45 protein-coding genes and 1 riboswitch are annotated in these 47407 nt (G+C 37.7%); of the genes, 35 read left to right on the forward strand and 10 right to left on the reverse strand.

The annotated features are described in order from the left end of the window. Positions 1-406: 406 nt before the first annotated feature. The 24 genes from potA to E7480_04145 all read left to right on the forward strand — a co-directional run bounded on the left by potA (position 407) and on the right by E7480_04145 (position 28220). On the forward strand, positions 407-1828 hold the full coding sequence (potA, locus tag E7480_04030) for a polyamine ABC transporter ATP-binding protein (GenBank protein ID MBE6903758.1): 1422 nt from the start codon (positions 407-409) through the stop codon (positions 1826-1828). 28 nt (positions 1829-1856) lie between these two features. Beyond that, positions 1857-2609 carry an ABC transporter permease gene (locus E7480_04035; protein MBE6903759.1) on the forward strand — a complete coding sequence of 251 codons (753 nt, stop codon included), beginning with the start codon at positions 1857-1859 and terminating at the stop codon, positions 2607-2609. Positions 2610-2677: 68 nt separating this feature from the next. Further along, entirely contained in the window at positions 2678-3442 is a 765-nt protein-coding gene (locus E7480_04040; protein MBE6903760.1) for an ABC transporter permease, read from the forward strand. 20 nt (positions 3443-3462) lie between these two features. Further along, positions 3463-4521 carry a spermidine/putrescine ABC transporter substrate-binding protein gene (locus E7480_04045; GenBank protein MBE6903761.1) on the forward strand — a complete coding sequence of 353 codons (1059 nt, stop codon included), beginning with the start codon at positions 3463-3465 and terminating at the stop codon, positions 4519-4521. Between the two features lie 74 nt (positions 4522-4595). After that, positions 4596-5708: a hypothetical protein gene (locus tag E7480_04050; protein MBE6903762.1), complete on the forward strand. Its 1113-nt coding sequence runs from the start codon at positions 4596-4598 to the stop codon at positions 5706-5708. 71 nt (positions 5709-5779) lie between these two features. Further along, positions 5780-7066, forward strand: coding sequence for an insulinase family protein (locus E7480_04055; GenBank protein ID MBE6903763.1), 1287 nt, complete (start codon positions 5780-5782; stop codon positions 7064-7066). 21 nt (positions 7067-7087) lie between these two features. Further along, positions 7088-7840, forward strand: coding sequence for an SDR family NAD(P)-dependent oxidoreductase (locus E7480_04060; GenBank protein ID MBE6903764.1), 753 nt, complete (start codon positions 7088-7090; stop codon positions 7838-7840). 203 nt (positions 7841-8043) lie between these two features. Continuing rightward, positions 8044-10362 carry an anaerobic ribonucleoside triphosphate reductase gene (locus E7480_04065; GenBank protein ID MBE6903765.1) on the forward strand — a complete coding sequence of 773 codons (2319 nt, stop codon included), beginning with the start codon at positions 8044-8046 and terminating at the stop codon, positions 10360-10362. Beyond that, on the forward strand, positions 10355-10864 hold the full coding sequence (gene nrdG / locus E7480_04070; protein ID MBE6903766.1) for an anaerobic ribonucleoside-triphosphate reductase activating protein: 510 nt from the start codon (positions 10355-10357) through the stop codon (positions 10862-10864). The genes E7480_04065 and nrdG overlap by 8 nt, the downstream gene beginning before the upstream one ends. Positions 10865-10881: 17 nt before the next feature. Beyond that, complete coding sequence (locus E7480_04075; GenBank protein MBE6903767.1) at positions 10882-12774, forward strand: NAD(+) synthase; 1893 nt, start codon at positions 10882-10884, stop codon at positions 12772-12774. A gap of 47 nt (positions 12775-12821) precedes the next feature. After that, positions 12822-15059: a formate C-acetyltransferase gene (gene pflB / locus E7480_04080; protein MBE6903768.1), complete on the forward strand. Its 2238-nt coding sequence runs from the start codon at positions 12822-12824 to the stop codon at positions 15057-15059. 63 nt (positions 15060-15122) lie between these two features. After that, entirely contained in the window at positions 15123-15626 is a 504-nt protein-coding gene (locus E7480_04085; GenBank protein MBE6903769.1) for a flavin reductase family protein, read from the forward strand. A 21-nt stretch (positions 15627-15647) separates the two neighbouring features. Further along, the gene (pflA, locus tag E7480_04090) at positions 15648-16301 is read left to right on the forward strand and encodes a pyruvate formate lyase-activating protein (GenBank protein MBE6903770.1); all 654 of its coding nucleotides are present in this window, start codon (positions 15648-15650) and stop codon (positions 16299-16301) included. Beyond that, a complete protein-coding gene (locus E7480_04095; GenBank protein ID MBE6903771.1) occupies positions 16301-17353 on the forward strand; it encodes a M23 family metallopeptidase in 1053 nt (350 codons plus the stop codon). Before pflA ends, E7480_04095 begins: the two co-directional genes overlap by 1 nt. Before the next feature lie 146 nt (positions 17354-17499). Further along, entirely contained in the window at positions 17500-17964 is a 465-nt protein-coding gene (locus E7480_04100; GenBank protein MBE6903772.1) for a hypothetical protein, read from the forward strand. A 67-nt stretch (positions 17965-18031) separates the two neighbouring features. Then, complete coding sequence (locus tag E7480_04105; GenBank protein MBE6903773.1) at positions 18032-19369, forward strand: glucose-6-phosphate isomerase; 1338 nt, start codon at positions 18032-18034, stop codon at positions 19367-19369. Between the two features lie 80 nt (positions 19370-19449). Then, positions 19450-19851: a hypothetical protein gene (locus E7480_04110; GenBank protein MBE6903774.1), complete on the forward strand. Its 402-nt coding sequence runs from the start codon at positions 19450-19452 to the stop codon at positions 19849-19851. Positions 19852-20052: 201 nt separating this feature from the next. After that, a complete protein-coding gene (locus E7480_04115; protein MBE6903775.1) occupies positions 20053-21423 on the forward strand; it encodes an MATE family efflux transporter in 1371 nt (456 codons plus the stop codon). Positions 21424-21839: 416 nt separating this feature from the next. Continuing rightward, complete coding sequence (gene nusB / locus E7480_04120) at positions 21840-22232, forward strand: transcription antitermination factor NusB (GenBank protein ID MBE6903776.1); 393 nt, start codon at positions 21840-21842, stop codon at positions 22230-22232. Then, complete coding sequence (locus E7480_04125; protein ID MBE6903777.1) at positions 22229-23155, forward strand: peptidase M22; 927 nt, start codon at positions 22229-22231, stop codon at positions 23153-23155. The genes nusB and E7480_04125 overlap by 4 nt, the downstream gene beginning before the upstream one ends. A 7-nt stretch (positions 23156-23162) precedes the next feature. Further along, a complete protein-coding gene (locus tag E7480_04130) occupies positions 23163-24377 on the forward strand; it encodes an exodeoxyribonuclease VII large subunit (protein MBE6903778.1) in 1215 nt (404 codons plus the stop codon). Continuing rightward, complete coding sequence (gene xseB / locus E7480_04135; protein MBE6903779.1) at positions 24370-24609, forward strand: exodeoxyribonuclease VII small subunit; 240 nt, start codon at positions 24370-24372, stop codon at positions 24607-24609. The genes E7480_04130 and xseB overlap by 8 nt, the downstream gene beginning before the upstream one ends. Positions 24610-24617: 8 nt before the next feature. Beyond that, positions 24618-25502: a polyprenyl synthetase family protein gene (locus E7480_04140; protein ID MBE6903780.1), complete on the forward strand. Its 885-nt coding sequence runs from the start codon at positions 24618-24620 to the stop codon at positions 25500-25502. A 96-nt stretch (positions 25503-25598) separates the two neighbouring features. Next, complete coding sequence (locus E7480_04145) at positions 25599-28220, forward strand: valine--tRNA ligase (protein MBE6903781.1); 2622 nt, start codon at positions 25599-25601, stop codon at positions 28218-28220. 277 nt (positions 28221-28497) lie between these two features. Here the strand turns inward: E7480_04145 and spoVAE are convergent, their stop codons facing one another. Then, entirely contained in the window at positions 28498-28854 is a 357-nt protein-coding gene (spoVAE, locus tag E7480_04150; protein MBE6903782.1) for a stage V sporulation protein AE, read from the reverse strand. Between the two features lie 399 nt (positions 28855-29253). Here spoVAE and E7480_04155 point away from each other — a divergent pair, with 399 nt between their 5' ends. Then, positions 29254-30249 carry a phosphodiester glycosidase family protein gene (locus E7480_04155; GenBank protein ID MBE6903783.1) on the forward strand — a complete coding sequence of 332 codons (996 nt, stop codon included), beginning with the start codon at positions 29254-29256 and terminating at the stop codon, positions 30247-30249. A gap of 24 nt (positions 30250-30273) precedes the next feature. After that, positions 30274-30738: an SsrA-binding protein SmpB gene (gene smpB, locus E7480_04160; protein ID MBE6903784.1), complete on the forward strand. Its 465-nt coding sequence runs from the start codon at positions 30274-30276 to the stop codon at positions 30736-30738. A gap of 37 nt (positions 30739-30775) precedes the next feature. Here smpB and E7480_04165 read toward each other — a convergent pair whose 3' ends face one another. Then, a complete protein-coding gene (locus tag E7480_04165; protein ID MBE6903785.1) occupies positions 30776-31453 on the reverse strand; it encodes a ComF family protein in 678 nt (225 codons plus the stop codon). Positions 31454-31620: 167 nt separating this feature from the next. On the opposite strand from E7480_04165, the gene E7480_04170 reads away from it, so the two are divergent. Genes E7480_04170 through E7480_04180 form a run of 3 tightly spaced genes read left to right on the forward strand, consistent with a single transcriptional unit; the run spans position 31621 to position 32613 of the window. Then, positions 31621-31752 carry a spore coat associated protein CotJA gene (locus tag E7480_04170; GenBank protein MBE6903786.1) on the forward strand — a complete coding sequence of 44 codons (132 nt, stop codon included), beginning with the start codon at positions 31621-31623 and terminating at the stop codon, positions 31750-31752. Then, positions 31752-32012 carry a spore coat protein CotJB gene (locus E7480_04175; protein ID MBE6903787.1) on the forward strand — a complete coding sequence of 87 codons (261 nt, stop codon included), beginning with the start codon at positions 31752-31754 and terminating at the stop codon, positions 32010-32012. The genes E7480_04170 and E7480_04175 overlap by 1 nt, the downstream gene beginning before the upstream one ends. A gap of 4 nt (positions 32013-32016) precedes the next feature. Then, complete coding sequence (locus E7480_04180; GenBank protein MBE6903788.1) at positions 32017-32613, forward strand: manganese catalase family protein; 597 nt, start codon at positions 32017-32019, stop codon at positions 32611-32613. A 77-nt stretch (positions 32614-32690) separates the two neighbouring features. Here E7480_04180 and E7480_04185 read toward each other — a convergent pair whose 3' ends face one another. The 4 genes from E7480_04185 to E7480_04200 all read right to left on the reverse strand — a co-directional run bounded on the left by E7480_04185 (position 32691) and on the right by E7480_04200 (position 37066). Then, complete coding sequence (locus tag E7480_04185; GenBank protein MBE6903789.1) at positions 32691-33101, reverse strand: hypothetical protein; 411 nt, start codon at positions 33099-33101, stop codon at positions 32691-32693. 36 nt (positions 33102-33137) lie between these two features. Beyond that, entirely contained in the window at positions 33138-33827 is a 690-nt protein-coding gene (locus tag E7480_04190) for a hypothetical protein (protein MBE6903790.1), read from the reverse strand. A gap of 208 nt (positions 33828-34035) precedes the next feature. After that, a complete protein-coding gene (locus E7480_04195) occupies positions 34036-35394 on the reverse strand; it encodes a sodium:alanine symporter family protein (protein MBE6903791.1) in 1359 nt (452 codons plus the stop codon). 60 nt (positions 35395-35454) lie between these two features. Next, a riboswitch (glycine riboswitch) is annotated at positions 35455-35546 on the reverse strand. A gap of 38 nt (positions 35547-35584) precedes the next feature. After that, positions 35585-37066, reverse strand: coding sequence for a DUF1846 domain-containing protein (locus E7480_04200; protein MBE6903792.1), 1482 nt, complete (start codon positions 37064-37066; stop codon positions 35585-35587). Positions 37067-37264: 198 nt separating this feature from the next. Here E7480_04200 and E7480_04205 point away from each other — a divergent pair, with 198 nt between their 5' ends. The 3 genes from E7480_04205 (at position 37265) to E7480_04215 (ending at position 42057) form a co-directional block, all read left to right on the forward strand. Continuing rightward, a complete protein-coding gene (locus E7480_04205) occupies positions 37265-38734 on the forward strand; it encodes a sialate O-acetylesterase (GenBank protein MBE6903793.1) in 1470 nt (489 codons plus the stop codon). Positions 38735-38737: 3 nt separating this feature from the next. Next, a complete protein-coding gene (locus E7480_04210; protein ID MBE6903794.1) occupies positions 38738-40303 on the forward strand; it encodes a sialate O-acetylesterase in 1566 nt (521 codons plus the stop codon). A gap of 173 nt (positions 40304-40476) precedes the next feature. Beyond that, positions 40477-42057, forward strand: coding sequence for a sialate O-acetylesterase (locus E7480_04215; protein MBE6903795.1), 1581 nt, complete (start codon positions 40477-40479; stop codon positions 42055-42057). Positions 42058-42088: 31 nt separating this feature from the next. Here E7480_04215 and E7480_04220 read toward each other — a convergent pair whose 3' ends face one another. From E7480_04220 to E7480_04230, 3 genes are read right to left on the reverse strand one after another with little or no spacing between them, the layout of a single operon-like run. Further along, complete coding sequence (locus E7480_04220; protein MBE6903796.1) at positions 42089-42721, reverse strand: hypothetical protein; 633 nt, start codon at positions 42719-42721, stop codon at positions 42089-42091. A 12-nt stretch (positions 42722-42733) separates the two neighbouring features. Continuing rightward, positions 42734-43153, reverse strand: coding sequence for a Holliday junction resolvase RuvX (gene ruvX / locus E7480_04225; protein ID MBE6903797.1), 420 nt, complete (start codon positions 43151-43153; stop codon positions 42734-42736). Between the two features lie 13 nt (positions 43154-43166). After that, a complete protein-coding gene (locus E7480_04230) occupies positions 43167-43532 on the reverse strand; it encodes a hypothetical protein (protein ID MBE6903798.1) in 366 nt (121 codons plus the stop codon). Positions 43533-43647: 115 nt separating this feature from the next. Between E7480_04230 and E7480_04235 the strand changes: the two genes are divergently transcribed. Next, on the forward strand, positions 43648-44592 hold the full coding sequence (locus E7480_04235) for a polysaccharide deacetylase (GenBank protein ID MBE6903799.1): 945 nt from the start codon (positions 43648-43650) through the stop codon (positions 44590-44592). Positions 44593-44630: 38 nt separating this feature from the next. Here the strand turns inward: E7480_04235 and E7480_04240 are convergent, their stop codons facing one another. Next, entirely contained in the window at positions 44631-45377 is a 747-nt protein-coding gene (locus E7480_04240; protein ID MBE6903800.1) for a dihydroorotate dehydrogenase electron transfer subunit, read from the reverse strand. A 144-nt stretch (positions 45378-45521) separates the two neighbouring features. On the opposite strand from E7480_04240, the gene E7480_04245 reads away from it, so the two are divergent. After that, positions 45522-46262, forward strand: a complete 741-nt coding sequence (locus E7480_04245; GenBank protein ID MBE6903801.1) for a methyltransferase domain-containing protein — start codon at positions 45522-45524, stop codon at positions 46260-46262. Between the two features lie 46 nt (positions 46263-46308). Then, positions 46309-47289, forward strand: coding sequence for a glutamine-hydrolyzing GMP synthase (gene guaA, locus E7480_04250; GenBank protein ID MBE6903802.1), 981 nt, complete (start codon positions 46309-46311; stop codon positions 47287-47289). Positions 47290-47407 lie beyond the last annotated feature (118 nt).

A 47407-nucleotide genomic window follows, 5' to 3' on the forward strand; every position in this document is an offset into this window, starting at 1 on the left:
CTTTCTTTACTTGAAATTGAGCTTATTACAGGCAGAACCCATCAGATAAGAGCTCAGCTTGCCAATATAGGACATCCCCTTGCGGGAGACGGTAAATACGGACTTAATCAAACAAACAAAAGTCTTGGTCTTAAATCGCAGGCGCTTTGCTCTTACAGTCTTGAGTTCAGTTTTTCTTCTGATGCAGGGCAGCTTAATTATCTTAAGGGTAAAAAATTTACCGTTAAAGATATTGATTTTGTCAATAAATTCGATTTAAAATGCTAAAAATTATCATAAATTATAAATTTTTTTTAAAATAATATTTTTTTAGCTAAAATATTGACAAAATAACACAAAAAATTATATACTCTTATTTAGTTAATAGGTGTATCTTTTAAGATACATTTCAGAAAGGGGTAGAGAGATGGAGCACGGCTTCATAATATCCTTAAAGGATATCTATGTTGAATTTGACAACGAAATTATACTTAACAAAATTAATCTCAATATCAAGGATAAAGAATTTGTCACCTTTTTAGGTCCCAGCGGTTGCGGAAAGACTACTACGCTGAGAATAATAGGTGGTTTTTTGACGCCTGATAGTGGGGATATTTTTTTTGAAGGGGAAAAAATCAACGGTATGCCTCCTCACAAAAGAAACGTTAATACCGTTTTCCAGAAATATGCTTTATTCCCCCATCTTAACGTTTATGAAAACGTTGCTTTCGGTTTGCGTCTTAAGAAAATGCCCGAAGCTCAGATAAAGCAAAAGGTAACTCAGATGCTTAATATTGTTGACCTTAAGGGTTATGAAAAGCGTTCAGTTTCCAAGCTTTCCGGCGGTCAGCAGCAGAGAGTTGCTATTGCAAGAGCTCTCGTTTGCGACCCTAAGGTGCTTCTACTTGATGAGCCTTTAGGCGCTCTTGACCTTAAGTTGCGTAAGGATATGCAAATTGAGCTTAAGAGAATACAAAAGCAGACCCAAACAACTTTTATATATGTAACTCACGACCAGGAAGAAGCTCTTACTATGTCTGACACTGTTGTTGTTATGAATAACGGCGTTATAGAGCAAATAGGCACTCCTACCGATATTTATAACGAGCCTGCCAACGCTTTCGTTGCAGACTTTATAGGTGAAGCCAATATACTTAACGGCACTATGCTGAACGATTTTTCCGTATCTGTATGCGGAGCGCAGTTTACCTGTATAGACAAGGGCTTTGAAATCAATCAGCCTGTAGACGTAGTTATACGTCCCGAGGATATCGACATAATTGATGCTGAAAAAGCAAAGCTAAAGGGTCCTGTTGTAAACGCTGTTTTCAAGGGCGTTCACTATGAAATGACAGTTGATATTGACGGCTGTATGTGGCTTATTCATTCCACCTCCTGTCAGCCTGTGGGAAAAACTGTAGGTATTGACTTTATTCCCGACAATATTCACATTATGAACAAGATGTTCTCCACCTCAGACAATATTTTCAAAGCTGATGTAACCTATTGCAACGCTCAGGAAAACTACTTTGAAATTGAAGTAGAGGGCAAAGCTCTTACAGTACACGGAAAAACCTTTGAAGAAGGAACCAAGCTTTCCATTAAGCTTGCTCCCGAGGATATCTATATTGCAGGCGACGGAAACGGAGATTTTACTGCATATATAGTTTCCGTTATCTACAAGGGCTCTCACAATGAGATAATTCTTGAAACCGACGAGCGCAAATGGATTATGAACTGCGAGCAGGACGAACAGGTTGCCACCTATGTACCCATTTGCTTTAATTTAGACAATGCTGAATTTACCGTTATTGACACTTCCTCGGAGGTGACAGGCGGTGAAATCTAAGCGTATTGCTATTCCATATATTATATGGATGATAATTTTTACTGTTGTTCCTCTTGCTATGGTTGCTTACTACGCTGTTACAAACAAGCAGGGTGAGCTATCCTTTGAGCCTATGATGAAAATTCTTATTTATAAGGACGCCTTCATTCGCTCCTTGATAATTGCTTTTATTTCCACAGCAATTTGCCTTATTATCGCCTATCCCTTAGCCTATATAATGTCCCGTTGCCGTGCAAATGCAAGGCGCACAATGGTTATGCTTATAATGCTTCCTATGTGGATGAATTTTCTTTTGAGAATTTATTCGTGGATGATGCTTTTGCAGGACGGCGGTATTATCAGCAATATTATTTCCTTTTTCGGAATTAAGGCTACACTGTTGGGAAACAGCGGTGCTGTAGTTTTGGGAATGGTATATAACTTTTTGCCCTTTATGGTGCTTCCTTTATATACCGTTATGCTTAAAATAGACAACAGCATAATAGAGGCGGCAAACGATTTAGGTGCAAACACTTTAAGAACCTTTTCTAAAGTAATTATACCTTTGAGTGTTCCCGGTATAATTTCTGGAATAACTATGGTTTTTGTTCCCGCTGCCAGCACCTTTCTTGTATCCACCTATTTAGGCGGTCCTAACGATATGCTTATAGGTGATATAATTCAAAAGGAATTTCCTATTTCAAGAAACGTAGGCTCGGCTATGTCCCTTGTGCTGATGGTTATAATGCTTATTTTTATAGGTGTTATGAATAAATTCGGCGACGAGGAAGCCATCTTCTGATTATAAATACCTTTTTTGGAGGTGATGCTTTGAAAAAGCTTTCTTCTAAAATATACGTAGGGCTTGTTATGCTCTTTTTATACGCTCCTATTCTTGTTCTTATTCTTTATTCCTTTAATGACGGAAAAACTACTGTATGGAAAGGCTTTACTTTTAAATGGTACAAAGAGCTTTTCCGTGATTCTTCCCTTATGGAAAGCGTATATAATACCTTGCTTATTGCTTTTCTTGCGGCAATCTTTGCTACTATTTTAGGTACCTTGGCCGCTTTAGGCATATATAATTTTAAAGGCTTTTCAAAAAAGCTTCTCCTTAACGTTTCAAACATACCCATTATCAATCCCGAAATAGTAACGGGCGTTTCCTTTATGCTTTTGTTTGTTTTCTTGGGTGAGCTTCTTAATTTTGAAATGGGCTTTACAACTGTTCTTCTTGCTCATATAGGCTTTTGTGTTCCATATGTAATTTTAAATGTTATGCCAAAGCTGAGGCAAATGGACATAAGTCTTTTCGAAGCGGCGCAGGATTTAGGCTGTAATCCCAGAAAAGCCTTTGTAAAGGTTGTTATTCCCGAAATTATGCCGGGTGTAATATCTGGCTTTCTTATGGCATTTACCTATTCTTTAGATGACTATATAATAACTTATTTTACAAGAGGCTCTAAATTCCAGACGCTTCCAATTGAAATTGCAACAATGCTTAAAAAGCGTATTTCTCCCACTATCAATGCTCTTTCGGCTCTTTTATTTATTATAACCTTAAGTGTATTGATTATAATAAACATACGGGGAAGTAAAAAAGAAAAAGAAGCCGTATCCGGCAAAAAAATTTAATTTGAAAAGGGTTGATTTTCTTGAAAAAAACTATATCTTTTATTATTCTTATTGCTGTTTTACTCGGCGTTTTATCTATGTCCGGCTGTAAAAGCTACGAAGGCGAAATCAACGTTTACAACTGGGGCGAATTTATTTCTGACGGTTCTGAAGGTACTCTCGATGTAATTGCAGAATTTGAAGACAGATACAACATCAAAGTAAATTATACAACCTATGAAACAAACGAAGAGATGTATGACATTCTAAAAAGCACAAACTCTTCATATGACATAGTTATTCCCTCCGACTATATGATAGGCAAGCTTATAGAAAAAGGACTTGTTCAGAAAATCAATTTTGACAATGTACCAAACTATAAGAACATAATGGACAGCTACAAAAATCTGCCCTTTGACCCCAATAATGAATACTGTGTACCCTACTCTGCGGGTATTGTTGCTATTGTTTACAACAAAAATATGATACAGGACAATATTGACAGCTACAGCGCTATGTGGAATGAAGCATACAAGGGTAAAATTCTTATGATTGACAACTCCCGTGATGCTATGGCTATTGCTATGCTTCTAAAAGGAATTACCCCCGATGTAGTTACAAAAGAAGATATTGATATTGCTACAAGCTATCTTAAAGAACAAAAGCCTTTTCTTAAGAAATATGCTATGGACCAGACCTTTCCCGAAATGGAAAACAATCAGGCTGCTATTGCTGCTTACTATGCAGGCGATATTGTAAGTATGATGGGCAATAACGAAAATCTGACATATGCTCTTCCTAAGGAAGGTACAAACAAATTTGTTGACTGTATGTGTATTCCCACCTCTTCCAAAAACAAAGAGCTTGCAGAAAAATTTATAAACTATATGCTTGAAGCTGAAATTGCAAAAGCAAATGCAGAGTATATAGGATATTCCACTCCAAACAAGGCGGCATTTGAGCTTCTTGATGATGAAATCAAAAGCAACGAGCTTTCATACCCTTCTGAAGAATATATGAACAAATGCTTCTATTTCTCAAATCTTCCTGATGATGTTTACGAATATATGCAGGAAATGTACTTGCAAGCAAAAAATTAATAATTTTAATATAGACATTATTTTATTTTTATGATATTATATATGTTAATTGACATATAAAGTGGAGGATACTTATGAAAAAATTTATTAAACCTTTAGGCTTTCTAATGGCAGTAGCCGTACTTCTTTGCTTCTTCTCCGGCTGCTCATCTATCCCTGCAAGCTTTGGTACTGCAGAAAAAAGCGGTACAACACATGACCTTGATACAAAGCTTTATATCTATACTGCATATATGATGCATATGAACCTTGAATATTATGCAAGTTATTACGGTGCTTCAATTTCAGATTTACTGAAAACACCGGAAGGCTCAAGCATAGACTATGTTGCTCAGTACAATGACGACATAAGAGACCAGGCTCTTGCAATGTTTGTTGCATCTCAGAAGTTTACCGATATGGGACTTTCTATTTCAAACGACGATATTTCAGCTGTTAACCAGAACTATGATTCTATGGTTACAAATATGGGTGAAGCTACAATCAGAAAGCTACGTGCTAAATTAAAGCTTTCCGAAACCGCTTTCAAAGATTTCCTTACTGAAATTTACAAGCAGGAGCTCGTTTTTGACAAGCTTTTCTCAAAGGGCGGAGAAAAAGAGATTACTGATGAAGCTCTTAAGAAATATCTTGCTGATGAGTATTTCCACGTAAGACATATTCTTATTAAATATCCTACAGATGATAAGAAGAACACAATTTCTTCTACTAAAGACCAGAGCGATGCAAACATCAAGCTTTTCAACGATGCAAAGGCTAAGGCTGAAGGAATTTTAGCAAAAGCTAAGGCAGGCGAAGACTTCCTTACTCTTGCAAAAGACAATACTGAGGACAGCGTTTCCGAAAGTAAAGAATTTACTTACAGCAACGGTTTCCTTGTTGAGCCTTACGGATATGTTTTCACTAAGAATCAAATGGATACAAAGTTCTATGACAAGGCTAAGGAAATGGCTGTAGGCTCTATTGAGATGGTTGAAACCTCTTACGGCTGGCATATTATGCAGAAATTTGACGTTTCAGCGCAAGCAAAAGTTTTTGAACTTCTTAAAAATGATATTTTCTCAACAATCTCCAACGAGAAAAGAACTGAACTGTTAAAAGAGTGGAACGCTGAGTACAAGGTAAGCTACAACGATTCCGTTCTTAAGAAGTACAGCATTGATAAGCTTAGCAATATTCTTTCCTAATATGTTTTAACAATACCGCCGGAAAGCAGTGCTTTTCCGGCGGATATTTTTTAAAAGCCTATCCAAAATAAATGTATATAAATTTAAAGAAAGGTTTTTATTTTATGTTTACTTATGAAACCTTAGAAAACGGAATTACTCTTGCAACAGATAAAATAGATTATGTTAAATCTGCCACCTTGGGAATTTGGGTTAAAGCAGGCAGTATTTACGAAAGCAATATGCAAAACGGCATATCGCATTTTATAGAGCATATGAGCTTTAAAGGCACAGAAAAACGAAGCGCATTAAAGCTTGCCAATGACCTTGACGATATAGGAGGACAAGCCAATGCCTTTACAGCAAAGGAAATGACCTGCTATTATATAAAGGTACTTGATTCTCACTGTCTTAAAGCTTTAGAAATTCTTTCGGATATGGTTTTAAATCCTCGATTTTCCAAAGAGGATATAGAAAACGAAAAAAATGTAGTGCTTGAAGAAATTGCTATGACAAACGATTCTCCCGACGAAACTGCTGTGGAAAATCTCATTAACAGTGTATGGAGCCCAAGCCCTTTTTGTTTTCCTATTTTAGGAAACGAGCAGACTGTCAAAGGCTTTGAACGTCAAAAGCTTTTTGAATATAAAAACAGCCGCTACACCTGCGACAATATCGTTATTTCAATTTCCGGAAGCTTTGACAAAAAACAGATTAAGGCTTTTATTGAAGCTACCTTTAAAAAATCACAAAGCTCTCCCCTTTCTATCCCCGAGCCAATTTATCGAAAATCCATACAGCTTTTGAAGCGTGATTTTGAGCAAACTCATATCGCTATAGGCTTTAAGTCAATAGGAACAGACGACAGCGAGAAAAACGCCTCTTTATCTGTTCTTAACTGTATTTTAGGTGCAGGAATGTCCTCGAGGCTTTTTCAAAGCATACGTGAAAAAAGAGGACTTGTATATACTGTTTCATCTTTTCCCGAAAAACACAGAAAAAACGGACTTTTCTTTATTTATGCAGCTTTAAAGGCAAGCTCTCAATTAGAGGCAATAAAGCTGATAAAGCAGGAGGCTATCAATTTAATTGATAACGGCTTAATAGACGGAGAGCTTCAAAGAGCAAAAGAACAGCTCAAATCGGGAGTTGTTTTAGGTGTTGAAAGTACATCTTCCCGTTCAGGATATATGGGCAGAAGCCTTTGCATAAACGGGAAAATCAAACCCATTGAACAGCTTCTAAACGAAATTGATGCAGTAAATGAAAAACAGGTTCTGGAATTAGGCAAAGAAATACTCGACTTTAAAAATTCAAGCTTATGTATTGTAGGCTCCCCTACTGATGAGGATAAGCTTTCACAGACATTATATAACTAATATACAGATAGGATGAATAATATGAAAAAAGCACTTATTACAGGCGCAAGCTCAGGTATCGGCAAGGATATGGCTATTATTTTAAGTGATATGGGATATGAGCTTTTTCTTGCTGCCCGGAGAGAAGATAAGCTTATTGAGCTTAGAAACAGCTTAAAAACAAAAGCTAAGGTAATTCCTGTTGACCTTTCCAAAGACGGTGCCGCAGAGTTTCTTTTTGAGAGAGTAAGGAATGAGCAAATTGACCTTGTTATAAACAATGCAGGCTTTGGCACTTTTGGAGATTTTGTTGAAATTCCTTTAGAAAAAGAGCTTGAGATGATAGACTTAAACATAAAGGCCTTGCACATACTTACAAAGCTCTTTTCAAAAAAAGAAAATGTCAGAATACTTAATGTAGCCTCCTCTGCCGCTTTTATGCCCGGTCCTTTACTTGCCACATACTATGCCACCAAGGCATACGTTTTAAGGCTTTCTCTTGCAGTTAATCAGGAGCTTAAAAGAAACAACAGCTCTACCAGTATTTGTGTTCTTTGTCCCGGACCTGTTAAAACCGAATTTGATGCTGTTGCAGGTGTAAGCTTTAGCTTAAAAGGACTTTCAAGCCGATATGTTGCTAAATATGCTCTCAAAAAGACTCTCAAAGGAAAAAGAGGCAAGAAGGTTATTGTACCCGGTATAACAATGAAGCTTGGCCGTTTTGCAATCCGCTTTTTACCCGACTGTATATTACTTAAGGTTGCTTACTTTATTCAAAAAAGAAAGGCTAAATAGACATAATTCCCTAAAAAATCATATCTTTATAGTTAAAAACTAACAAACACAATATATTGTGTGTATTTTTTAATTTAACCACTTGACTTTGTATATATTGTATGCTATTATGATAGAGCACCGATAGGTGTACCAGCTGTTAAATTCAGCTTTTACTTAATATTTTAAAAAAATAATACATACAAATTCAAGGAGGAAACACAATGTTTACAGGTATTTTAAAAAGAGACGGCAGAATTGTTGAATATGATATTCGCAAAATTTCTACTGCCATTTCAAAGGCTATGGCATCCTGCAACAGAAAAGACGAGGGACAAAGCGAAAAGCTTGCTAAAATAGTTGAGCAGCGTCTTTTTGAAATGTACGGAGATGCAAATCCCGAAATTGAAAAAATTCAAGATATTGTTGAAAACGTTCTTATGGAAAACGGCTATGCTATGGTAGCAAAAAAATATATCATTTACCGTAACGAGCGTAGCAAGGCAAGAGAAATGAACACCCGTCTTATGCGTATTTATGACGAGATTACTTTCTCCGATTCCAAAAACAGCGATATGAAGCGTGACAATGCAAATATCGACGGCGATACCGCTATGGGTACAATGCTTAAATACGGCTCTGAGGGTGCAAAGGATTATTATGAAAAATATCTTTTAACTCCTTCTCAGGCTGAAGCTCATAAAAACGGCGATATTCATATTCACGATTTCGATTTTTATTCTCTTACAACAACCTGCTGTCAGATTGACTTATTAAGCCTTTTCAAAGGCGGATTTTCCACAGGACACGGTTATCTCCGTGAGCCCAACGATATTCAGAGCTATGCGGCTTTAGGCTGTATTGCTATACAGTCAAACCAAAACGATCAGCACGGCGGTCAGAGTGTTCCTAACTTTGACTACTCTTTTGCACCCGGTGTTGCAAAGACTTATAAAAAGCTTTATATTTCAAACTTTTATAAGGCTCTTTCAATCATCAAGGGCGACATTCTCTCCCACGATGATGTAAAGAAAATTTTTGCAGATATTGAGAAGGATACTTCTCTTGTTCCTGCACTTACCCCCAATGCTACCTTTGATAAGGCTGAGAAAAAGGCATTCAGCTCATATTTTGAAAACGACGAAGAGTACAAAAAAGCTCACAAGTTTGCAGTTGAGAATGCCAATAAGGAAACAGACCGAGCTACCTATCAGGCTATGGAAGCATTTATTCACAATCTTAACACAATGCATTCCCGTGCAGGCGCTCAGACTCCTTTCTCCTCTATCAACTACGGTACAGATACATCTCCCGAAGGCAGAATGGTTGTTAAAAACATTCTTCTGGCTACAGAAGCAGGCTTAGGTTTTGGCGAAACTCCCATATTCCCCATTCAAATTCTCAAGGTTATGGAAGGCATCAACTACAACAAAACCGACCCCAACTACGACTTGTTCCGTCTTGCTTGCCGTGTAAGTGCTAAGCGTCTTTTCCCCAACTTCTCATTTATTGACGCTCCCTTCAACAAGCAATACTACAAGCCCGGACGTCCCGAAACAGAAATTGCATACATGGGCTGCCGTACAAGAGTTATAGGTAATACCTATGACCCTGAAAACGAAATTGTTTTCGGAAGAGGAAATCTTTCCTTTACATCTATTAACCTTCCCAGAATTGCTATTAAGAGTAATCACAACCTTGAGTGGTTCTTTGAAGAGTTAGAGAGAAAAATGGAGCTTGTTGCAAAACAACTTCTTGACCGTTTTGAAATTCAGCGCAAAAAGAGAGTTAAAAACTATCCCTTCCTTATGGGTCAGGGTGTATGGATAAACTCCAAAGACCTTAAGGTTGATGACGAGGTTGGCGAGGTATTAAAGAACGGTACTTTGTCAATAGGCTTTATCGGACTTGCTGAGGCACTTGTTGCTCTTATCGGCAAGCATCACGGCGAATCTGAGGAAGCAAGAAATCTCGGACTTGATATTGTAACCTTTATGAGAGATTTCTGTGACAGAATGGCAAATGAAAAGAAGCTTAACTTCTCACTGCTAGCTACTCCCGCTGAAGGACTTTCCGGACGTTTTGTAAGAATAGATGCTAAAAAATACGGAAAAATCCCCGGCGTTACCGATAAAGAGTATTACACAAACAGCTTCCATGTTCCTGTTTATCACAAGATTTCTGCTCTTGAAAAAATCAAGATAGAAGCTCCCTATCACGCTCTTACAAACGCAGGACATATCACCTACGTTGAGCTTGACGGTGATACCACAAACAACATCGAAGCTTTCGAAAAGATTGTTCACGCTATGAAAGAGTACGGCGTAGGCTACGGCTCTATCAACCATCCTGTTGACAGCGACCCTGTATGCGGATATACAGGAATTATCAATGACGAATGTCCCAAATGCGGCAGACGTGAAGAGGACGGCGCTCATTTTGACCGTATCAGAAGAATTACAGGCTACCTTGTAGGTACTCTTGACCGCTTCAACGATGCAAAGAGAGCTGAGGAGAGAGACAGGGTTAAGCATAATGTCTGATAAAATCCGCGTTGCAAATTTTATAAACGATTCTATTACAGACGGACCCGGTCTTCGCTTTACACTTTTTGTACAAGGCTGTACCCATTGTTGCAAGGGTTGTCACAACCCTTCAACATGGGCTTTGGACGGCGGAAGTCTTATGAGTCCCGAAGAAATATTCAATGAATTTAAGGATAATATATTATTATCGGGTGTAACCTTTTCGGGCGGTGAACCCTTTTTGCAGGCAAAAGAGCTTCTGCCTCTTGCAAAAATGATAAAGGACAGCGGATTAGAGCTTGCAATTTATTCTGGCTTTACTTACCAAGAGATTATAGATGACCCTGTAAAAAAAGAGCTTCTTTCTTTTGCAGATACTCTTATTGACGGTCGTTTTGAGCTTGAAAACAGAAGCTTATGCCTTAAATTCAAAGGCTCAACAAATCAAAGAATTATAGATGTTAAATCCTCTCTTTCAAAGGGAGAGGTCGTTTTAGAAACCGGTGAACGTTGGTCTTGAAAGGATGACATTTTTATATGAAAGACGGTTTTGTAAAGGTTGCGTGCGCTACCCCTGAAATCAGAGTTGCTGATTGTAAATACAATACCAAAAAAATAATTGATATTATGCAGGGGCAAGCTCAGAACGGAGTTAACCTTTTAGTGTTTCCAGAGCTTTGCATTACCGGCTCTACCTGCGGTGATTTATTTTTACAAAAAGCATTGCTCCAAAGTGCAGTTGACGGGCTTAAAGAAATAAAAAAAGCTTCTGATAAGCTTGAAACAGTTATTATTGTAGGTTTACCTTTGAGTGTAAACTCCAAGCTTTTTGACTGTGCCGCCGTTATTTACAAGGGAAATATTTTAGGTGTTGTTCCCAAGACTAACATTTTTAAATCCAATCATTTTTCAAAAGCAGATAACGAAATTACTGAAATTAAAATCAACGATAAAAAATATCCCTTTGGGACTAAGCTTCTATTCTCTTGTATAGAGCTTCCCGAATTTAAAATAGGCGTGGAAATCTGCGAAGATATCTGGGCACCTGTTTCCCCCTCTGTTTTCCACGCTAAAGCAGGTGCTACCGTTATTGCCAATCCTTCTGCAGATTACGAAGCTGTCGGCAGAGAAGCTTTAAGAAGAAATCTTGTAATTTCTTCAAGTGCAAAGCTTGCTTGCGGATATGTTTTTTCAAACGCAGGACAAGGTGAAAGCACTACTGACGTTGTTTTTTCGGGACATAGCGTTATTGCTGAAAACGGCAATATAATTGCAGAAGCTCTTCCCTTCTCAAGTGATATTGCGTCTACAGAATTAGATGTATTTAAGCTTGACAGTGAGAGATGCCGTAATGCAAGCTTTGAAAATAATTTAACAGGATATAAAATAATAGAATTTTCAATGCCTTTAAAAAAAACTGAACTTTCAAGAACTGTAAAGGCTAACCCCTTTATACCTCTTGATAACGATGAAATACAAAGACGTTGCGAAGCTATTTTATCAATTCAAAGCAAAGGTCTTGAAAAAAGAATTCTTCACTGCAATTGCAAGTCATTGGTTATAGGTATTTCGGGAGGACTTGACTCCTGTCTTGCTATGCTTGTTGCATCAAGAGCAGTTAAAAATCTTAATATGGACAAAAAAAGCATTGTTGCAGTTACAATGCCTTGCTTTGGCACCTCTTCAAGAACATTTGAAAATGCAAAGCTGCTTTGTTCTGAATTGGGTGTAGTTTTAAAGCATATAGATATTGCAAAATCAGTAACACAGCATTTTGAAGATATCGGACACGATATTTCAAATCACAATGTGGTTTTTGAAAACGCTCAGGCAAGAGAAAGAACCCAAATTCTTATGGATATTGCAAACAAGACAAACGGTATTGTAATAGGCACAGGAGATTTATCTGAGCTTGCATTGGGCTTTGCCACCTACAACGGCGACCATATGTCAATGTACGGTGTCAATGCCTGCGTTCCGAAAACTCTGATGCGTTACATTATCAGATATTATGCTGATAGCTGTAACAACGAGAAGCTTAAAGCTGTTCTCTACGATATTGTAGATACTCCTGTAAGCCCTGAGCTTTTACCTGCTGATAAAGAAGGCAAAATAGCTCAGAAAACAGAAGAAATTGTAGGTCCTTACGAGCTACACGATTTTTTTCTTTATTATATTGTCCGTTGGGGCTTTTCTCCTGAAAAAATATTACGTTTGTGTATGCACGCATACAAGGATATTTATTCAGAAGAAATTATCAAACATTGGCTCAAGCTGTTTTATAGGCGTTTCTTTTCTCAGCAATTCAAACGTTCCTGTCTTCCTGACGGTCCGAGAATAGCTTCTGTTTGTCTTTCTCCAAGAGGAGCTTTTTCTATGCCCAGTGATGCTTGTGCAGACATCTGGCTTAATGATATTGAAAAATTTTAAGAAAGGAAATGCGTCGATTGATTTTTAAATTTACGGCGTAATAATATATGAATTTAGAACACAAAGAATGGCACGGCTTTATAGGCGGCGATTGGAAAAATCAAATAGATGTACGTGATTTCATTCTTAAAAATTATAAACCGTACACCTCTGATGCCTCATTTTTACAGCCTGCTACACAGCGAACAAAAGAGCTTAACAAAAAATTTCAAGCTCTTTTAAAAAAAGAACACGAAAACGGCGGTGTGCTTGAAATAGCTACTGACGATGTAGCTTCAGTGCTTCATCACAACCCCGGATATATTGACAAAGAAAATGAAATCATTTTAGGTCTTCAAACCGATAAACCTCTTAAAAGAGCTATAAATCCCTTCGGCGGAATCCGTATGGCTATTTCTGCTTGTAAAGCTTATAACGTAGAATTTCCCGAAAAAATAAGAGACAGCTTTATATACCGCACCACTCACAATGACGGTGTTTACAGAATATATACCGACGAGATGCGCCGCTTGCGTAAATCGGGAGTTATAACAGGTCTTCCCGATGCTTACGGCAGAGGAAGAATAATCGGAGATTACAGGCGTGTTGCTCTTTACGGTATTGATACAATTATTTCCGAAAAAATCAAAGACAAAGAGCTTCTTGGCTCAAAGCCTATGAGTGAATCTTCCATAAGACTTTGCGAAGAGCTATATAAGCAAATAAGCTTTATGGAAATGACTAAGGAAATGGCGAAAAGCTACGGATATGACATTTCCCGTCCTGCTGCAGATACAAAGGAAGCTATTCAATGGCTTTATTTTGCATATTTAGCGGCTATAAAAGAGCAAAACGGTGCCGCTATGTCCTTGGGCAGAGTTTCTACTTTTATTGATATCTATGCTCAACGTGATTTAGAAAGCGGAAAATACACAGAATCCGAAATTCAGGAATTTTTTGACGATTTTGTTCTTAAGCTTCGTATGGCACGCCATTTACGTACTCCCGAATATAACGAGCTTTTCGGCGGAGACCCGATGTGGATTACCGAAGCTGTCGGCGGTATGGGATTGGACGGAAGAACTCTCGTTACAAAATCCTCCTTCAGAATTTTAAATACTCTTTATAATTTAGGCAGTGCTCCGGAGCCTAATCTGACTGTACTTTGGTCTAACGATTTACCTCAGGCCTTTAAAGATTTTTGTGCAAAGGTTTCCATTGATACTGACTCTATTCAATACGAGAATGACGATGTTATGCGTCCCGAATACGGCGACGATTACGCTATTGCCTGCTGTGTTTCAGCTATGCGTATAGGTAAGCAAATGCAATATTTCGGTGCCCGTTGTAACCTTGCAAAGCTTCTTTTATTGGCTCTTAACGGCGGTAAAGATGAAAATACAGGTATGCAAACCGGTCCCGAAGGCGAAATTTATCCCGACGAGATTTTAGACTATGACAAGGTTATGACAGTTTTTCGTCATTATATGAAATGGCTTTGCAAAACCTACGTAGGCATAATGAATATCATTCACTTTATGCACGATAAATATGCCTACGAAAAGGTTCAGATGGCTTTACACGATACAAACGTAGAGCGTCTTATGGCTTTCGGTGTTGCAGGTCTTTCCGTTGTTGCGGATTCACTTTCAGCTATAAAATATGCAAAAGTAACTCCTATAAAGAACGAAGACGGAATAATCGTAGACTTTAAAACCGAAGGTGAATTTCCTAAATTCGGAAACGATGATGACCGTGTTGACGATATTGCCGTTATGCTTGTAAATGAATTTATAAATGAACTCAAGCAAACTCCGGCATACAGAAACGCAAGACATACCTTATCCGTTCTTACTATTACATCAAACGTCGTTTACGGCAAGAAAACAGGCGCTACTCCCGACGGCAGAAAAAAAGGAGAGCCTTTTGCCCCCGGTGCCAATCCTATGCACAACAGAGAGCAAAACGGTGCTCTTGCTTCTCTTAACTCGGTTGCAAAAATCCCCTATTCTTGCTGCCGTGACGGAATTTCAAATACTTTTTCTATCACCCCCGATGCTTTGGGTAAAGATGAAAAAAGCAAAACCGAAAATCTGACAGCTATTCTTGACGGATATTTCGCAAAGAAAGCGCATCATCTCAACGTCAATGTTTTAAACCGTGAAACTCTCATTGACGCCTATGAAAATCCCGAAAAATATCCCAATCTTACAATACGTGTTTCGGGATATGCAGTAAACTTCTATAAGCTTTCAAGAGAACAGCAAAAGGAAGTTATTATGCGTACCTTCCATACATCTATGTAAAAGCTTTTGCCTTTACTGCATTTGCAGTAAAGGCAAAAATATTACTATCGAAAGGTGATTAAAATGTCATTTAAAGAAATTACTCCTGCAGAGCTTGAAAAAAACGCCTTTACTCTTATAGGTAACGATTGGCTCCTGATTACTGCCGCAAAGGGTGATAAAGTCAACACTATGACTGCTTCCTGGGGCGGTTTAGGTTTTTTATGGAATAAAAACGTAGCTTATATTTTTATTCGTCCACAGCGTTACACAAAGGAATTTGTTGACTCCTCTGATACTCTTTCTCTATGTGTACTTGATGGGAGCCGAAGAGACGACCTTAACTATTTAGGCAAAGTAAGCGGCAGAGATGAGGATAAAATCAAAAAGTGCGCTCTTACTCCCCTCTTTGACAATCAAACTCCGTATTTTGAAGAGTCAAAGCTTGTTTTAATCTGCAAAAAGCTGTTTGCGCAGGAATTAAAAGAGGATAGCTTTATCCAAAAGGATATAATTGAAAGATATTATCCTTCAAAGGATTATCATACTATGTATGTAGTTGAAATTGAGAAGATTTTAACGAAATAATTATTTAAAGGAATTTTTAAAATGCGTATTTTTTCGCTTCAAAGCTTAGGCACTGTAGACGGGCCCGGTGTCCGATATGTTGTTTTTATGCAGGGCTGTCCTTTAAGATGTCCCTACTGTCACAATCCTGAAAGCTGGGATGCAGACGGCGGATACGAAACAGACCTTGCTTCCCTTACAGATAAAATTTTACGCTGTAAGGAATATATAAAAAACGGCGGAGTAACCTTTTCGGGCGGAGAGCCTCTTCTGCAGGCAAAAGAATTAAAAAAAGCTATTGAGCTTCTCAAAAAAAATAATATTCATACGGCAATTGACACCTCGGGCTGTATTATAAGCAAAGACTCTTTTGAAGCTCTTAAGGCTTGTGATTTGGTTTTACTCGATATAAAAATGCCCGATGATGAGATGTACCGAAAATATATAAATATACCTCTTTCAGTACCTCTTGAAACTCTTGATTATCTTGAAAAAATAAATAAGCCTGTATGGATACGTTATGTTAATGTTCCGAGTATTAATGACTCTGAGGAATGTATTAACAAGCTTGAAAATCTATTAAAGCCTTACACCTGTATTGAAAAGCTTGAGATTTTACCCTTTAAAAAGCTTTGTATTGAAAAATACAAAAAGCTCAATATTCCCTTTCCCTTTGAAAATATTGAAGCTCTTTAATGTCATTTATTTATCCCCTTTCGAATATATTTATTCGGGAGGGGATTTTTTTGAACGGAATAAGAAATATAAATTCAGTAAAAAACAGCTTTTCATCAAAGGAAGAAGTGCCTGAGCTACGAACAGAGGAAGATTTTTCACAACAAAATAAGGACACGCCTTCTCAAAAGCAAACAAAAGCAAGCAATATTTTTAAACATATGCAGCTTCAGCTTTCTGTTTGTTTAGTTATTTTTTTAAGCATACTTCTTTTAAAAACCATAAACAATAATTTTTATGCTTCTGTAAGGGCAGGTACTTTTGAAAAAAGCTACCGCTATACAAATTTATACGATATAAATACACGTCTTGATGCTTTGGCATCTCAAAATAAATTTTTAGCCTTTATTTTAGGAAGAAGCTCCGAGAGTGTTCCTGTTTTCAATCAAAATGAGCAAGTCTCATTTGAAGAAAAAACAGATATACAGGAAGAGGAAGAAAGCTCTCAGATAACTCAAACTCTTGTATCACCAAACAGCTATTCGCCTTTTTCGGAAATTGCTTTTATTGATGAACCCGGACTTTTATCCTCTACCGAAGAAGACGATACCAAGGCTCAGGTACAAAGCTCTCAGACTACCAAAAAATTTCCCGAATACGATACGGTTGTTCATGACATTCCTTGTACATACTACAACCCTGTAAAATCATATATAACCTCGTATTTCGGCATAAGAAAAGACCCTATAACCAAAAATCCCAGCTTTCACACGGGAGTAGATATAGGTATTAAAACGGGAACAGACATTATTTCTCCTATGGACGGGACAATAGAAAAAACAGGCTATTCATCGGTTTGGGGAAACTATATTCTTGTAAATCACCAAAACGGCTTTGAAACCTTTTATGCGCATCTTTCCAAAATAAAGGTTAAAAAGGGACAAAAAGTCTTTGCAAAAACTCTTTTGGGATTATCGGGAAACACAGGACGCTCTACGGGACCTCATCTTCATTTTGAAGTGCACTACAACGGAGTATATCAAGACCCGTTACTGTATTTTGATTTCAAATGATAAATCAAAACAATTCTTCCACATCCTTTAAAATAAATGTCTTCACTCCCATTGTTTATCTGATAATAATTATTACAAACTCCTTCGAAATTTTTTTGGTTTTATTTTTCTGCGCCTTTCTTCACGAAGCTGCACATATTATAGCTATGAAAATTGTTGGTGCTGATATTCAGGCTATAACTCTTTTGCCCTTTGGAGCATCTGTAAAATTAGGACAAATGCCTATAATATCCTATAAAAATGAGATGTTTATTTCTTTATGCGCTCCTCTTTTAAACGGCACGATTGCAATTATTTTTATAATTATAGCTAAAATGCTAAATATATATTTAGGGTTTTTAATTGCTTGCAATCTTATTATGTGTTTTATGAATTTAATGCCTGTTTCTGAGCTTGACGGTGGGCGGGCATTAAGCTCTTTTTTAAAGATTTTGCTCCCACTTCAAAAAGCAGAGCTTATCTCTGATATTATTTCGGTGCTTTTTCTTGTTCCGATTATAGCTTTGGGCATATATTTTCTCATTTCAACAGGATATAATTTTTCGCTTTTGTTAATAGGAATATACCTATCTGTAAACTTTATGTTTAAAAATTTTAAAAACAGATGCTAATCTATTGATTTTTCAATTAAAATGATATAAAATATATAGAAATTAATAAAATTTTTGGAGGATAAAAATGGCAATAAAACTTTGTGAAAAATATCTTAACGGATTTGTAAACTCCCACGAAATAGAGGCTATTTCTCCTGCAGTTTCTGCAGCTCATAAAACATTGCACGAAAAAAGCGGCTTAGGAAGCGATTTTTTAGGTTGGACAGACCTGCCTTTTTCTTATGACAAAGAAGAATTTTCAAGAATTAAGGCTGCTGCCGAAAAAATCAAAAAAAGCTGTGATATCTTTATAGTTATAGGTATAGGCGGCTCATATTTAGGTGCACGCAGTGCTATCGAGTTTTTAAAATCTCCTTTTTATAACAATATGAAAAAGGACACTCCCGATATTTATTTTGCCGGCAATAACATAAGCTCTACCTATCTTTCAGAGCTTCTTTCTCTTTGCGAAGGCAAGGATATTTGTCTTAATGTAATTTCAAAATCAGGAACTACAACAGAGCCTGCTGTTGCTTTCAGAATTTTCAAAGATCTTATTGAAAAGAAATACGGTAAAGAGGAAGCTAAAAACAGAATTTTCTGCACTACCGACAAAGCAAGAGGAACTCTTAAAGCTCTTGCCGACAAAGAGGGCTACGAAAGCTTTGTCATAGCTGACGATATAGGCGGCAGATATTCTGTTCTCACTGCAGTAGGCCTTCTTCCTATTGCCGTTTGCGGCGCTGATATAGACGCTATAATGAAGGGCGCGCAGGATGCTTGCAAGGCGTTTGAAAATGACGATATAGAAAACAATGATTGCTACCGTTATGCCGCGCTTAGAAACATTTTATACAGAAAAGGCAAAACAACAGAGCTTCTTGTAAACTACGAGCCTTCTCTCGTTCAGTTTTCCGAATGGTTTAAACAGCTTTACGGAGAAAGCGAAGGCAAGGATAACAAGGGTATTTTCCCCGCTTCCGTTTCTTTCTCTACTGACCTTCACTCTTTGGGACAGTATATTCAAGAAGGTATGAGAAATCTTTTTGAAACTGTTATATGGGTTAAAAAATCCCGCTATGAAATTGATATAATTGATGATGAGGCAAATGCAGACGGTCTTAATTTCTTAACAGGCAAAAAGCTTTCCTTTGTAAATCAAAAGGCATATCAAGGCACAATTTTAGCTCATAACGACGGCGGTGTGCCCAATATAGTTTTAGAGCTTGATGCTCAGGATGAATACAACTACGGCTATATGGTTTATTTCTTTGAAAAAGCTTGCGGTATTTCCGGATATATTTTAGGAGTAAATCCTTTCAATCAGCCCGGAGTTGAAGCATATAAGAAAAATATGTTTGCTCTTTTAGGCAAGCCCGGATATGAATCCGAAAAAGAAGCTCTCGAAAAACGTTTAGACTAATTGCACAAAAATTTTATTACTTTTTTTAGTTGCAAAATTTACGGATTTATAGTACAATTAAACAAAAGGAGGAATTTCTAATGGTAAAAGTAATTATGGGATTAAAAGGCATGGGCAAAACAAAGTCACTTATTGATATGGTGAACACAGCAGTCAAAGAGGATCACGGCGATGTTATTTGTATTGAAAAAGGTACTAAGCTTACCTATGATATTAAATATACAGCAAGACTAATTGATATTTCTCAATTTGATATTAAAAGCTATAACTCTTTCTTAGCATTCTTAAGTGGACTTATGGCAGGAAATCATGATATTACTTCAATTTACATTGACAGTATTTTCAAATTCTGCCCCGATAACTTAGAAGAGTTTGCACAGTTCCTTAATGATGTTGAAGCTTTAGCTGAAGGAAAAACTGTTGTTATCACAGTTTCTTATGACAGCAATCTTGCAACTGACGCAATCAAAAAATATTTCTAAATTATATGCTGCACCTTTTTGAAAAGGTGCAGCTCTTTTATGCTATGTAATCAATCACAAATTGACTTTATTGACAATATATGTTACAATAATTACTACTATTGTCGTAAGGCAAACACAGTATAATAGTGATGCCGGATAAAACAACTGCATTTATGCGGGTTCTTATCCGGCGTTTTTATGCAAATTAGGGAGATAGTTATGAGTAAAGCACAAAATTTTACAGAAGGAAAAATTTTTTCACCGCTTATGCGTTTTTCGTTGCCTGTTTTGCTAGCACTGTTTTTACAAGCGATGTATAGCGGGATTGACCTTTTAATCGTTGGACAGTTTGGTGGCGATAATGCAGATATATTTGTATCAGCAGTATCTACAGGCAGCCAGATTATGATGACAGTAACTTTTGTAGTATCCTCTCTTGCTATGGGACTTACCGTATATGTCGCCGAGAAAATCGGAGCCGGAAAACGAGAAGAAGCAGGTCAAATTATCGGTAGCGGCATAAGCCTTTTTAGTATTATTTCTATCATTTTAACAGTTGTTATGGTTCTTGCTTCTTCGGCTCTTGCACAGATTATGCACGCTCCTAAAGAGGCTTTTGATAATACGGTATTTTATATTGCCATTTGTTCAGCAGGAATGTTATTTATAGTGGCATACAACTTGGTAGGTAGTATTTTCAGAGGCATCGGCGATTCAAAAATACCACTCCTTACGGTAGCTATTGCTTGTGTATTAAATATTTTAGGCGATTTATTACTTGTGGCAGTTTTTGATTTGGGTGCTGTTGGGGCTGCACTTGCAACTATTTTTGCTCAAGCAATGAGTGTGGTTATTTCATTGTTTATTGTAAGAAAACGCAAAATGCCATTTGATTTTTCACGAAAATATATTCGTCCTAATTCTATACATATCAAAGCAATTCTACGCTTAGGAACACCTATAGCTCTGCAAGACCTGCTTGTCAGCATTTCTTTTCTTGTAATCCTTGCCATTGTTAACGAGTTAGGGCTTAATGAATCGGCAGGCATCGGTGTTGCGGAAAAGGTATGCGCATTCATTATGCTGATTCCGTCATCCTTTATGCAATCAATGTCTGCTTTTGTTGCTCAAAATATAGGCGCATTAAAATATGACCGTGCAAAAAAAGCCTTGTGGTACGGTATAGCTTCTTCTTTGGCAGTTGGTATTGTTGTTGGGTATTTCTCTTTCTTCCACGGCGATATCCTTGCAAGAATATTTGCAAAGGATGCCGCTATTATCGTGCCTGCGGCTGATTACTTAAAAGCATATGCCATCGACTGTGTTCTTACCTCATTTCTGTTTTGCTTTATGGGATACTTTAACGGTTGCGGTAATACAACCTTCGTTATGATTCAAGGTATTATCGGCGGTATATGTGTTCGACTTCCGGTGTCATGGGCAATGAGTAAGCTTATGCCTGTATCACTGTTCCGCATCGGTCTTGCAACTCCCATATCTTCGGCTATTCAAATAATTTTATGTGTTAGCTTTTTTATTATTATGCAACGGATGCAAAATAAAAAGGTTATTCAGCAAACTTTGCAGTAAAAATCCGTTGAGGCTGTTTGCTGTTGCTTTTTTATATTAAATTCTTGCATTGAATGACTATTTATGGTATTATATAGGTTAGGGTAGAACAAACAATCCGAACACGCCTCAAAGCGTAATCTTTCGGTGCTTTTCACCCAATTTATTCTTGCAAGGCGCGAGCCTTGCTTCGCCTAAATTTGTCAAAAATCCCTCGAAATCTTTTTACTTTGAGGTCAAAGATTTTAAAAAGAGAGGATTTTTGGTAAGACAAGGCAAAAACGGAGTTAATCCTCAATGGATTAACGAGTATTTTAACGCAGGATAAGCGAAAATCCGCCTTTTTAAAACGAGTTTGGATTATTTGCTCTACCCTATATTAGAATGTCAAAAGAAAGGATATATATTTCGCATTTTGCAAATATACGGATAATAGTATGACAAGACACGAAGAAAGAGAAAGCGTTTTTTGCCTGTGCTTTGAATATTCCCTCAACATCACTCCCACTCAGGAGCTTATTGAGCTTGCTCAGCTTTGCAGGGAGCTTGTTGTTACAGAATATGTCGAAAAAACCTTTTTGGGAATAATCGAGCACCGAAAAGAAATAGACGAAAAAATAAATGAAAATATTAAAGGCTGGAAGCTTGAACGTCTTTCAAAGGTTTCTTTGGCTGTTTTGCGACTTGCGGTTTATGAAATTCTTTTTGCTGAAGGTGTCCCCGAAAGCGTAGCAATAAACGAAGCTGTTGAGCTTGCAAAGGCTTATGATACCGACGAAGCTCCCTCTTTCATAAACGGAGTTTTAGGCTCAATTTCAAGAACAAAATGAGTAACAGTTATTTTTTAGCAATAGATACAAGTAACTATACTACATCTGCCGCTCTTTACTGTCCCGAAAGCCGACAAATGCTTTCCGAAACTTTGCTTTTACCCGTAAAGCAAGGAGAAAAAGGGTTACGGCAGTCAGATGCGGTATTTTTGCATACAAAACAGCTTTCCGAAATTCTCTGTCCTCTTATAAGAGGTAAAAAAATATCAGCAGTTGGCGCTTCCATAAAGCCGAGAAATCAAGAGGGCTCATATATGCCCTGCTTTCTTGTGGGAGAAAACACTGCAAAATCCATAGCCGCTGCCTTAGATGTTCCCTTTTATGCCTTTTCTCATCAAGAGGGACATATAGCCGCTGCTCTTTTCGGAGCAGGAAGGCTTGATTTATGGGATGAAAAAATTCTTGCCTTTCACGTATCGGGAGGAACAACGGAATCTGTAATCAAAACAGAGGACGGAAGAATTGAAATTTTAGGCGGCACTGCCGACATCAGTGCAGGTCAGCTTATTGACCGTGCAGGTGTTATGATGGGGCTTGATTTTCCCTGCGGAAAGCAAATAGAAAAATTAGCTTTAAACAGCACCTACACTCAAAAAATTAAAATTTCAAATAAAAACGGATTTATCAATCTTTCCGGCTTTGAAAATAAAGCAAAGGAGCTTTATTTTCAAAGTGCAGATAAGGAAAAGGTTGCTTCTTTTGTAATAGAATGTATAGTTCAAGGCTTGGAGCATCTTACCTTGGCGGCAATTCAAAAGCACGGTCAGCTACCTATTATATACTCCGGCGGTGTTATGTCCTGTAAGCATATACAACAATATTTTAAAGAAAAATACGGCGGTATTTTTTCACCGCCTCAGTATTCCTGCGATAATGCTGCAGGTATAGCCGTACTTACTCAAAACCAATTTAAAAGGCGGTAACAAAAATATGCCCGAAAAAAAGCTTGTACTGTCGGTTAAAGAACTTAATAATTACGTAAAACTGCTTTTAGAAGGAGATGTAAATTTATCCTCCTGCTATGTCAAGGGCGAGATTTCCAATTTTACAAATCACTATAAAAGCGGTCACTTTTATATGAGCTTAAAGGACGAAGAGTCTGCCATTCGTGCTGTTATGTTCAAGGGTAATACCCAAAAGCTCAAATTTATGCCTAAGGACGGTATGAAGGTAATAGCTTTGGGACGTGTTTCTGTCTTTGCCCGTGACGGTCAGTATCAATTTTATATAGAAAATATGATACCCGATGGAATAGGCGACTTAAATTTAGCTTATGAACAGCTTAAAGAAAAGCTTGCTTCAGAAGGTCTTTTCAGCCTCGAAAGAAAGAAAAAAATCCCTAAAATTCCGTCAACTGTCGGAGTTATTACTGCTCCTACAGGTGCGGCTATAAGAGATATTATAAATGTTTTAGGACGCCGCTTCCCTATGGCAAGGGTTATTTTATACCCTGTGCTTGTTCAGGGTGACGGCGCTCCCGAGCAAATAGCTACAGCCTTAAAATATTTTAATCAAAATCCCGTAGATGTTATTATCTGCGGACGTGGCGGCGGCTCTCTTGAAGATTTATGGGCATTTAACGATGAAAACGTTGCAAGAACAATTGCTTCTTCAAATGTACCTGTAATTTCTGCAGTAGGACACGAAACCGATTTTACAATTGCCGATTTTGTCGCTGACCTCAGAGCGCCCACTCCCTCTGCCGCTGCTGAGCTTGCCGTTCCCGACACAGCAGAGCTTATAACTAAATTTGACAATGTTTCAAAAAGATTAGAGCTTATTGTAGCAAGAGATATAAGCAATTACAGAGAAAAGCTTAAGCGTCTTTCCGAAAGCCAATTTTTAAAAAATCCGCAACGGTATATAGACGAAAAAAAACTTGCGGCGGATTTTATTATAAACAAGCTTGAAAACAGCTCAAAGCTTTTATTTAACAAAAAAAGCGACTCTCTTGGAGTTCTTGCCGCAAAGCTTGACGCTTTAAGTCCCCTATCTGTTTTAAGCAGAGGCTTTTCCTTTGCCAGCAAGGAAGGAAAGGTCATAAACAGCGTTAAAGCTTTAAAAGAGGGCGACTCTCTTAATATTAATCTTAAAGACGGAAATGCTCAATGTATTGTTGAAAGGATTGAATGTACCAATGAATGAAAATAATATAAGCTTTGAAACAGCCCTGAAACGCTTAGAAGAAATCGTAAAAGCTCTTGAAAGCGGTAATGCGCCCTTAGACGATGCTATAAAGCTTTTTGAAGAAGGCGTTGCTCTTACAGGGCATTGTAACACCCTTTTGAAAAAAGCAGAGCAAAAAGTGACAATGCTTGTTTCCGACAAGGAAACCTCTCAGATGACAGAACAAAATTTTGATACAAGTAATCTTTAGGTGAAGCTATGAATTATAAAGATAAATTTTTGCAGTTTTCAGAAATGGCAAATGAATATATTTCAACCTCTGTTCCAAAGGAAAACAGTCTTCAAAAAACTATTTTTGAAGCTATGAATTACAGCCTTTGTGCAGGCGGAAAGCGTCTTCGTCCCGTTCTTGTGTTAAGCTTCTGCGAAGCTTGCGGTCAAGATGCTGTAAAGGCACTCCCCTTTGCAGCTGCAATTGAGATGATACACACGTATTCTTTGATACACGATGACTTACCCTGTATGGATAATGACGATTTGCGAAGAGGCAGACCTACAAGCCACAAGGTATTCGGAGAAGGTATTGCTGTACTTGCAGGAGATGCACTGCTTAACTTTGCCGCCGAAACTATTATAAACAAAGGAAAAGAGGCAGGCTTTAGTGATACTTGTCTTTTAAAGGCATTAAACGAGCTTTACACTGCTTCCGGAGCTTACGGAATGATAGGCGGTCAGGTTATAGATTTAGAGCACGAAAATAAAGAAATTTCTTTTGACAATTTGCGAAAGCTTCATTCTCTTAAGACAGGCGCTCTTATTAAAGCCGCTTGTGCTTTAGGCTGTATTGCCGCTGAGAGATACGATATGCTTGAAAAAGCGTACGCTTACGGTGATGCTTTAGGAAGAGCCTTTCAGGTTACCGATGATATTCTCGATGTTATAAGCACAAACGAGGATATGGGAAAAACAGTAGGCAAGGATGCAAACGAGGGAAAAGCCACCTATGTAACTCTTTGTTCCTTGGAAAAAGCGAAAGAATATGCACTTCAATATACCAAAGAAGGAATAGAAGCTGCTCAGCACTTTGAAAATTCAGAGTATTTAGAATGGATTTGCAACTATGTGCTTAGCAGAAAGTCTTAATTTATTATTGATTTTAAAGCATATTTTTGATATAATAAGGGTTAAATTGCGTTAATTTTAAAATTAAAATATAAATTGCACGAAAAAGGAATGTGAATTACGATGGCAAAAGAGCTCAATAAGATTTATGAGCCAAACGAGGTTGAGGACAGAATATATAAGTTTTGGGAGGATAACGGATATTTTCACGCTGAGGTAAATCCCGATAAAAAGCCTTTTACAATAGTTATTCCCCCACCCAATGTAACAGGTCAGCTTCATATGGGCCACGCTCTTGATGAAACCTTACAGGATATTCTTATCCGTCACAAGAGAATGCAAGGCTATGAAGCTTTATGGCTTCCCGGTACAGACCACGCTGGTATTGCAACTCAGATAAAGGTTGAAGAAAATTTGCGTAAAGAGGGCAAAACCCGTTACGATTTAGGTCGTGAAGCTTTTATTGAGCGTGTATGGGAATGGAAAAACCTTTACGGTAACCGTATTATTCAACAGCTTAAAAAATTGGGGTCCTCTTGCGACTGGGAAAGAGAACGCTTTACTATGGATGAGGGCTGTTCAAAGGCTGTTCGTGAGGTTTTTGTTAACCTTTATGAAAAGGGACTTATTTACAAGGGCAATAAAATTATAAACTGGTGCCCCAGCTGTACCACTGCTTTATCAGATGCTGAGGTTGAATATGCTGAGGAACAGGGCAATTTCTGGCACATAAAGTATCCTGTTAAGGATTCTGACGAGTTTGTAATAATAGCTACTACACGTCCCGAAACCTTGTTGGGAGATACTGCTGTTGCTGTTCACCCTGAGGATGAAAGATATGCTCATTTAGTTGGCAAAACTCTTATTCTTCCTCTTGTAAACAAAGAAATCCCCGTAATTGCAGACGAATATGTAGAAAAGGATTTCGGTACAGGCTGTGTTAAAATTACCCCCTGTCACGACCCTAACGACTATGAGGTAGGAAAGCGCCACAACCTTGAAGAAGTTCTTATTTTTGATGAAAATGCAGTTGTAAACAAAAACGGCGGCAAGTACGAAGGTCTTTCCCGTTTTGATGCAAGAAAAGCTGTTGTTGAGGATTTAGAGGCTTTAGGACTGCTTGTTAAAATTGAGCCTATAACTCACAACGTAGGCAAGTGTTACCGTTGTGGAAACAGCGTTGAGCCTATCACCTCTTCTCAATGGTTTGTTAAAATGAAGCCTTTAGCTCAAGAAGCTATTAACGTAGTTGAGGACAGACGTGTTGAATTTGTCCCCGACCGTTTTTCAAAAACATATCTTCACTGGATGGAAAATGTTCACGATTGGTGTATTTCCCGTCAGCTTTGGTGGGGACATCAAATTCCTGCGTTCTATTGTCAGGATTGCGGAGAAATGGTTGTATCTAAGGAAGATGTTTGGGTTTGTCCCAAGTGCGGCGGCAAAATGAAGCAGGAAGAGGATGTGCTTGACACCTGGTTCTCTTCTGCTCTTTGGCCCTTCTCTACTTTGGGTTGGCCCGACAAAACAAAGGAGCTTGAATATTTCTATCCCACAAGCGTTCTTGTTACAGGCTATGACATCATTTTCTTCTGGGTTGCAAGAATGATTTTCTCCGGTATGGAGCATATGAAGAAGGAGCCCTTTAAGCACGTATTTATTCACGGAATTGTCAGAGATTCACAGGGCAGAAAAATGTCCAAATCTCTTGGAAACGGCATTGACCCTCTTGAAGTTATTGAAAAATACGGCGCTGATGCTCTCAGATTTACTCTTGTTACAGGAAACGCACCCGGAAACGATATGCGTTTTTACGATGAAAAGGTGCAGGCGTCCCGAAACTTTGCAAATAAGATATGGAATGCTGCCCGTTTTGCATTGATGAATCTTGACATTGATACTCTTGAATTGCCCGAAAATCCTGCACCCGAGGATAAGTGGATTTTATCAAAATTCAATACAGTTGCAGGAGAGGTTAATGAAAATCTAAATAAGTTTGAAATAGGTATTGCTCTTTCAAAGCTTTATGATTTTATATGGGATGTTCTTTGCGACTGGTATATTGAGCTTTCAAAAACAAGACTTTTTGACAAAGAAAACCCCACAAACAAGGATGCTCAGAAAACTCTCTGCTATGTTTTATCTTCAACATTAAAGCTTCTTCACCCCATTATGCCCTTTATAACAGAGGAAATATGGCAACAGCTTCCCCACAACGGCGATACAATTATGACTGCTGAATACCCTGATTTTGATGAAAAGCTTTGCTTTAAAGATGCTGAAGAGCAAATGGAAAAGATAATTGCAGCTATCAAGGGTGTTCGCGCAATACGTACAGAAATGAATGTTGTTCCTTCCAAAAAAGCAAACCTTTATATCGAAGCTGAAAACGGTGAAATTTTTGAAAACGGAAAAGCATTTTTCGTTCGTCTTTGCTCTGCTGCTGACATTTATGTAAACAGCGATGTTGACACCAACGGAATGGTAACTGTTGTTTGCGACGGTGCAAAAATATTTATTCCTTTCGGTGAGCTTGTAGATATTGAAAAAGAGCTTGAGCGTTTGAATAAAGAAATTGTTCGTCTTGAAGGCGAAATTGCCCGTGTTGATAATAAGCTTTCAAACGAAAAATTTGTTTCAAAGGCTCCTGCAAAGGTAATTGACGAAGAAAAAGCAAAGAAGGAAAAATATACCCGTATGCTTGAACAAGTCAAGCAAACTATTAAAAATTTAAAATAATAAAAGGGAATGTAAAAAAAGCGCAGAGCGCATAAAACAAGTAAATAAAGAAACATAATACCATAATATTATGAAAAAAACAAAAATAATAGAAAAACATCTTTTAGATAATTCTTTCAATAAATATACGTTTTATGCTATCTGCCAATTTCGCCCTCGGAGTACCTCTGTACGCCGTCGGGTAACCGCCGACAAGGCTTTGTCGGCGCGAAATTGACAGATTCTGCACATTTTTTCCTATTCCCTAAAAAATGAGGCTGTAGATTTTTTTACAGCCTCATTTTTTTGACTTTGATTTAAAAATTATTGCCGCAAGAAGACTGAAAAATACAGCTGCCGAAATGCCTGCCGCTGTTCCTGTGATGCCGCCTGTTAAAATTCCTATTGGACCGTGCTCCTCTATTGCCTTTTGTACACCTTTAGCTAAAGAATATCCAAAGCCCAACAGCGGTACAGTAGCGCCTGCTCCTCCGAAATCAACCACATATTCATAAATTCCTAATCCTGTAAGAATAACGCCTGCAACAACATATCCTGTTAAAATTTTTGCGGGCGTCAGCTTAGTTTTATCTATTAAAATCTGACCTATTACACATATAATTGCACCGGTAATAAATGTCTGCAAATATTGCATTGTGCTATTCCTCTCAATTATTAGTTATTTTACTATATTATTTGAATTTAAAAAGATAATATACAATAAAATATAGGAGATACTTTATAATGGTTATAGTTAGTCGAAACAGTAATAAAAATTACTGTTTAAATACTAAATCTTTGATTTAGAAACAAATTTTCAAAGAAAATTTGACCATAACCATTGAAATAAGTGTCGTGTACAATTAAATTTCTTAAAAATTTAATTGTACAAAGCCGATAAAATCGGCTTATTGAAACGCTTTTTGGCGTTTCAATAAACTACAATCATTATTATGCGTAAACTCTTGACGAAAAGCTAAATATATAGTAAAATATAATTTGGTAATTTAACATCCTATAAATAAAGCCTTATTTTAAAGAAGGATTTAATTTTATGAATATAGATTTTATTAAAAAATATTTTTTCACAATTGTAATAACTGTTGCTGTTGGTCTTTCAAGCGGACTTTTTCTTTTATACGGTCCTTATAAAGGCTTCCGTACAACGCTTGTAACAACTGCTATGGCAACAATGCGCCATCAATGGCTTGCTACCACATTTTATGATGATGATGCAATTCAAAAGGTGCTTAATGAAAATAAAATTGATGACTCAGGTAAAATTTCTGATAATTCTCTTATTGAAATTGATACCAACAAAATTGACGATGAGAGACTTTTACCCGAAGATAAAAATCAGCCCTATAAAATTATGGACATAAGCGGCAATAATTACAGAGGTCATGTTCTTGTAATTTACAACCCCAATAAAATAGATATGGGTGTTACTGACCGTTACGGTGTCTGGGGCGAATGGGTTTCTTCAGGCTCAAAGGAGGACGGCGGTTTAGTTGCCGTAAATGCTGCAGGCTTCCCCGATGCAGGCGGTGTCGGCAAGGGAGAGCGTGCTACCGGTATGCTTATTGTTGACGGAGAAATTTTTGATATTCAAAATCCCGAGGCTACTATTCATCAGATGATCGGTTTTGACAAAGACGGTATTTTAACACTTTTCAGAGGCACTGTAGACGAAATTATGGATAAAAACTACAGAGATGCCATTGAATTTGAGCCTTATCTTATTGTTAACGGTGAGCCTACAAAGATGTACGGTGACGGCGGTAAAGGTATAGGACCTGTTACTTTAATCGGTCAACGTCAGGAAGGCACTGTTCTTTTTGTAGTTATTGACGGACGTCAGCCCGGTCACAGTATAGGTATTACTATGAAAAAAGCGCAGGAAATTATGCTTGACTATGGCTGTTTCAATGCTGCCCGTCTTGACGGCGGCTCTTCCTCTATTCTTGTAGAAAACGGAATTACCTTGAACAAGCCTTCAAGCACAGGCGGTGAACGTTGGGTTCCTACTTGGTTCCAGCTTATGCCTTAAATTTAAAACAGGAGAGATTATGCTATGGAACAAACTAAAACCGTAGCTCAAAATAAAAAAGCATATCACGATTATTTTATAGAAGAAAGCTTCGAAACAGGTATTGAGCTTTGCGGAACAGAGGTTAAATCCATAAGGCAGGGTAAAATAAATTTAAAGGATTCTTTTTGCTCAATATCAGACAAAGGTGAAATTTTTGTAAGAGGAATGCACATTTCTCCCTATGAAAAAGGAAACATCTTTAATAAAGACCCTTTAAGGCAAAGAAAGCTACTTATGCACAAAAAAGAAATTATGCGTCTTTTGGGCTATGTAAAGCAAGACGGACTTACTCTTATTCCTCTATCGGTATATTTTAAGGGCAGTCTTGTAAAAGTACAGTTAGGCGTTTGCAAAGGTAAAAAAATCTATGACAAGCGTGAAACTCAAGCTAAAAAAGATGCTTCAAGAGCTATGGACAGAGCCATAAAAGAACAAAACAGAGCTTAAAAAAGACAGATTTCAATTTGAAATCTGTCTTTTTTATTCATCTGCAGGATTGCGCCGCTGCGACAGCCACTACTTTAGCAGCCCCTGCTTCAACCAGCACTTTTGCACATTCGTTCAAGGTAGCTCCTGTTGTTACTACATCATCAACAAGAAGAATGTTTTTATCCTTTATCAATTCGCTGTTTTTCACTTTATAAACATTCTTTATATTTTTCATTCTTTTGGATTTTTTCTTTATAGTGGATTGAGCCTTGGTATTTTTAATTTTAAAAAGTATTTCCGCATTGACAGGGACACCTATAAGCTTCGAAAGCTCTGTTGCGAGCATCTCAGATTGATTATATGTACGCTTATTTTTTCTAAATCTTGAAAGAGGTACCGGAATAATCATATCTACGTCTGAATAATGATAATTACCAAGCACCGCATCAGACATCATAACAGCTAAAGGCTCTGCCGCAGCATATCTTTTATAAAACTTAAGTGCAAGTATTGCAGAACGGACAATATCACCGTAATAAAGCGGTGAAACAATACACTTAAGATATAATTTATTTCCTTTCTTTGCAACCATAGGAAGAATGGGATGACAGTATGTACGTGGCATCTTTTTAAGACATTCGTCGCATATGGTATGCTCGTCATAAACATCTCCGCAAAAAACACATCTTTTAGGATATATAATATCAGTCAAAATATCTATAATCTTATTCATATACCCCTTCCTTTCGTGTTTTATGATTTTTAAGTTTAACAAAATTTTTTATACAAGTCAATGACAAAATTTCATATTTTTTCATATACTGTAACAGCGATGAATTTTATCGCAAAAAACACAAGGGAGAAATCAACTTGGAAACTAATATAGGCAATTGCGTTGATATGTTGCCATTGGCTATGGCATATGTACCAATGCAAAAATGGCAAAAAATTTATGAGCCTGAAATGTCGCTTATGAGAGGCACCATGTTTGCAGAGCTTGACAAACCTTTTCTTGGGGAGGCTCTTGACTGATGGAACACCAAAGCAACGATAAGCTTTTAAAAAGAGTTCAGATTTGCGATTTCTTATTGCTTGAAACCGCCCTCTTTTTAGATACTCATCCTGACAACAGAGAGGCTAAAGAATATTTCAAAAAAGTATTGGAAATGAAAAAGAAAGCTACCGCACAATATACAGAAGCTTGCGGTCCGTTAACATTTGAAGATGCCGCTGACGATGATGGTTGGTCTTGGATAAACAAGCCTTGGCCTTGGCAAAGAAAGGGAGAATGACATTATGTGGACTTATGATAAAAAGCTTCAATATCCCGTAAATATTAAAAGACCTGACCCCGCAGCAGCAAAAATCATCATATCACAGCTCGGCGGTCCGGACGGTGAGACAGGTGCAGCGTTAAGATATCTTAGCCAACGCTACGCTGCTCCTTATAAAGAGGTTATAGGTATACTGACTGATGTAGGTACAGAAGAGCTTGCTCATATGGAAATAGTAAGCGCTGTTCTTTATCAGCTTACAAGAAATCTTTCTACAGAGCAAATCAAGTGTTCAGGTTTTGATACCTACTTTGTAGACCATACAACCGGAATATACCCTGTAGCCGCTTCCGGAGACCCCTTTACTGCCGCTACCTTCCAATCAACCGGCGACGTAATAGCAGACCTTAACGAAGACCTTGCCGCAGAGCAAAAAGCAAGACTGACCTATGACAATATTTTACGTCTTGTAGATGATCCTGACGTAAGAGATGTTATTAAGTATTTGCGTGAGCGTGAAATCGTGCACTACCAACGCTTCGGTGAAGGCTTGAGAATTACCTTAGACAATCTTAACAGCAAAAACTTTTTTGCCTTTAACCCCGGTTTTGATAAGTAATAAACACACAAATAAAGAGCAGGCGAGAAAACTCGTCTGCTCAATTTATAAAAATTTGGTTTTGACAAAATGGTAAACTAATAATATTTTTTATACAACTCTATTTTATATAAACAGTTGTCTTCCATGTTTGCAAGAAAAGATAAAATGTCAATATCGTCTATATGTACCGTTTCTTGCTTATTATTGGTTTCTTTCCACCAATTTTTACTTATCAATATATGTTTTATTCCGCGCACTTTCTTAATATATAGCAACAGTTCTTCTAAATTTTTTAATTGATTTTTGTTTGTATTCTTTTGACCTATGGCGGTATCACAATCACAATGATTCAATGTTATTCTGTAACCTGTGCCGCAGTTTTCAACACAATTGTTTACTGAGTTAATATCACCGCAATTAAAATGATATTCGGCATCTTTTGTCGCTTTTTTATAATCGTCGTCGTTTATGCCGTTATTAACTGCACCATAAAGAAAATAACACATATAATACCCCTTTTTTTATTAACAGATAATTACACTTTATTCGTTTGTCAATTTATCTATCCATTCTTTTGATAGAGCATACTCGATATCATCAATCTTGATTGAGTATGCTTTGTCATCAAATGACATTACCTCCAAAGGAATAACTAAGTTGACATCATCCTGCAAAACTCCACAAACATACCCGTAAACATAGCAGTTTTTCAACATTCCATCAGGTTGCTTTACTAAATCATACAATCCCGCATCTTTTGCCTTTTGTCCGTTTTTGATTTCATTAAGAAATTGTTCGCATTCAGTTATCCTCTTTTTTGAAATTGTTGTTTTCTCATTATTAAAAAGCGGACCTTTTACAAACTCAAATCTAATACAAGTATCAAGGGCAACTTCCGTTTTCAGTAATTCGGATTTTACATATATAGCGGAAAACTCATTATCAGGAAAATATCTTACCAAAACATCTTGACTGCCATTCACAGAATACATTCCTGTCTTCGTTTTACTGAGAAGATGAACAAATGACTTTTTTTCTCCCTTTATATGACCAATAAAATTTCTTTCTCCAAAGCACCAAACTCTACCCTCGTTACCGACAAAAGTATATTCGGTGCCGTCGGTTGACACAATGGTTTTATTTTCGGTTTCCGTAAACTCAACATTATTAGTACAAGCAACAAATGAAAAGATAATTGTCAAACAAATAAAAAATAATAGATATTTTTTCATCGTTTCACCTCATTGTTATAATGATGTCACAACTATTAAGAAACCCATATTACCATTTATATTTTAGCATATTTCTCATATAAAGTAAATATTTTTGAAAAATGCCTAAAGCTTATTTTACAGCAAAAACTTTTTTGCCTTTAACCCGGGCTTTGATAAGTAAACCAATATACAAAAAACGCCTCAAAAAATTTGAGGCGTTTTTAAATTACTTCTTCTTGTTTCTCGCTGCTGAAGCGACTATTCCCGAAAGGGCAAGCAAAGCAATAACGTTTGGTATTACCATTAGCTGATTAAACATATCCGAAAGCTCCCAAGCCAACTTATTGGAAACGCAAGAGCCTAAGAAAATGAATATTACTGCAAGAACTAAATATACGTAAGTAGCTTTTTTACCAAACAGATATTCAACATTTATTTTTCCAAATAAGTTCCAGCCTAATATAGTGGAAAAAGCAAAGAACAAGAGACATATTGCAACAAATGAATTTCCAAAGGTATTTCCGAAAACGCTTGAAAATGCCAATTGAGCCATATTTGTTTTTTCTACTCCCGCTGCTGCTCCGCCGGATAAAATACCGTTGCCTGCATAAAGAGTTGAAACAATTACAATTCCCGTTGCTGTCAAAACAACAAAGGTGTCAATGAATACGCCTATCATAGCCATTGTTCCTTGATTGTGAGGCGTTTCAACATTTGCCAAAGCGTGTGCGTGAGGAGTTGAGCCCATACCCGCTTCATTGGAGAAGAGACCTCTTTTTACACCCTGACTTATTGCTTCCTTAAGGGCAAGACCAATACTGCCGCCCAAAATAGCGTTAGGCACAAAGGCATATTTGAATATAATACCTATTGTTTCGGGAATATATTTTACACGTACTGCAAGAACTACGATACTTCCCAAAATATAAAGAATTGCCATAACAGGTACAAGCTTTTCCGTTACCTTTGCTATTCTGCTTACACCGCCTATGAAAATAAAGCCTGAAATAGCCGCAATTATTATTCCAACAATCCAAGAGGGTACTCCAAAAGCTGTTTCACAGGTTGAACCGATAGAGTTAGACTGTACCATACAGCCTATAAATCCTAAAGCAATAATACAAGCTACCGCAAAAAATCCTGCGAGGAATTTTCCGAATTTATTATTAAATGCACGCATTATGTAATAAACGGGTCCGCCTTTTATTGAGCCGTCTTCCCCTTTTATTCTTGTTTCCTGTGCTAAAACCGCTTCGGCATATATTGTAGCCATTCCGAAGAAAGAAATTATCCACATCCAAAAAATCGCACCGGGACCACCGATAAGAATAGCTCCGCAGGCACCTACTATATTTCCTGTACCTACCTGTGCCGCTATAGCCGTTGTCAATGCCTGAAACGAGCTCATAGAATGTTTACTTTTTTCAGACTTGTTTCTTTTGAAGATATTTCTTATTCCCTCTCCAAAGCAACGCACCTGAACAAATCTTGTTTTAATTGTAAAAAACAAGCCTGTTCCGATTAAGAGTACAACAAGAATAATATCGGAAAGATACTTGTTGATTTCCTGTACAATTGCTAACATTTTTGTCTCCTTTTCTTAAATAAAATAATATATCAACTCAGAAAAAAAGACAGTTATATATTTTACATCTCTGTCTTTTTGCCTGAGAGATTCAGCTTTTAAGCCTTGCACCTTCGGCATTCGAAAAATCGAAATTCTCCAGAGTTTTCTCAGCTTTCAGTTTTACCTGAAAGCTTCATCGAAAGTAATATTATATTTTTGCAGATGAATGTCTGAACGAGGGTTCGCAGGTTAAATTTACACCTAAACGTTTGAAAACGTTTTCATCTACCGAGGAAAGAATAACCGACGAATGAACTTCACAGCCTCGAAGCTTTGAAAGCTGCTCCATAGCAAGCTCTGCTTTAGGGTCTGTTGCCGCACAAATTGAAAGTGCAACCAACGCCTCGTCTGTATGCAATCTTGGGTTTCTGTTGCCCAAATGGTCAACCTTTAAATGCTGTATAGGCTCAATAATAACAGGAGAAATAAGATGAAGCTCATCATCAAGACCCGCAAGAGCTTTAAGTGCATTTAAAAGTAACGCTGAGGAAGCGCCTAACAAGGAAGAGGTTTTTCCTGTTACAATAGTACCGTCCTTTAACTGCATTGCCGCTGCGGGTGCTCCCGTCAAAGCTGATTTTTGCAAAGCAGGTGCGATAACCTTTCTGTCATAAACAGTAATTGAAGCTTTTTTCATAAGAAGCTCTAATTTATATACAACCTCTTGGTCAATCAAGCCTTTTTTCTGATCACAAAGAGCCACATAATAACGGCGCAAAATCTCCTGTTTAGATGCCTGCATAACAAGATTATCATCTATTATACAGTTACCCGCCATATTTACTCCCATATCGGTAGGCGATTTATAAGGACAGGTTCCTGTAATTTTTTCAAACATAGCTTTTACAACAGGGAAAATTTCTACGTCTCTATTGTAATTTACTGTTGTTTGTCCATAAGCCTCCAAGTGAAACGGGTCTATCATATTGACATCGTTAAGGTCCGCTGTTGCCGCTTCATATGCAAGATTTACAGGATGCTGTAAAGGCAAATTCCAAATAGGAAAGGTTTCGAATTTTGCATAGCCCGCTTTAATATTACGCTTATGCTCGTGATAAAGCTGAGAAAGACATGTAGCCATTTTTCCGCTTCCGGGACCTGGGGCTGTAACAACCACAAGGTCTCTCGTTGTCTCTATATACTCATTTTTTCCGTAGCCGTCATCACTTACTATTTTAGCAATATCAGAAGGGTATCCGTCTATCGGATAGTGGCGGTATACTTTTACACCTAAGCTTTCCAAACGTTTTTGAAAAGCTTCTGCAACTGTCTGGCCTTTAAATTGGGTTATAACAACACTGCCTACATAAATTCCTACATTTCTGAAGCTGTCAATAAGTCTTATAACATCCAGGTCATAGGTAATTCCCAAGTCGCCTCTGAGCTTGTTTTTTTCTATATCAGAAGAGTTAATTACAATAACAACCTCAACCTGTTCCTTAAGCTGTAAAAGCATTTTAAGCTTACTGTCAGGCTGAAAACCGGGCAAAACACGGGAAGCGTGATAATCGTCAAACAGCTTGCCGCCAAACTCAAGATAAAGCTTGCCGCCAAACTGAGAAATACGCTCTCTGATATGCTGCGATTGCATTGTAAGATATTTTTCGTTATCAAAACCAACCTTGCTCATTTTTAACTCCTCTTTATTTTTTCTCTCAACTTAGTATTATATATTAAAATCAGCTTAATTTCAAGTATGTTTGACAAATAAATATATTATTTTTTCATTATTTGATTTTAATATAAAATATTGTAGATAAATATAATTTACAGTATTTAACTTTTTTGTTTTTTTGATATAATTAAAAATAGAAAGGTGGTTTTAAATATGAAAAATAAGCTTTTTTACGCTACTATTCTTGCTACCGGTATTTTTGCGGCAGGTGCTCTTTGCGGCTGTTCAGCAGGCAAAGACTCTAAAAAAAAGCCTATAACAAAAGCTAATTTTACAGTAAACACCTCTGTTCCCGAAAGTGAAGATTTAAAAATTCCCGATCTTATTGGCGAAAAAGCCGTTTTACAACAAAATTCTGTTATTAAATTCTGGGGTAGTTATACCGAAGATTGCCCTGTTGCCGTTTGTGTAAATGATACTTTTTATTACGGAGAATGTGTAAACGGCACTTTTGAACTGTTAATTCGCACCGAAGAAGCTTCAAAGGGTAACACTATTACTGTTTATACTCAAAAAGAGAAAAAGACAATCAATGACGTTTGGTTTGGCGAGGTTTTCCTTTGCGCAGGTCAATCAAATATGCAATTTACCTTGTCCGAGTTTTCCACACCGCCTCAGCAGGCTTCAAGGGATGTTCGTGTCGCCACCGTTCCTGTTTTACAGCTTAAAGCTCCCGTAACTACTCCTATGACAGATACTGATATGGTATGGCTTAATATGCAGGATTCTCTTCCCAATGTTTCAGCCGTAGGATATTACTTTGCCGAAAAAATGGCTGAAGAGCTTAAATGTCCTATCGGAATAGTTGTTTGTGCTGCGGGTGATACCATTGTCGCATCTTGGCTTCCGGAGGAAAAAGCCTCTCAGCTTCCGCCCATATATCAGGAAACTCGTAATGACTATTACTGGGTACGTACCGCTTCTCATATGTATAATACGATGCTCTCCCCTATTTTAAAGGGTACTTTTAAATCTGTAATCTGGTATCAGGGTGAAAATCAGTCCTATCAATACGACATTTTCCTTACCGAAATGATAAATTGCTGGCGAGAAAAATTCGAACAGCCTAAGCTTCCCTTTACAATAATTGAGCTTGTTGGTTGCGGAGACTCCTGGATACAAAACTGGCCCGAAATCAGAGTTATGCAAAGAAAGGTATCAGAGGAGCTTGACAACTGCACTATATCTGTAAACATAGATTTAGGTGAAAAAAATAACATTCATCCTTTTGACAAAGAGCCTGTAGCATTACGTGCGGCATACGCTACCTTAAATGCTCTTTATAACGGAAAATATCCCGACTCCCCTGTTTTGCAAAAAACAGAGTTTAAAGATAACACTCTAAGACTGACATTTTCAAACGACGAGGGAATGATTATCAAGGGCAACGCTGAGCTTGCTTTTGAAATTAGTCCCGACGGCCGTGCCTGGTATGGTGCTTCTGCTCATTTGGACGGCAACACTGTAGTTTTAACCTACGATGAAAATATAAAGCCTGTTTCTGTGCGCTATGCTTGGGCAAACTACTGTGCCGATATGGCTGTTTTATATAACAAAGACTCTATGCCGGCAGATACTTTTCTTGTTGAATTAGATAAGTCAGGAAAAATAAAGGAGGAGTAACAAATGAAAAAAAGCTTAATTTTAATTTCATTTCTTATTTTAGCAATTCTTGCAGGCTGTACAGGAAATCAAACAGGCTCCTCTTTAGAAAGAATTCCTGTTTCTCAAGACATATCTGACACTTCAAATACCAACCAAAGCAGTTCTTCCGCAGCTTCAAATGACCGTATTCCCGTCAGCTCAGATGTTTCAAATTCATCTTCAAGCACATCTTCAATTCCATCAGCAAACGGCGCTTTTACTCTTCCCCGTTTAGTTGCTGACAATATGGTGCTTCAAAGAAATGCATCTGTACGTGTTTGGGGCGAGTTTTCCTCTGACGGCACTGTAACAGTATCCCTTAACGGCAAGAGCTTTACCGGTACTTGCAAAAACGGTTTCTTTGAAGTAACTGTAAAAACAGGAGATGCAGGCGGCCCCTACGATATGACTCTTTCCTGCAACGGAGTTACAAAACAGCTTAAAAACATTTTAATCGGCGATGTATACATTTGCTCAGGACAATCCAACGTTCTTATGCAAGTAGGAGCACTTAAGGATAAAACTCTTTTAAACACTCCTGTTCCCGATGAAATCCGTCTTTTCCACGTTTGGACAAAGCCTTCGGAAAAGCCTCTTGAGGATTGCACAAGCAGATATGATATGTGGGTACAGACAAGCACTATGGGTGTAGGACATTATGACAGCTTTTCAGCTCTCGGATATCTTTATGCAAGAGAGCTTCATGAAAAAACAGGCGTCCCCATAGGAATTATCCAGGCTGCAGAGGGCGCAACCTTAGCGGCTTCGTGGTTGCCTCAAGCTGATGTAAGCAAGGTCAACTCTATCAATCAGGCGCAAGATGCCGCTCAACGTTTAATACCCTCCCGAATGTATAACGGAATGGTGCATCCTTTAAGAAAATATACAGTCAAAGGTGTTCTTTGGTATCAAGGTGAAAGCGATTTGGGCAACACTACCTATGACAAAACTCTTGAGGTCTTTGTAAGCTCCTGGCGCCGTGTTTTCAACAACGATAAGATGACCTTTACAATAGTTCAGCTTCCCCGATACGGACAACAAAACTGGTTTGAGCTTCGTGAGCTTCAGAAAAAGGCAGCAACTGCCATTCAAAACTGCACCTATTGTGTCACTATAGATTGCGGTGAGGTTAATGATATTCATCCTCAGGATAAGGAAATTGTCGCTGTACGTGCGGCACAGGCAACCCTACGTGATTTCTACGGAAAGACTGAATACAAGAAAAATCCTGTTTATAAATCACATCAGATAAGCGGAAGCACTGTAAAAGTAACATTTTCCAATATCGACAAGGGTCTTTTCTTCCAGACAGAAAAAACACCTGGTGGAAAAGACTGGACAACAGTAACCAACGGAACAGGCTTTGAAATCAAAGACGCTTCGGGAAAATACTTTCCCGCTACTGCAACTCTTGATGGAAACACTCTTGTTCTTACAAGCTCTGTTGCTCAACCTAAGGGTATCAGATATGCTTACGGAAATTTCCCCGAGGTTTCACTCTTTGATAAAAACGGCTTACCCGCAGAACAGTTTGCAATAAACTTCTAAAAAATGGCTAAACGAGGCTGTAAAAAATTACAGCCTCGTTTTAATGTTTCGAAAATAAAAAAATGTTGCAAAAAAAATTCTTTACAAAGAAAAAATATAAAGGTATTATATAATTATAGATATATAATTATCATATCTATTTTTATAATTAGAAGCAAAAAGGTGGTTTTAAAATGAAAGAAAGTTTAATTTTAATCGCACTTCTCCTTGTTTCAACAATTCTTTTCGGCTGTGCAGGAAAGCAGGCAAATCCTTCCTTAGCCTCTTCGGATATATCAGACATTTCAAATACTGAGCAAAGCAGTTCTTCTACCACAGACTCAAATGAAAGTACTCCTGTCGGCTCAGAAGTTTCAAACTCATCTTCTTCAGTTTCTGACAATTCTTCAAGCACATCTTCAACGCCTTCAGCAAACGGCACCTTTACTTTTCCTAAATTGGTTTCTGACAATATGGTGCTTCAAAGAAATGAAAAAGTACGTGTTTGGGGTGAGTTTACCTCCGACGGTACTGTAACGGTAACTTTCAGAGGCAAGAAATTTACAGGCAATTGTAAAAAAGGTAAATTTGAAGTAATGGTAGACACAGGAAATGCAGGCGGTCCCTATGATATGACTCTTTCCTGTAACGGTGTTACAAAAGAGCTTAAAAACATTTTAGTTGGCGACGTATATATCTGTTCCGGGCAGTCGAATATTATTTTCTGGATAGGAATGCTTAAGGATAAAACTCTTTTAAATACCCCTGTTCCCGACAATATCCGTCTTTTCCACGTTTGGACAAACCCATCTAAAGAAGCCCTTGATGACTGTGCAGGTCAAAACGACAAATGGGTACAGGTAAGCACTATGGGCACAGAGCAATACTACCACTTCTCTGTTGTCGGCTATCTCTTTGCAAGAGAAATTTACAATCAGACAGGTGTACCTGTAGGAATTATACAATCCGCTGAGAGTGGAACCTTAGCGGCTTCGTGGTTACCTGCGTCCGATGCAATTTTAGTTAACCCAATCAATCAAAAAAATGACCCTGAGCAGCGTTTGATAGCCTCAAGAATGTACAACGGAATGATTTATCCTTTGAGAAAATATACCGTTAGAGGAGTGCTTTGGTATCAGGGCGGTGGAGATATGGGTAACACTACTTATGATGAGACACTCAGCACTCTTGTAAGCTCTTGGCGCCGTGTTTTCAAAAACAACGATATGACCTTTACAATAATTCAGGAGATCCGTTACGGACACGATAACCGTTTTGACCTTCGTGAACTTCAGAAAAAAGCGGCAATCACAAACGAAAACTGCACATATTCCGTAAATATAGACTGCGGTGAGTTTGATGACCGTCACCCACAGGATAAAGAACCTGTAGCTGTACGTGCCGCACACGCAACACTTCGTGATTTCTACGGAATGACACAGTTTAAGAAAAATCCTGTTTATAAATCACATCAGGTAAGCGGAAGCACTGTAAAAGTAACACTTTCCAATGTTGACAAAGGTCTTTTCTTCCAGACTGAAAAAACACCGGGCGGAAAAGACTGGACAACAGTAACTAACGGAACAGGGTTTGAAATCAAAGATGCTTCGGGAAAATACTATCCCGCTACTGCAACCCTTGAAGGAAACACTCTTGTTCTTACAAGCTCTGTTGCTCAGCCTAAGGGTATTAGATATGCTTACGGAAATTTCCCCGAGGTTTCCCTCTTTGACAAAAACGGATTACCCGCAGAACAGTTTGCAATAAACTTCTAAAAAAACTGCCCTGAAAATCAGGGCAGTTTTTCTACTTTCTTCTGAAATTTTCTTTAGGTACTTTACATATAGGGCATATAAAGTCGTCGGGAAGCTCTCCCTTATGAACATATCCACAGACACTGCAAACATATTCAACGCTGTCTTCATTTTCCACAACAGCATTTTCTTGATATGTGGGTGCGCTCTTCGGTGCGCTTCCTTTTATAACCTTATGATAATAAGAATATGTCATAGGATTTTTGCTGTCCCCTGTTACAGTATTTACAAGTCTTGCTGTAATCAGACAATGAGTTTCTACATCGATTATCTGTTCAACCTTTAAAATAAGATTTGCGCAAACGTTTTCAGTAAGTATAGGCGTTCCGTCCTGCTGTTGTCTTTTTACCTGTGCAAATTTATCTGTATCTCTTCCGCTTTTAAATCCGAAAGTTCCTATAACGGAAGGTTCTGTTTGCTCAGAAAGTATAGAAAGGCTGAAAACACCTGCTTGCTTAATAGCCTGATAAGTATAATTATCCTTATTAAGACAAATTGCAAAGAGAGGGTTTTGACTTGTAAGCTGCATACAGGTATTGATTACACAGCCTGTTTCTTTTCCCTCATAATTTACACCTACGATATAAAGACCGTAAGAAACATTACGTAATGCAGATAAATCCATATTTTTTCTCCTTTATAGATTTTTATTTTTAAAATCAATATATGACTGCAAAATCAAAACAGCTGAAAGGCTGTCAACCGTCTGCTTTCTTTTTTTACCTCTTGTATCGGTAAAATTCATAATATTATGAGCCATTACAGTTGTACACCGTTCATCCCACAAAATCACTTTACAATTATACTCTTCTTCGAGTATTTTTGCAAGCTCTTTTGTTTTTAAAGCTCTTTCCCCTTCTGTTCCGTTCATATTAAGAGGAAGTCCCATTACTATTGCTTCTGCGTTGAGCTCTTTCATTTTATCAGATAGCTTTTGGGCAAGCTTTTGCTTGTTATATTCAGTTATGCTTCCCTTTGTTACGGCAAGAGTTCCGCCTGCATCTGTTGAGGCAATGCCTGTTCTGGCATCGCCATAGTCCACTCCCATATATATCAAGACCCATGTCCCCCTATTCAACAGGATATGCTATAGTTGTCATAAGTGCCATACTGCTTGATGTATCTAATCTGCTGTACTGAACAACAATTTCCGTATTGCTTTCAACAAGTGCTGCATAAGGAACATCTCTTGGCACAGGCTCTCCGCTTTTACTGAGTATTTTATCCATTCTTATATGATGTGTTCTGTCAGCCTTGCAAAAAGCCTCATAATCTCTTATTGGAGCTTTATCTTCAAAATAAAGAGTAAGCTTTATTACTGCATCAATTTTTCCTGTATTAAGCACACATATAGCATCGTGGCTTAACTGAGATGTCGACTTTGAAGGAATAAAGCAATCGGGAATTAACCAAACTTTTTTTCCTAATCCGTTCATTTTATTTTTCCTTTCAAAAGTAAATTTTTAATTTGATTATATTTTAGCACATAATATTCTAAAAATCCACTAAAATTATTGACTTTATTTTATTTTAAAGCTATACTGAAAAAAGATGTTTTTAATGAAAGGTTTTGATTTTTTGAAAAGAATTGCAATTACAGCTATTATTTTAATTTTATTTCTATGTGGCTGTAACAGAACTGAGGATTCGTTATCTTCTTCTGATTTTTCTTCAAGCCAAATTCAGCAAGAAATCATTTCTTCGCAACAAAGTTTAATTTCTTCCGAAGTTATGTCTTCTGAAGCATCCTCAAGCTCACAAACATCTTCAACTCCTCAAAGCTCTCAATTTTCACAATATGATAACACAAAAAGAGATTGGGGACAGGGCACCAATGTAAACGCTCAAAATCAGCCCTTGAACTGTTTGAATTTTGCAAAACAATACGGACAGTATGATGCGTACTTTATAGCTCCATCAGCTCCTAAAAAAGTATATTTAACCTTTGATTTAGGCTATGAAAACGGATATACCGAAAAAATAGTTAACACCTTAAACGAGAAAAATGCAATAGGCGTTTTCTTTGTTACCTATGACTATTACAGAGCATCTCCGCACATCGTTAAAAAAATAGTCGAAGACGGTCATATTTTAGGAAACCACACTAAAAAGCACCCATCATTACCAACTGTATCCGAACAGCGTGTTATTGATGAAATAATGTTTGTCCACGATTTGATAAAGCAGGAATACGATTACGATATGGTATTTTTCAGACCTCCTATGGGACAGTTTTCTCATCGCAGCTTGAAGATAACTCAATCATTAGGCTATAAAAGTATTTTCTGGAGCTTTGCTTATAAGGATTGGGAAACCGATAATCAGCCTGACCCTGTATATGCAAAAAACAAAATAATCAATGCTGCTCACGACGGCTGTATTTATCTTTTGCACGCAGTTTCAAAAACAAATGCCGATATTTTGGGCGACGTTATTGACGGTCTGAGAAATAAAGGCTTTGAAATAGCTGATTTAAGAGAATTAAACGGACAATGAAAGAATGACGACAGACTTTTTAGTCTGCCGTCATTTTTTTAGAAAACTAAATTTTTCGAATTGAAAACAGGTCCGTCTTTACATACGTGCTTAAAGCCGTATTTTGTTTCACAGGCGCAAACAAGACAAGCGCCTATACCGCAGCCCATTCTTTCTTCCGTAGATATTTCGCAAAATACGTCTTCACTCTGAGTTAGCTGAGCAACGCCCTTAAGCATTACATGAGGGCCGCAGGCAAAAACTGTTTTACAGCCGTTTTCAAGCTCTTTTTTCAAAAGCTCTGTAACGTATCCGTGATGCCCGAAAGAACCGTCATCCGTTGCAACTATAACCTTACAGCCGTATTTTTCATAATCCTGTGTCAAGAAGATATTTTCTTTATCTCTGAAGCCTGCAAGAATCAAAGCGTTTTTACCGTATTTTTTGGCATGCATCAAAAGAGGAACACAGCCTAAGCCGCCGCCTACAAAAACAACCTTTTGGCTAAAGTCTATATCAGAAAATCCGTTGCCCACAGGTCCGATAACCTCAAGGCTTTTTCCCTTTTGAATTTTTGATAAAACCTTTGTGCCTTCACCTTTAATTTCGATTATAAGGCGCAAAGTATCTTCATTTGTATCACAAATACTTATGGGACGTCTTAAAAGAGTTTCTCCCCCGCATTTGATATGAACAAACTGACCTGCTTTTGCTTCCTTTGCAAGCTCAGGGCAAAGCAAGGTTAAATCAAAAAGTCTGTCTGATATTTTTTTATTATCAATTATTTGAACAACGTAATTTTTCAAGCCTTGACACCTCTTAAATTAATTGCTTTTTTCTTTGAACATTTTAGCATACCAATAAATATATGTCAATATTTTATCCTTCATTTGCTTTTAAGCTACAATGATTATTTCAATACTTTTTTAGTAAAAATCTATTGACAATAAATGGCTTTTGGTATATTCTTAAATAATAATATTTTTGTTGGGGAGGCGATTGGTTTGGAGATTTTTCTCAAGGACGGAGAAAGTGTTGAAGAGCTTAATATTAAAGGCTTAAAGCTTATTCAGCATAAAGACGGATTTAAATTCGGAACAGACTCTGTTTTGCTTGCTCAATTTGCAAATCCCAAACCTAATGACAAAATTGCAGATTTTTGCACAGGAAGCGCAATTATTCCCATATTGCTTACTGCCCGTTGTGATAATCTTGATATAACCGGTATTGAAATCAATCCTCAGGCTGTAGATTTAGCGCAACGGAATGTCCTTATCAATTCTCTTAAAGAAAATATTAGAATTTTTCACGGCGATGTCAGCAACATTGATTTCAAAGCTATGCCCAAAGCAAGCTATGATTTAGTTGTCTGCAACCCTCCCTATACTCAAAAAGGCGCAGGGATAGAATGTGCAGATGAAGCAAAAAATATTGCCCGTTTTGAAATTCGCTGTACTCTTAAGGACATAATTAAAAATGCTTCTGAGTTACTTCGCTTTGGCGGAAGATTTTGCATAGTTCATAAGCCCGAAAGAGCCGCTGAAATTATTTACCTTTGCAAAGCCTTTAACATTGAAGCAAAGCAGATGACTCTTGTTACTGCCAACGGCAAAACCGAGCCTTCCATAGTTTTGCTTGAAGGCAGAAAAAACGGAAATACGGGCTTGCGTATTTCAATAAAGAATATTTAATTATATACAGTTTAAAATAAATTTAAAATATACGGAGGAAATTATTATGGAATGTATCAAACGTCCGGAAAATATGGAGCGTGTTATCACCCCTGCTTTAGCTAAAGCTTTTATTGATGAGCAGGTTGCTGAAATTCAAAAGCAGGTCGGAGACAAAAAGGTATTACTGGCTCTTTCAGGCGGTGTTGACTCGTCTGTTGTTGCGGCTTTACTTATAAAAGCAATAGGCAAACAGCTTATATGCGTTCACGTAAATCACGGTCTTTTGAGAAAAGGCGAGCCTGAGCAGGTTGTTGAAATTTTCAAAAACCAAATGAATGCCAACCTTATTTATGTTGATGCTGTTGACCGCTTTTTAGATAAATTAAAGGGTGTCAGTGATCCCGAAGAAAAGCGTGTTATTATAGGTACCGAGTTTATAAGAGTATTTGAGGAAGAGGCACGCAAGCAAACAGATGTTGACTTTTTGGCGCAAGGTACTATTTACCCCGATATTATTGAAAGCGACGGCGTAAAGAAGCATCATAACGTAGGCGGCTTACCCGAAGACCTTAATTTTGAATTGGTTGAGCCTTTAAAGCTTCTGTTCAAAGATGAGGTTCGCGCTGTAGGAGATGCTCTCGGTCTTCCCGCAAATATGGTTTACCGTCAGCCCTTCCCCGGCCCCGGCTTAGGTGTTCGTTGCTTAGGCGCAATCACCCGCGACCGTTTGGAAGCTGTCCGCGAATCCGATGCTATTTTGCGTGAAGAATTTGCTAAAAACGGATTAGAAGGTAAAGTATGGCAGTATTTCACCGCTATTCCCGACATCAAGAGTGTCGGCGTTCGTAACGATAAGCGCTGTGAAGAATGGTGCGTAATTATCCGTGCTGTCAATACAGTAGATGCTATGACAGCAACTGTAGAAAACGTACCTTTTGAGTTATTGAACCATATCACATCACGTATTATAAACGAAGTAAAAGGCGTAAACCGTGTCCTCTTTGACTTAACTCCAAAACCCACAGGCACAATAGAATGGGAATAGTAGTCACTACCCCGAAAACCCTTATTTTACAAGGGTTTTCGGGTTTCTTTTTTTGCCGAAGTACACGAAAAGTACACGGCAGGTACATAAGAAACCTTATGCGAAAGCCTCCAAACGA

The organism is Oscillospiraceae bacterium, assembly GCA_015067255.1.
Lineage (GTDB): Bacteria > Bacillota > Clostridia > Oscillospirales > SIG519 > SIG519.

Excerpts from the sequence above, each read along its gene's own strand:
- potA (MBE6903758.1), top strand. The coding sequence starts at position 407 with ATGGAGCACGGCTTCATAATATCCTTAAAGGATATCTATGTTGAATTT.
- E7480_04035 (MBE6903759.1), top strand. The coding sequence starts at position 1,857 with ATGATAATTTTTACTGTTGTTCCTCTTGCTATGGTTGCTTACTACGCT.
- E7480_04040 (MBE6903760.1), top strand. The coding sequence starts at position 2,678 with ATGCTCTTTTTATACGCTCCTATTCTTGTTCTTATTCTTTATTCCTTT.
- E7480_04050 (MBE6903762.1), top strand. The coding sequence starts at position 4,596 with ATGAAAAAATTTATTAAACCTTTAGGCTTTCTAATGGCAGTAGCCGTA.
- E7480_04055 (MBE6903763.1), top strand. The coding sequence starts at position 5,780 with ATGTATATAAATTTAAAGAAAGGTTTTTATTTTATGTTTACTTATGAA.
- E7480_04060 (MBE6903764.1), top strand. The coding sequence starts at position 7,088 with ATGAAAAAAGCACTTATTACAGGCGCAAGCTCAGGTATCGGCAAGGAT.
- E7480_04065 (MBE6903765.1), top strand. The coding sequence starts at position 8,044 with ATGTTTACAGGTATTTTAAAAAGAGACGGCAGAATTGTTGAATATGAT.
- nrdG (MBE6903766.1), top strand. The coding sequence starts at position 10,355 with ATGTCTGATAAAATCCGCGTTGCAAATTTTATAAACGATTCTATTACA.
- E7480_04075 (MBE6903767.1), top strand. The coding sequence starts at position 10,882 with ATGAAAGACGGTTTTGTAAAGGTTGCGTGCGCTACCCCTGAAATCAGA.
- pflB (MBE6903768.1), top strand. The coding sequence starts at position 12,822 with ATGAATTTAGAACACAAAGAATGGCACGGCTTTATAGGCGGCGATTGG.
- E7480_04085 (MBE6903769.1), top strand. The coding sequence starts at position 15,123 with ATGTCATTTAAAGAAATTACTCCTGCAGAGCTTGAAAAAAACGCCTTT.
- pflA (MBE6903770.1), top strand. The coding sequence starts at position 15,648 with ATGCGTATTTTTTCGCTTCAAAGCTTAGGCACTGTAGACGGGCCCGGT.
- E7480_04095 (MBE6903771.1), top strand. The coding sequence starts at position 16,301 with ATGTCATTTATTTATCCCCTTTCGAATATATTTATTCGGGAGGGGATT.
- E7480_04100 (MBE6903772.1), top strand. The coding sequence starts at position 17,500 with ATGAAAATTGTTGGTGCTGATATTCAGGCTATAACTCTTTTGCCCTTT.
- E7480_04105 (MBE6903773.1), top strand. The coding sequence starts at position 18,032 with ATGGCAATAAAACTTTGTGAAAAATATCTTAACGGATTTGTAAACTCC.
- E7480_04110 (MBE6903774.1), top strand. The coding sequence starts at position 19,450 with ATGGTAAAAGTAATTATGGGATTAAAAGGCATGGGCAAAACAAAGTCA.
- E7480_04115 (MBE6903775.1), top strand. The coding sequence starts at position 20,053 with ATGAGTAAAGCACAAAATTTTACAGAAGGAAAAATTTTTTCACCGCTT.
- nusB (MBE6903776.1), top strand. The coding sequence starts at position 21,840 with ATGACAAGACACGAAGAAAGAGAAAGCGTTTTTTGCCTGTGCTTTGAA.
- E7480_04125 (MBE6903777.1), top strand. The coding sequence starts at position 22,229 with ATGAGTAACAGTTATTTTTTAGCAATAGATACAAGTAACTATACTACA.
- E7480_04130 (MBE6903778.1), top strand. The coding sequence starts at position 23,163 with ATGCCCGAAAAAAAGCTTGTACTGTCGGTTAAAGAACTTAATAATTAC.
- xseB (MBE6903779.1), top strand. The coding sequence starts at position 24,370 with ATGAATGAAAATAATATAAGCTTTGAAACAGCCCTGAAACGCTTAGAA.
- E7480_04140 (MBE6903780.1), top strand. The coding sequence starts at position 24,618 with ATGAATTATAAAGATAAATTTTTGCAGTTTTCAGAAATGGCAAATGAA.
- spoVAE (MBE6903782.1), bottom strand. The coding sequence starts at position 28,854 with ATGCAATATTTGCAGACATTTATTACCGGTGCAATTATATGTGTAATA.
- E7480_04155 (MBE6903783.1), top strand. The coding sequence starts at position 29,254 with ATGAATATAGATTTTATTAAAAAATATTTTTTCACAATTGTAATAACT.
- smpB (MBE6903784.1), top strand. The coding sequence starts at position 30,274 with ATGGAACAAACTAAAACCGTAGCTCAAAATAAAAAAGCATATCACGAT.
- E7480_04165 (MBE6903785.1), bottom strand. The coding sequence starts at position 31,453 with ATGAATAAGATTATAGATATTTTGACTGATATTATATATCCTAAAAGA.
- E7480_04170 (MBE6903786.1), top strand. The coding sequence starts at position 31,621 with ATGTTGCCATTGGCTATGGCATATGTACCAATGCAAAAATGGCAAAAA.
- E7480_04175 (MBE6903787.1), top strand. The coding sequence starts at position 31,752 with ATGGAACACCAAAGCAACGATAAGCTTTTAAAAAGAGTTCAGATTTGC.
- E7480_04180 (MBE6903788.1), top strand. The coding sequence starts at position 32,017 with ATGTGGACTTATGATAAAAAGCTTCAATATCCCGTAAATATTAAAAGA.
- E7480_04185 (MBE6903789.1), bottom strand. The coding sequence starts at position 33,101 with ATGTGTTATTTTCTTTATGGTGCAGTTAATAACGGCATAAACGACGAC.
- E7480_04190 (MBE6903790.1), bottom strand. The coding sequence starts at position 33,827 with ATGAAAAAATATCTATTATTTTTTATTTGTTTGACAATTATCTTTTCA.
- E7480_04195 (MBE6903791.1), bottom strand. The coding sequence starts at position 35,394 with ATGTTAGCAATTGTACAGGAAATCAACAAGTATCTTTCCGATATTATT.
- E7480_04200 (MBE6903792.1), bottom strand. The coding sequence starts at position 37,066 with ATGAGCAAGGTTGGTTTTGATAACGAAAAATATCTTACAATGCAATCG.
- E7480_04205 (MBE6903793.1), top strand. The coding sequence starts at position 37,265 with ATGAAAAATAAGCTTTTTTACGCTACTATTCTTGCTACCGGTATTTTT.
- E7480_04210 (MBE6903794.1), top strand. The coding sequence starts at position 38,738 with ATGAAAAAAAGCTTAATTTTAATTTCATTTCTTATTTTAGCAATTCTT.
- E7480_04215 (MBE6903795.1), top strand. The coding sequence starts at position 40,477 with ATGAAAGAAAGTTTAATTTTAATCGCACTTCTCCTTGTTTCAACAATT.
- E7480_04220 (MBE6903796.1), bottom strand. The coding sequence starts at position 42,721 with ATGGATTTATCTGCATTACGTAATGTTTCTTACGGTCTTTATATCGTA.
- E7480_04230 (MBE6903798.1), bottom strand. The coding sequence starts at position 43,532 with ATGAACGGATTAGGAAAAAAAGTTTGGTTAATTCCCGATTGCTTTATT.
- E7480_04235 (MBE6903799.1), top strand. The coding sequence starts at position 43,648 with ATGTTTTTAATGAAAGGTTTTGATTTTTTGAAAAGAATTGCAATTACA.
- E7480_04245 (MBE6903801.1), top strand. The coding sequence starts at position 45,522 with ATGGCTTTTGGTATATTCTTAAATAATAATATTTTTGTTGGGGAGGCG.
- guaA (MBE6903802.1), top strand. The coding sequence starts at position 46,309 with ATGGAATGTATCAAACGTCCGGAAAATATGGAGCGTGTTATCACCCCT.